General features: G+C 46.6%; 51 protein-coding genes, 1 tRNA gene and 2 pseudogenes (1 of these 54 running past the window's edge). 4 read left to right on the plus strand and 50 right to left on the minus strand.

Annotated features, from left to right (window positions below; genetic code table 11):
• Positions 1–300: 300 nt before the first annotated feature.
• The 17 genes from ACZLMD_RS04865 to ACZLMD_RS04945 all read right to left on the minus strand — a co-directional run bounded on the left by ACZLMD_RS04865 (position 301) and on the right by ACZLMD_RS04945 (position 24,550).
• Complete coding sequence (locus tag ACZLMD_RS04865; protein WP_118559913.1) at positions 301–3,759, minus strand: DNA polymerase III subunit alpha; 3,459 nt, start codon at positions 3,757–3,759, stop codon at positions 301–303.
• A 72-nt stretch (positions 3,760–3,831) separates the two neighbouring features.
• Entirely contained in the window at positions 3,832–4,092 is a 261-nt protein-coding gene (locus ACZLMD_RS04870) for an HPr family phosphocarrier protein (protein ID WP_022305665.1), read from the minus strand.
• A gap of 31 nt (positions 4,093–4,123) precedes the next feature.
• A complete protein-coding gene (gene whiA, locus ACZLMD_RS04875; protein WP_487601487.1) occupies positions 4,124–5,074 on the minus strand; it encodes a DNA-binding protein WhiA in 951 nt (316 codons plus the stop codon).
• A gap of 27 nt (positions 5,075–5,101) precedes the next feature.
• Positions 5,102–5,971, minus strand: a complete 870-nt coding sequence (rapZ, locus tag ACZLMD_RS04880; RefSeq protein ID WP_022305667.1) for an RNase adapter RapZ — start codon at positions 5,969–5,971, stop codon at positions 5,102–5,104.
• Positions 5,972–6,091: 120 nt separating this feature from the next.
• On the minus strand, positions 6,092–7,009 hold the full coding sequence (gene murB, locus ACZLMD_RS04885) for a UDP-N-acetylmuramate dehydrogenase (protein WP_118559911.1): 918 nt from the start codon (positions 7,007–7,009) through the stop codon (positions 6,092–6,094).
• 154 nt (positions 7,010–7,163) lie between these two features.
• A tRNA-Arg gene (locus ACZLMD_RS04890) sits at positions 7,164–7,237 on the minus strand.
• Between the two features lie 112 nt (positions 7,238–7,349).
• Positions 7,350–8,828 (minus strand): chromate transporter, encoded by a 1,479-nt coding sequence (locus ACZLMD_RS04895; protein ID WP_489495226.1) that lies wholly within the window; start codon positions 8,826–8,828, stop codon positions 7,350–7,352.
• Between the two features lie 68 nt (positions 8,829–8,896).
• A complete protein-coding gene (gene cysQ, locus ACZLMD_RS04900; protein ID WP_022305671.1) occupies positions 8,897–9,694 on the minus strand; it encodes a 3'(2'),5'-bisphosphate nucleotidase CysQ in 798 nt (265 codons plus the stop codon).
• Positions 9,695–9,897: 203 nt separating this feature from the next.
• The gene (gene cysC / locus ACZLMD_RS04905) at positions 9,898–11,724 is read right to left on the minus strand and encodes an adenylyl-sulfate kinase (protein ID WP_022305672.1); all 1,827 of its coding nucleotides are present in this window, start codon (positions 11,722–11,724) and stop codon (positions 9,898–9,900) included.
• Position 11,725: 1 nt separating this feature from the next.
• Entirely contained in the window at positions 11,726–12,625 is a 900-nt protein-coding gene (cysD, locus tag ACZLMD_RS04910) for a sulfate adenylyltransferase subunit CysD (RefSeq protein ID WP_243100575.1), read from the minus strand.
• 16 nt (positions 12,626–12,641) lie between these two features.
• Positions 12,642–14,570, minus strand: coding sequence for an aryl-sulfate sulfotransferase (locus ACZLMD_RS04915; protein WP_489495227.1), 1,929 nt, complete (start codon positions 14,568–14,570; stop codon positions 12,642–12,644).
• 132 nt (positions 14,571–14,702) lie between these two features.
• On the minus strand, positions 14,703–17,027 hold the full coding sequence (locus ACZLMD_RS04920; RefSeq protein WP_118559955.1) for a Tex family protein: 2,325 nt from the start codon (positions 17,025–17,027) through the stop codon (positions 14,703–14,705).
• 166 nt (positions 17,028–17,193) lie between these two features.
• Complete coding sequence (locus ACZLMD_RS04925; protein ID WP_022305676.1) at positions 17,194–18,420, minus strand: homoserine dehydrogenase; 1,227 nt, start codon at positions 18,418–18,420, stop codon at positions 17,194–17,196.
• 22 nt (positions 18,421–18,442) lie between these two features.
• A protein-coding gene (prfB, locus tag ACZLMD_RS04930) for a peptide chain release factor 2 (RefSeq protein ID WP_482523359.1) occupies positions 18,443–19,556 on the minus strand; the annotation gives its coding sequence in 2 pieces (ribosomal slippage) (positions 18,443–19,480 and positions 19,482–19,556; 1,113 coding nt in all).
• A 100-nt stretch (positions 19,557–19,656) separates the two neighbouring features.
• On the minus strand, positions 19,657–22,221 hold the full coding sequence (secA, locus tag ACZLMD_RS04935; protein ID WP_022305678.1) for a preprotein translocase subunit SecA: 2,565 nt from the start codon (positions 22,219–22,221) through the stop codon (positions 19,657–19,659).
• 229 nt (positions 22,222–22,450) lie between these two features.
• On the minus strand, positions 22,451–22,978 hold the full coding sequence (gene hpf, locus ACZLMD_RS04940) for a ribosome hibernation-promoting factor, HPF/YfiA family (protein WP_022305679.1): 528 nt from the start codon (positions 22,976–22,978) through the stop codon (positions 22,451–22,453).
• Between the two features lie 1,194 nt (positions 22,979–24,172).
• Positions 24,173–24,550 carry a RidA family protein gene (locus ACZLMD_RS04945; protein ID WP_022305680.1) on the minus strand — a complete coding sequence of 126 codons (378 nt, stop codon included), beginning with the start codon at positions 24,548–24,550 and terminating at the stop codon, positions 24,173–24,175.
• 363 nt (positions 24,551–24,913) lie between these two features.
• Here ACZLMD_RS04945 and ACZLMD_RS04950 point away from each other — a divergent pair, with 363 nt between their 5' ends.
• Positions 24,914–25,759: a CvfB family protein gene (locus ACZLMD_RS04950; RefSeq protein ID WP_243100574.1), complete on the plus strand. Its 846-nt coding sequence runs from the start codon at positions 24,914–24,916 to the stop codon at positions 25,757–25,759.
• Positions 25,760–25,871: 112 nt separating this feature from the next.
• Here the strand turns inward: ACZLMD_RS04950 and ACZLMD_RS04955 are convergent.
• The 18 genes and pseudogenes from ACZLMD_RS04955 to ACZLMD_RS05040 form a co-directional block, all read right to left on the minus strand.
• A pseudogene (locus tag ACZLMD_RS04955) lies at positions 25,872–27,564 on the minus strand (acetyl-CoA carboxylase carboxyltransferase subunit alpha).
• 93 nt (positions 27,565–27,657) lie between these two features.
• Complete coding sequence (locus tag ACZLMD_RS04960; RefSeq protein WP_118559951.1) at positions 27,658–29,004, minus strand: acetyl-CoA carboxylase biotin carboxylase subunit; 1,347 nt, start codon at positions 29,002–29,004, stop codon at positions 27,658–27,660.
• A 23-nt stretch (positions 29,005–29,027) separates the two neighbouring features.
• Positions 29,028–29,459, minus strand: coding sequence for a 3-hydroxyacyl-ACP dehydratase FabZ (fabZ, locus tag ACZLMD_RS04965; protein WP_022305685.1), 432 nt, complete (start codon positions 29,457–29,459; stop codon positions 29,028–29,030).
• A gap of 15 nt (positions 29,460–29,474) precedes the next feature.
• Positions 29,475–29,975: an acetyl-CoA carboxylase biotin carboxyl carrier protein gene (gene accB / locus ACZLMD_RS04970; RefSeq protein ID WP_482523358.1), complete on the minus strand. Its 501-nt coding sequence runs from the start codon at positions 29,973–29,975 to the stop codon at positions 29,475–29,477.
• Positions 29,976–30,026: 51 nt separating this feature from the next.
• Complete coding sequence (fabF, locus tag ACZLMD_RS04975) at positions 30,027–31,271, minus strand: beta-ketoacyl-ACP synthase II (RefSeq protein WP_118559897.1); 1,245 nt, start codon at positions 31,269–31,271, stop codon at positions 30,027–30,029.
• 44 nt (positions 31,272–31,315) lie between these two features.
• Positions 31,316–32,044: a 3-oxoacyl-[acyl-carrier-protein] reductase gene (gene fabG / locus ACZLMD_RS04980; RefSeq protein ID WP_022305688.1), complete on the minus strand. Its 729-nt coding sequence runs from the start codon at positions 32,042–32,044 to the stop codon at positions 31,316–31,318.
• 29 nt (positions 32,045–32,073) lie between these two features.
• Positions 32,074–33,015, minus strand: a complete 942-nt coding sequence (fabD, locus tag ACZLMD_RS04985; RefSeq protein WP_118559893.1) for an ACP S-malonyltransferase — start codon at positions 33,013–33,015, stop codon at positions 32,074–32,076.
• Positions 33,016–33,141: 126 nt separating this feature from the next.
• Complete coding sequence (locus ACZLMD_RS04990; protein ID WP_022305690.1) at positions 33,142–33,363, minus strand: acyl carrier protein; 222 nt, start codon at positions 33,361–33,363, stop codon at positions 33,142–33,144.
• 76 nt (positions 33,364–33,439) lie between these two features.
• Entirely contained in the window at positions 33,440–34,417 is a 978-nt protein-coding gene (locus ACZLMD_RS04995) for a beta-ketoacyl-ACP synthase III (protein WP_482521970.1), read from the minus strand.
• A gap of 83 nt (positions 34,418–34,500) precedes the next feature.
• Positions 34,501–34,869: a response regulator transcription factor gene (locus ACZLMD_RS05000; protein WP_118559891.1), complete on the minus strand. Its 369-nt coding sequence runs from the start codon at positions 34,867–34,869 to the stop codon at positions 34,501–34,503.
• Positions 34,866–35,348, minus strand: coding sequence for a hypothetical protein (locus ACZLMD_RS05005; RefSeq protein WP_482521971.1), 483 nt, complete (start codon positions 35,346–35,348; stop codon positions 34,866–34,868). Before ACZLMD_RS05005 ends, ACZLMD_RS05000 begins: the two co-directional genes overlap by 4 nt.
• Positions 35,349–35,448: 100 nt before the next feature.
• Positions 35,449–35,850, minus strand: a complete 402-nt coding sequence (locus tag ACZLMD_RS05010; protein ID WP_022305694.1) for a hypothetical protein — start codon at positions 35,848–35,850, stop codon at positions 35,449–35,451.
• A gap of 12 nt (positions 35,851–35,862) precedes the next feature.
• Positions 35,863–36,591, minus strand: coding sequence for a ComF family protein (locus ACZLMD_RS05015; RefSeq protein ID WP_118559885.1), 729 nt, complete (start codon positions 36,589–36,591; stop codon positions 35,863–35,865).
• The gene (gene recD2 / locus ACZLMD_RS05020) at positions 36,572–38,818 is read right to left on the minus strand and encodes an SF1B family DNA helicase RecD2 (RefSeq protein ID WP_118559945.1); all 2,247 of its coding nucleotides are present in this window, start codon (positions 38,816–38,818) and stop codon (positions 36,572–36,574) included. Before recD2 ends, ACZLMD_RS05015 begins: the two co-directional genes overlap by 20 nt.
• A gap of 100 nt (positions 38,819–38,918) precedes the next feature.
• A complete protein-coding gene (locus ACZLMD_RS05025; RefSeq protein WP_022305697.1) occupies positions 38,919–39,257 on the minus strand; it encodes a rod-binding protein in 339 nt (112 codons plus the stop codon).
• 53 nt (positions 39,258–39,310) lie between these two features.
• Positions 39,311–40,129, minus strand: a complete 819-nt coding sequence (locus ACZLMD_RS05030) for a flagellar hook-basal body protein (RefSeq protein WP_482521973.1) — start codon at positions 40,127–40,129, stop codon at positions 39,311–39,313.
• Positions 40,130–40,150: 21 nt separating this feature from the next.
• Positions 40,151–40,924, minus strand: a complete 774-nt coding sequence (locus tag ACZLMD_RS05035; protein WP_482521974.1) for a flagellar hook-basal body protein — start codon at positions 40,922–40,924, stop codon at positions 40,151–40,153.
• A gap of 103 nt (positions 40,925–41,027) precedes the next feature.
• Positions 41,028–42,023: a rod shape-determining protein gene (locus ACZLMD_RS05040; RefSeq protein ID WP_022305700.1), complete on the minus strand. Its 996-nt coding sequence runs from the start codon at positions 42,021–42,023 to the stop codon at positions 41,028–41,030.
• A gap of 288 nt (positions 42,024–42,311) precedes the next feature.
• On the opposite strand from ACZLMD_RS05040, the gene ACZLMD_RS05045 reads away from it, so the two are divergent.
• On the plus strand, positions 42,312–42,776 hold the full coding sequence (locus ACZLMD_RS05045; protein WP_022305701.1) for a hypothetical protein: 465 nt from the start codon (positions 42,312–42,314) through the stop codon (positions 42,774–42,776).
• 10 nt (positions 42,777–42,786) lie between these two features.
• Here ACZLMD_RS05045 and ACZLMD_RS05050 read toward each other — a convergent pair whose 3' ends face one another.
• Entirely contained in the window at positions 42,787–43,245 is a 459-nt protein-coding gene (locus ACZLMD_RS05050; RefSeq protein ID WP_118559879.1) for a hypothetical protein, read from the minus strand.
• 55 nt (positions 43,246–43,300) lie between these two features.
• Positions 43,301–45,040, minus strand: coding sequence for a single-stranded-DNA-specific exonuclease RecJ (gene recJ, locus ACZLMD_RS05055; RefSeq protein ID WP_482521975.1), 1,740 nt, complete (start codon positions 45,038–45,040; stop codon positions 43,301–43,303).
• A gap of 82 nt (positions 45,041–45,122) precedes the next feature.
• Between recJ and prmA the strand changes: the two genes are divergently transcribed.
• A complete protein-coding gene (prmA, locus tag ACZLMD_RS05060; protein ID WP_484107474.1) occupies positions 45,123–46,157 on the plus strand; it encodes a 50S ribosomal protein L11 methyltransferase in 1,035 nt (344 codons plus the stop codon).
• 79 nt (positions 46,158–46,236) lie between these two features.
• Here prmA and ACZLMD_RS05065 read toward each other — a convergent pair.
• The 7 genes and pseudogenes from ACZLMD_RS05065 to ACZLMD_RS05095 all read right to left on the minus strand — a co-directional run.
• Positions 46,237–46,410 (minus strand): annotated as a pseudogene (locus ACZLMD_RS05065) (pyridoxamine 5'-phosphate oxidase family protein); the annotation flags it as partial.
• Positions 46,398–46,961, minus strand: a complete 564-nt coding sequence (locus ACZLMD_RS05070) for a DUF3267 domain-containing protein (protein ID WP_118559871.1) — start codon at positions 46,959–46,961, stop codon at positions 46,398–46,400. The pseudogene ACZLMD_RS05065 and the gene ACZLMD_RS05070, both read right to left, overlap by 13 nt.
• An 84-nt stretch (positions 46,962–47,045) precedes the next feature.
• Positions 47,046–47,360 carry a hypothetical protein gene (locus ACZLMD_RS05075; RefSeq protein WP_484107475.1) on the minus strand — a complete coding sequence of 105 codons (315 nt, stop codon included), beginning with the start codon at positions 47,358–47,360 and terminating at the stop codon, positions 47,046–47,048.
• Between the two features lie 239 nt (positions 47,361–47,599).
• A complete protein-coding gene (locus tag ACZLMD_RS05080) occupies positions 47,600–47,758 on the minus strand; it encodes a hypothetical protein (RefSeq protein WP_489495228.1) in 159 nt (52 codons plus the stop codon).
• A gap of 263 nt (positions 47,759–48,021) precedes the next feature.
• Entirely contained in the window at positions 48,022–50,229 is a 2,208-nt protein-coding gene (gene secD / locus ACZLMD_RS05085) for a protein translocase subunit SecD (protein ID WP_482522081.1), read from the minus strand.
• Positions 50,230–50,438: 209 nt separating this feature from the next.
• On the minus strand, positions 50,439–51,344 hold the full coding sequence (locus ACZLMD_RS05090) for a polysaccharide deacetylase family protein (RefSeq protein WP_118559869.1): 906 nt from the start codon (positions 51,342–51,344) through the stop codon (positions 50,439–50,441).
• Positions 51,345–51,499: 155 nt separating this feature from the next.
• The gene (locus ACZLMD_RS05095) at positions 51,500–51,883 is read right to left on the minus strand and encodes a TIGR04086 family membrane protein (protein WP_158577166.1); all 384 of its coding nucleotides are present in this window, start codon (positions 51,881–51,883) and stop codon (positions 51,500–51,502) included.
• A 97-nt stretch (positions 51,884–51,980) separates the two neighbouring features.
• On the opposite strand from ACZLMD_RS05095, the gene ACZLMD_RS05100 reads away from it, so the two are divergent.
• A complete protein-coding gene (locus tag ACZLMD_RS05100; protein ID WP_118559867.1) occupies positions 51,981–52,853 on the plus strand; it encodes a PHP domain-containing protein in 873 nt (290 codons plus the stop codon).
• A 73-nt stretch (positions 52,854–52,926) separates the two neighbouring features.
• On the opposite strand, the gene yajC is transcribed toward ACZLMD_RS05100, so the two are convergent.
• The 6 genes from yajC to ACZLMD_RS05130 form a co-directional block, all read right to left on the minus strand.
• A complete protein-coding gene (gene yajC, locus ACZLMD_RS05105) occupies positions 52,927–53,259 on the minus strand; it encodes a preprotein translocase subunit YajC (protein WP_022305711.1) in 333 nt (110 codons plus the stop codon).
• Positions 53,256–54,386 (minus strand): tRNA guanosine(34) transglycosylase Tgt, encoded by a 1,131-nt coding sequence (gene tgt / locus ACZLMD_RS05110; protein ID WP_482523681.1) that lies wholly within the window; start codon positions 54,384–54,386, stop codon positions 53,256–53,258. The genes yajC and tgt overlap by 4 nt, the downstream gene beginning before the upstream one ends.
• 59 nt (positions 54,387–54,445) lie before the next feature.
• Complete coding sequence (locus ACZLMD_RS05115) at positions 54,446–54,913, minus strand: DUF1700 domain-containing protein (protein WP_482522079.1); 468 nt, start codon at positions 54,911–54,913, stop codon at positions 54,446–54,448.
• A gap of 130 nt (positions 54,914–55,043) precedes the next feature.
• The gene (gene fba / locus ACZLMD_RS05120; protein WP_022305714.1) at positions 55,044–55,913 is read right to left on the minus strand and encodes a class II fructose-1,6-bisphosphate aldolase; all 870 of its coding nucleotides are present in this window, start codon (positions 55,911–55,913) and stop codon (positions 55,044–55,046) included.
• Positions 55,914–56,011: 98 nt separating this feature from the next.
• On the minus strand, positions 56,012–56,857 hold the full coding sequence (locus ACZLMD_RS05125; RefSeq protein ID WP_482522078.1) for a patatin-like phospholipase family protein: 846 nt from the start codon (positions 56,855–56,857) through the stop codon (positions 56,012–56,014).
• A gap of 18 nt (positions 56,858–56,875) precedes the next feature.
• Positions 56,876–57,671, minus strand: partial view of a heavy metal translocating P-type ATPase gene (locus tag ACZLMD_RS05130; RefSeq protein WP_487601724.1) — the final stretch only. Its footprint extends 1,763 nt past the window's final position; 796 of the gene's 2,559 nt are visible here — the last part of the coding sequence; its start codon lies beyond the right edge, outside the window; the stop codon is at positions 56,876–56,878.

The following is a 57,671-nucleotide window of genomic DNA, read 5'->3' on the forward strand; positions in this document are numbered from 1 at the left end:
CCGAAGGGTGCAGATATAACACTCTATACAGATCAGCAGATCGCATATATCGAGCATTGGATAAATGCTTTTCCCCGGAAAATCTTTGGATTCCGGTCAAGCCGGGACATGCTCCGAGCAGAGCTTCAGCAATAACTTAAAATAATAGAATAATAAAACAAGCCATAGGATACCTATGGCTCATTGTCGTGTTCTATTGTGTAACATTCACAAAGAACAATGGTTACTGAAGCAAAGTTTTTTGGTTATATTTAACAAAGATTTAGTTATTTTCTAATTTCCTCTTGCAATCTTCCGATCCTACAACTTTCTCTCCTTCAATGCACTTTCCACAAAATCTTCCAGTACATTTTCGCGGATGACCTGTCTTGCGTTGACATTGCGTCCCGGCGGAAGCTTCTTCATCTGCCTCTCCTCCTCCAGATAAACAATGATCTGATCCGTTCCGTCATATGGAGATAATTTCTCATATAGCTGTGGTTCCTTCTGTTCAAAATCTTCTTTATTTTTAAAACGAAGCCACAGCTCGCATGGAATCATGGAAAATGGAATGATATCCCTTGCAATGATCTTGCCGTCACGGTCGCCGCCCATGTCAGCGCGTCCTCTGATAAACACCTTGGTATCTTCCTGACACAGCTCCTTTTTCTTGCTGTAAATGTCAGGGAACATCAAAACCTCTACAGCACCGTACATATCCTCCAGCGTCAGATATGCCATCAGCTTATTGGTCTTTGTCGTCTTGACGGTTCTTGCCGTGATCATTCCACCGATCACAACATTTTGCTGATGTTCGATCCTCTCCGGCTCCTGACCGGTTTCCTCCTCGCTCTGCCGTACGAAATCCCTGGAGGTACAGGTGGAATTCTGCCGGATCAGAGAAACATATTCCTCAAGCGGATGACCGCTGATATAGATGCCAAGCACTTCCTTCTCATAAGCAAGAAGGTCTTCCTTTTCAAACTCCTCAAGATTCGGGTACGTCACCTCATTTGCATGCTCCAGATCTTCATCTCCCATATCAAACAAAGACAGCTGACCGGACATCGAATCCTTTTTCTCACGATTCACACTGCTTAACATGCTCTGGTAAACCTGAAGCTTCTGTCTCCGGTTGCCCTCCATGCCATCAAATGCACCTGCCTTAATAAAACTTTCCAGACTGCTCTTATTGACCTCCTTGCTGGTCAGACGCTTCATGAAATCCTGCATGGAGCTGAACGGACCACCACGCTCACGCTCCTGCACAATATTGTTGATCACGCCGGAGCCAATTCCCTTGATTGCCGAAAGCGCATAGCGTATTTTACCGTTGGATACAGAAAAATAACTGTAGCCTTCATTGACATCCGGCGGCAGGATCTCAATTTCCATCCGCCGGCACTCCATCACATACTCGACAATCTTTCCTGTATTTTCCTTAACGGAGGTCAGCAAAGATGCCATAAACTCTACCGGATGATAGCATTTCAACCATGCTGTCTGGAAAGTGACCATTCCATATGCAGCCGCATGGGATTTATTAAATGCGTATGCGGCAAAGCTGATCATTTCATCGTAGATCTTATTAGCAACTTCCTCCGGAATGCCATTGGCGATACATCCCTTTACGCCCTCTTCCTCATTACCGTACACAAAGTTCTGGCGTTCCGCCTCCATGACCGTTGCTTTCTTTTTGGACATGGCTCGACGCACCAGATCACTTCGTCCATAACTGTAGCCGGCGAGACTACGGACAATCTCCATAACCTGCTCCTGATAAACGATGCAGCCGTAGGTGGTTGCCAGGATCGGCTCAAGCTGCGGACAGTCATAATGAATGCTCTCCCGGTTGCTTCTTCCCTCCAGATACTGCGGAATAAAGTCCATCGGACCCGGACGGTACAGGGAGATACCGGCGACAATTTCCGCCATGCTTTCCGGCTGCAGCTCCTTCATGAACTGCTTCATCCCGGAGCTCTCAAGCTGGAAGATTCCCTCGGTGCGTCCGCTCGAGATCAGCTTCCATACATTCTCATCCTCCAGATCCAGATGCAGCATATCCTCATCGCTCATGCCACACATTCCGGCAGCATTCTGCACAACCGTCAGCGTACGAAGACCAAGGAAATCCATTTTCAGAAGACCAAGCTCCTCCAACGTTGTCATCGTGTACTGCGTTGTGACATTGCCCTCTGAGCCCTTGGATAACGGTACAAAATGATCCACCGGCTCCGGTGCGATCACAACACCTGCCGCATGGATCGAGGTATGCCTCGGAAGCCCCTCCAGCTTCTGGGCCATGTCGAGCAGATACTTTGTCTGCTCATCCGTCTCATAGAGCTGACGAAGATCCGGTATATTTGCAATTGCCTTAGCGATCGTAATATCCTTCTCCATCGGAATAGACTTGGCGATCGTATCCACATAGGAATACGGCATATCAAGAACCCTGCCGACATCACGGATCACTCCTCTTGCCGCCATCGTACCAAAGGTGACAATCTGCGCCACATGATCTCTGCCGTATTTGCGGGTTACATAATCGATGACCTCCTGCCGTCTCTCATAACAAAAATCCACGTCGATATCGGGCATGGTCACACGCTCCGGGTTTAAGAAACGCTCAAACAGGAGATCAAACGCCAGCGGATCGATATTCGTGATCTCCAGACTGTATGCCACAATACTTCCGGCAGCAGAGCCACGTCCCGGTCCTACCACGATTCCCTGCTCTCGCGAATAGTGGATGAAATCCCACACGATCAGGAAATAATCCACAAATCCCATATTCTTAATGGTATTTAACTCGTAATCCAATCTCTCCTGAATCTCCGGGGTCACATCCTCATAGCGCCGCTTGATTCCTTCATAACAAAGATGCTTCAAATACTCCCATGATGTGTATCCCTCCGGCACATCAAATTTCGGCAGCTTATATTTTCCAAATTCAATCTCTACATGACAGCGCCCGGCGATCTTTCCGGTATTCTCCACCGCCTGCAGCGCATATGGGAAAAGCGCCCTCATCTCCTCCTCGGATTTAAGGTAAAACTGACCACCCTCGTATCTCATACGATCCTCGTCCTGTACCTTATGCTGTGTCTGGATACAAAGCAAAATATCATGCGGCTCCGCATCCTCGGCACGGATATAATGCACATCGTTAGTCGCAACAAGCTCCAGCCCCGTCTCCTGACTCATGCGCAAAAGCCCCTGATTAACGATCTTCTGCGCATCAATACCATGATCCTGAAGCTCAAGATAGAAATGATCCGGTCCGAAGATCTCCGACAGACGCAGTGCTTCCTTCTTGGCTTCCTCATAAAAGCCCTGACGCAGATTCGACGCAACAACGCCCGCCAGACAGGCACTGAGCGCAATGATGCCCTCATGATATTTCTCGAGCACCTCCGCATCCACTCGCGGCTTATAATAAAACCCCTCCGTAAACCCGATAGAGACAATCTTCATCAGATTGGCATACCCAAGATCATTCTCTGCCAGAAGCACCAGATGGTTATATCGATCCTCCCCCCGGACATTCTCCCGATCAAAGCGCGACCCCGGTGCCACATAAACCTCACAGCCGATCACCGGATTGATTCCTTCCTTTTTCGCCGCCCGGTAGAAATCAATCACCCCATACATATTGCCATGGTCGGTAATGGCGATATTCTCCATGCCAAGTTCCTTCGCCCGGCTCATCAGCTCGCCGATCTTACAGGAGCCATCTAACAGAGAATACTCTGTATGCAGATGCAAGTGTGCAAATCCCATAATCCCAAATCCTTCCTTATAAAGCCAAAAAGCCGTCTGATACAAGATCAAACGGCTTACTATGTTCTACAATTATGCCTGTGATGTGCTCAGATACTTAACAATGTCGTCCATCGCATTCTGCTCGTCATCTCCATTGGCAGAAACAACAACTTCCTCACCTGCTGCGAGTCCGAGTGTCATCATTCCCATGATACTCTTGGCATTGACCTTCTTGTCCTCTACCTCAACATAAATGCTGCTGGAATACTGGCTTGCTACCTGAACAAGAACAGCAACCGGTCTTGCCTCCAGACCACTCTGAATCTGAATTTTAATTTTTTTTGTAATCATGGTTACATTTCCTCCTTTTTGAACAAGAACATTAATTTTGCTCCCTCAATTCATCTGCAATATTTCCCAATTTGCGCAGCCGGTGATTGACTCCCGATTTCCCGATCGGTGGCTGAAGCATCTCTCCCAGCTCCTGTAACGAAGCATCCGGATATTCCAGACGCAGCTCTGCCGTTTCCCGCAATCCCTTTGCAAGCTTTCGTAACCCCATATTACATTCTATATACCTGATATCCTCAATCTGCTTCGCCGCTGCAGCAACGGTTTTCCCAATATTCGCCGTCTCGCAGTTGACCTGACGATTCACAGAGTTGCGAACCTCCTTCACAATCCGTATATTTTCAAAGTCCATCAGCGCCACATGTGCCTCCACGACATTCAAAAAATCAACGATCTGTGATCCTTCCTTTATGTATACCACAAAATACCTTTTCCGTTTGACGATCTTGGCTTCCAATTCAAAAAACGCCAGAATCTCCTTAATAAAAGAAGCAAACCCCTCCGAGAGAACTGCAAACTCAAGATGGTATGCTTTCTCCGGATCCGACAATGAACCGGCAGACAGAAACGCCCCCCTCAAAAAGGCACGCTTACAACAGGCATTTTGAATGAGACGATGCTGCTGTCCCAGACAATCCCCTGTAACTACTCCCTGTTCATTCATCAATTTCAATGCTTTCAGTATAGATATAATCGCCTGCTGCCCGGTGACATCAATATAATACTCCCGAACCTCACCGTGAATATTATGGTTTCTGACACGAACATCAACCGGATTATGAAATACACTAACTAATAACATATAAGATTTTCGAGCGACTGTCAAGTTTTCTGTCCGTATTTCCAGATATTCGCCCCCATCATCTCGGCGGCGTATCCTTCCATTCAGATCAAACAGCGCTGCAAGCTCAGCAATCTGACAATGTCTTGCTGCCGAAAGCTGTTTTAAAAGCTCCTGCTTTACCTTGCCGGAAAATGACATATCCTTTCTCATTTCAGCAAACCCTTCTCACTTTCCCTGCTTCCTGTCCTTCTCGATATCACGGTGCTCCACCTTAATACTGTACGGAAGCTGCTTCATGTGCTTTGCCAATGCATTGACGATCGTCACGGAGCGGTGCTTTCCTCCGGTACAGCCAATGCTGATAACAAGCTGATTCTTGCCCTCGAGAATATAATTTGGGATCAAAAATTCCACCATCTCAAAAAGCTGCTTTTCAAAGGTAACCGCCTGTGGCGACGACATGACGTAATCATACACCGGACGGTCATTGCCTGTCTGTGGCTTAAGATCCGGTATATAATATGGATTCGGCAGGAATCGCACATCAAACACAAGATCGGAATCCTCCGGAATGCCATATTTGAAGCCAAACGACAGGATTGTCACAAAAAAGCTCTCGTATTCTTCCTTGCCAAGGAATATCTTATCAATCTCCTGCTTGAGATCGCGCACCAGCATATGACTGGTATCTAAAATATAATCCGCTCTCTTCTTGAGCGGCGCAAGCTCTTCTCTCTCCGCCTCGATCGCCTTGTCCACACGCCCCTGCAGTGCCAGCGGATGGTTACGTCTCGTCTCCTTATACCGCTTGATCAACACGGAGCTGTCTGCTTCCAGAAACAGGATTTCATAACGGATCCCTGCTATAAGCATCTCATCCAGTGTATCATCCAGCTCTGAAAGCCCCTGCTGATTACGGATATCAATACCGATCGCCACCTTGTCCAGACTGTTCTCCTCAAGCATCATTCCCGTCATACGCGGGATCAGACGAACCGGAAGATTGTCCACACAAAAGTACCCCATATCCTCTAACATTTTCATTACGGAATTTCTACCGGCACCGGACATTCCCGTCACTATCACAAATCGCATCGTTATCCTTCTCTTTCCCAATCTGTATCCGGTTCGCCGGCTCACACCTGTTCCGGTACAAATTTGATCGTATTATACTTATTCCACGGATTACTCTCCGCCTTTGACCCCTGCATCATATTATCCAAGTCTCTTTACTTCAAGCTCCAGTTCTACTCCAAACTGCTCATAGACGGCTTTCTGCACATGTTCGATCACCTGCATCGCGTCATGGCAGGTTCCCTTTCCGACATTCACCACAAAGCCGCTGTGCTTCTCGGAAACCATGACATCACCGCAACGGTAGCCTTTCAATCCGGCATCCTGGATCAGCTTTCCGGCAAAATAGCCCTCCGGTCTTTTAAATGTACTTCCCGCACTTCCGTACTCCAACGGCTGCTTTTCTCTTCGCTGTGCATTGAGTTCACGCATCTTCTCCTGAATCTGCTCTGTATCGCCATCCTTAAAAGCAAAATCGGCAGACAGCACGATCAGCTCCTGTTCCTGGATCACGCTATGGCGGTATGAAAGATCCAACTCCTGCGCAGAGAGTTCTCTGATCTGTCCTTCCATATCCATCACCCGGACAGACACGATCACGTCCTTGATCTCCCCTCCATAGGCACCTGCATTCATCGTTACTGCACCACCGAGCGTCCCGGGAATCCCACCTGCAAATTCAAATCCTGTCAACCCCTTTCCGGCCGCCTGCATCGCTGCTTTGGAAAGAAGTACGCCACTTCCGGCTTTCATGAGCGTCTTACCGTCCGATGTCTTTTCTTCTACAAAGGAAATTTCATCGAAGCCCCGCAGAGAGATCATAACACCACGGTAGCCCTCATCTGCCACCAGAAGATTACTGCCATTGCCAAGAATAAAAAACGGAGTATCCGTCCGCCGGCATGCACAGACAAGGCCGGCAAGTGTCTGCTCATCTCCGGTCTCCACATAATAGTCTGCCGGTCCGCCGATACGGAATGTTGTATGTGATGACATCGGCTCATCCCTGTGAACATGCTCTGCCCCGGCAATCTCCTGTAATTTTTCATATTGAATCATATTTTCATTCCTTCCATCCAGATCACTGCAAACAAAAAGCTTTTGACTTCCATATTATCATGCCGGAGTCAAAAAGCATTATACAATATCAAAACAACAAGTTCTTTACATTGAAAAAATCCTTGCTGCGAATACCCGCTGCAAGGATTCATAGCGTGCGCGAGAAGATTCGAACTCCCGGCCTTCTGATCCGTAGTCAGACGCTCTATCCAGCTGAGCTACGCGCACAAATTATCTCTCGTACTTCACATCTCTGTTCCGTACTTGAGATATTATATATTAGCTTTTCAAAAAATGCAAGCCCTTTTTTTAATTTTTTTTATTTATTTTTCTTACAGGCTTAAAACAAAAGGATTGCCACGTTACCAAGAACGAGTGTTGCCACGATGGAACACAGGATCAGCATACCGTTTTTCTTGCGGAGAACATACAGCAGGATCAGGTTCATCCCATAGATCAGCGCAGAGATACCGAGAGCGATCCATGCCGGGCAGCCAAGCTTTGCCCCGGTACTGATATTCTGTGAGAAAAGGGACAGCATAACTGTCAGCAGGGTACCTGCAATGATCGGACGGATCCAGCGGCTCAGCAGCCGGAATACGCTGAGCGATTCAAAGCATTCATAAATATGGGATACCAGACAGAATACTCCGCCGGACGCCATAACACTGCATGCAAATCCGGCCAGTGCCACAAGGCAGCCTGCCGGAATGCTTCCGCTGCTCATCTCAAAGCCCAGCAGATAACCAATGCCGGACAAGGTCTTACACAGAATAGATCCCGGAAGAAGATTGACTAACGGTACCAGATGACCATAAAAGTCAGCCTTCTCAACAATTCCGGAATTGACAAACATACCGTCCGCAACAGACAGATACGCATCACCGCCTCCAAAGGAAAGGATGGAGGAAAGAAAGCCCTGTCCCAGAAATTCCAGAACATGTCCGCCATATAACAGTGCCGGTACAGAAAGCACCGCAAAAAACAGGATCCATGCCATCTCCTCCTGAAGCATCCTTTTCGGAGAAATTATCTTTTTCTGTCCATCATCCAAAATGCTGCGAACCAGTCCCCAGACTGCCAGAATCACCATCACTGCCCGAAGTCCGTTATAAATATAAGTCTCATACGGCAGATCAAAGCTTAGACATGCAATATATCCCAGGATCAGCACACCGGAAACTGTCAGATTCTTCCGGGTAAACTTGCAGTGTGTGTACAAAATACCAAACATCGACACGCCGAGCACCTGCAACGTTGACAGATGTACGATCGGCGTTCCTTCGAATCCCAGGATTCCATACACTGCTTTCCCGCAGGTCAGCAAAAATACGCCCACCAGGATTACAACCGCACGCTTCCAGCGCCCCTTACTCTCTGCCCGCGCCTCTGCCAAAGTCTTTCTGGAATATTCGGTAAGCAGACATGCAATAAATGCGGAGATACCTATCGAGAGGATCTCTATCTGTGTCAGTACACTTGAATGAAGACGTGACATTGCGACAAGCATTGCCACCGTGATCAGTGCTCCCGGAAATGCAAGCATCAGTGCAGATACTATCATTCCGCCGACACCATATGCCCGCTTGCCAAGTCCGGTGGAAATCTCCATCGGCAGCGCTCCGGGTGTGATGCTTGCCACTAATACATCCTTATTAAACTCTTCCTCCGTGACAAGCTTCCTCTCCTCAACCACTTCTTTTTCGATAACCGGAATCAGAGCACTTCCGCCGCCAAAACCGATAAATCCGATTTTTAAAAGCGCAAGCATCATACCAAATTCACTCTTAAAATCTTTTTTGTTTTTTTCAGTTTTCATGGTATCTCTTCCTCCGTTTCGTTTTGTATTCCATATAGGCTTTGTACCTTAAATATCTCTTGATAAGCTTACTTTGCGTCAAGCTCCAGCTTATTCTTCATGGAGTTGATAATGTAAAAGCCCTTTGCATTCAGACTGTCCTCACGGTTGTAAAGCATCGGGGTATCATCCATCTGACGAAAGACAGCTCCGGCTTCCTCCACGATACACTGCATCGCTGCCGTATCCCACTCCATCGTCGGATTAAAACGGTAATACACCTCCGCATCGCCTTTTGCCACAACACAGCCCTTTAAGGAGCTTCCCATCTTCACAAAATTACTGATCTGATACTTCTCCAAAAGCTGATCCATCTGCTCACAGCCATGGGAGCTGCTCATCACCATACGCAGCTCTTTCATATCCGTACAGTCGGATACCTGAAGCTTCTCCCCCTTTTTATCCTTCGTGTCAAGAAATGCGCCCTGACCCTGTGCCGCATAATATAGCTCACCTGTCACAGGTACATAGATCACACCCATAATGGAATGATGCCGGTAAGACAGTGCAATATTAACCGTAAACTGACCATTTCTCTTGATAAACTCCTTGGTTCCGTCCAATGGATCTACCACGAAGCAGTAATCGTTCTCCAGGCGGGACAGATCATCCTTCTCCTCCTCGGAAAGGATTGCATAGTCCGGAAATGCTTTCTTAAGCGCATCCACAATAATACGGTTTGATGCCTTGTCCGCTGCTGTAAGCGGCATATCTCCATCCTTATAAGTAATCTGCATATCCTCGGCATTCTCATAAACATCCATGATTGCATAACCTGCCTGTACCGCAGCTTCCTTTGCCACAGCAAGCTCTTTTTCCAAATCCATATATTTATCCTCCGTTTATATCATTTTCAATATGATTCATTATAAAATATATTATTTATCATATATATTCTTAACTACAAAGAGGTTTGGCTGCCGGAACAGCCAAACCCTCTTTTATCGTTTTCATACTAATCATACTACATTACTATGAATATTGCAACCTGTTTTTAATTTTTATCGTCGATCCATTAAAATCCCCCGGATTACAGATACTTCTTCAGCTCTTCCATCAGGTAATCTACAGATTCCTCAACCGTCATACCGGTTGTATCAATCGTGATCTCCGGATTCTCCGGTGCCTCATAAGGACTGGAAATACCTGAGAAGTTTGGAATCTCACCGCTGCGGGCTCTCTTATAAAGACCCTTGACATCTCTTCTCTCACACTCCTCAAGAGGTGTGCTGATGTAGATCTCGATGAAATTGTCATTACCGATGATATCTCTTGCACTGCGGCGGTCACTTGCAAATGGGGAAATAAAGGATGTCAGTGTGATCAATCCGGCATCATTCATCAGCTTGGCAACCTCAGCCACACGACGGATGTTCTCGATACGATCCTGCTCCTTGAAACCAAGGTTCTTGTTCAGTCCCATACGAACATTATCTCCATCCAGAAGCATTGTATGCTTGCCCTGTGCAAAGAGTCTCTTCTCTACCTCATTGATCAGAGTAGACTTTCCGGCTCCGGACAGACCTGTCATCCAGATTGTCTTCGGCTCCTGTCCCTTCTGCTGTGCACGAAGATCTCTTGTGATGTCCATATTATGCCATGTCAGGTTGTCATCACGGCGAAGCGGATGCTCAACGACACCACATGCAGATGTCATATTGGTGATACGATCGATCAGAACGAAACCGCCAAGTTCCTTATGATGCTTGAACTCATCGAATACGATCGTGTCAGAGCAGGCAATGTCACAGCAGGCAATCTCGTTCTTATAGAGCTTATCTGTCTGAACATGGGTACCTTCATTGACATCAACCTTATACTTGATATTCATAACAACAGCAGGCACCATCTTGGTTCCAAGCTTCAGGAAATAGTTCTTTCCTGCTACAAGCTTATTATCATCCATCCACAGAAGAGTGGATGTAAACATCTTATTGGTATGCAGATTCACATCCTTACAGAGCATACAGCCTCTGGATACATCGATTTCTGTATCAAGCTGGATCGTTACTGCCTGACCCTTGGAGGCATTGTCAACCTCCTTATTTGTATTAAGGATGCTCTTTACCTGAGCTGTCTCACCACTTGGCAGAGAGGTAATCTCATCTCCGACGTGAATCTCGCCAACCTCAACCTGTCCCTGAAAACCACGGAAAGTGCGGTCCGGACGGCTTACACGCTGTACCGGCATAACGAAACCTGTCTCGTCGGAGTGATCGGTAACATCGATCGTCTCCAGATAATTCTGAAGAGTACCACCCTTGTACCAAGGTGTCTTTGCAGACTCCGTCGTAATATTATCACCAACTGTTGCAGATACCGGAATAATATGCATTGTCTCGAAATCATACTCTCCGGTCATGATCTTGATCTGCTTTGCAATATTCTTAAACTCATTCTCATCGTAATCAATAAGATCCATCTTATTGACCGCATAAACAACATGCTTGATACCCATCAGTGCGCAGATACGTGTGTGGCGTCTTGTCTGAACCAGAACGCCCTTGGAAGCGTCCACAAGGATAACCGCCAGATCTGCGAAGGATGCACCAACCGCCATGTTACGGGTATACTCCTCATGACCCGGTGTATCTGCTACGATAAAGCTTCTCTTTTCTGTCGTAAAATAACGATATGCAACATCGATCGTGATTCCCTGCTCACGCTCTGCCATCAGTCCGTCAAGCAGTAAGGAGTAATCAATTGCACCACCGGTACTTCCCACTTTACTATCAAGCTCCAATGCCTTTTCCTGATCCGCGAAGATCAGCTTAGCATCATAAAGCATATGTCCGATCAGTGTGGACTTTCCGTCGTCTACACTACCACATGTAATAAATTTCAGTAAACTCTGCATCTTAGAAATACCCCTCTCTCTTTCTTCTTTCCATGCTGCCTGCCGCCTCATTATCAATAACACGGCTGGTTCTCTCGGAAGATACTGCACTCAATGTCTCCTCAATGATCTCATCCAGTGTCTCTGCATCAGATTCTACACCACCGGTCAGCGGATAACATCCTAATGTACGGAAACGAACCTTCTTCATAACCGGCTTCTCGCCTTCCTTCAGACGCATTCTGTCATCGTCCACCATAATGATGTTGCCATCACGATAAACAACCGGACGCTCCTTGGCAAAATAAAGGGATGGAATCTCGATATTCTCCTGACGGATATACTGCCAGATGTCCTTCTCTGTCCAGTTGGAAAGAGGAAATACTCGCACCTCTTCACCCTTGAACAGCTTTGTATTGTATAACTTCCACATCTCCGGACGCTGGTTCTTCGGATCCCATGCATGTGCGGAATTACGGAATGAGAAGATACGCTCCTTGGCACGGGATTTCTCTTCATCACGTCTGCCACCACCGAATGCTGCTGTAAATTCATACTTGTCCAGTGCCTGCTTCAGTGCCTGCGTCTTCATGATATCTGTATATGCAGAACCATGATCAAATGGATTAATTCCCTGCTTTACACCTTCCTGATTGGTATATACAATCATATCCAATCCATATTTCTTTGCCATTTTATCACGGAACTCGATCATTTCGTGGAATTTCCATGTGGTATCCACATGAAGAAATGGGAAAGGCGGCTTCTCCGGATAAAATGCCTTCAATGCAAGATGAAGCATTACCGAACTATCCTTTCCAATCGAATACAACATAACCGGCTTTTCACACTCAGCTACAACTTCACGCATAATGTAAATCGCCTCAGCCTCCAGCTCTTCCAAATGTGATAATTGATTCATTGTTTTCCTCCATATATTATTCTTGTTGTGATCTTTCCACTCTGATCTCATTTTTCAGATGGTAGATCTGATTATCAAATTCTACATATACCTGATATTCACCAAGCTCCAGCTGGTCTAACGCCATGCAGAAGCTTTCCTTGCGCGGTCTGGTCTCCAGCCCCTCAAAGCACTGAACATACGACTGCGTTTCGCCGATCAGATAAACATTCTGGACTGTTCCCGGACAAAAAGCAAACAAAAACAGCGTATCACTCACCCGGATATTCCCAAAATATCTCTTCTTGAGCTTCTCTGCAACAGCCTCCGGCGGGGTCTCCCCATTCACAGACTTATACAAAGCCGGCGGTGCAATGGTTCCCTTTACGGCATCCAGATCATGCTCCAGCGGCACAGAATAAGCCTCTATATCCGGCTTAAACTCCCATGCACTCCGGTAGCGCTTACACAGGCGCAGTCTGTTGATCATCCTTCCGGTCTGACCATCCAGTTCCTCGATACATGCCTTCAGATTGTCGGAACGTCTCATCAGCATTCCTGACAGAGATAATATTCTGTCACTCTCCTGCCGGTAAAAACATCCTGCATCCCTCTGGCTCTTCACCACAGCAATGCTACGTTCCTTCTGAAAACTCTTTCGGACCGGATCGATATTATAAAAGTCAATCCGTGAATCATCATCTGATTCCGCTCCCTCTGCGGGAACATTTCCCTTATTCTGTATACAGTACAGGCGGAGTTTTAAGCTTCCATCCTCCTGTACCTGAATATCCGGGCTTTCCGGCATATAGCCATCCATCTTCTCCCGATCCACAGACTTCAAAAGCTTGTCCGCAAGCACAGTGCCTCTCCAGATCGACTCCGGAGCCAGTGCCCAGTTGACGGACTGCTTCTCCCAGTCGATCGACAATACCGTATGATACCGTCTCATTGTTAAGATCAGCTGTCCCTGCACATACTGCATACCGCTCGCAACAATCCAGTTGCCCTCGATACGATACTTATCTCCCAGCAGATCCTGAAGCAGACACTTCTTTCGGATCTGTCCGGTATTCCTGTCCAGTTCGATAATGCAGTCATCGGCATAGCCTTCCTCTGACGCCGTCAGCAGGAACAGGGAATCCCCATTCTGCGCCGCATACCGTCCAACCGGATAATCCAGCACATAGGTCTGATACACTCTGCCCATGTAATCCATCTCATGATACCGGCAGGCTCTGATGCTTCCGTTCGCCGCCATACAGTTCACAGTGGCATCCACATAAAGAAATCTGCCGTTTTCTAATGGGATCATACCCGTCTGATCCGTCTTGATCTGCAGCGAATAGCGTACCTCTCCATTCTGGTCAAATACCACCGGTTTAAACCGGAATCCGTTTACAAGAATGAATGGAAAGCAGGAAGACTCTGAATGCTCTACCTTTGTCACGATATTCTGCTGTCCGAGCGGAATATCTCTTGTGTAAATCCTTAAATCTCTTCGCTGGTACACCTCTCCTGCACTGTCGATCAGTTCCAGGATCAGTTTATTGGTATATCCTTTATAAAGTCCCATGATCGGGACACGATGTCTCGTCGTCATGCGGGTCTCGCCAACAAAATCCGTCCCCTCCGTCTTGCCGAGGATCCGATAACGCACCCTGTATTCCTTCGGTGTATTGAACAGAAGCATGGCTGTCTGTACCGATGCACCATAGGGATTCGGGATCACAAGCAGGTGACGAAAACTGAAAATGCGGTCATCCAGAATCTGCTCAAATGCCATATCACGAACCTGACTCTGCCACGCTCTCGGCATCTCCTTTCGAAACGGAGTGTATATCCGCTTTTCACGGTCGATCTGAAATTTATTGCGGTAATTCAGATCCAGCTTTCTTAAATCTTCATCGCTGTAGGTTGTCTTTGTCGCATTTTTAATGTCAATGCGTCTTCCAAATATTCCCACTGATATTATCGTGCAATTGTGTCATTTTTATGAAAAGATCACTTCGGATCCTTCAAAACACACCGCACTCCTCCTTCCAAGTGATTATAACATATTCCCTCAGTAAAAAGCAAAAAATTAGTCATTTTCTGTTTAAAGTTTCATAGTCAGCTGGATTCTCTGTTTTTTCAGATCCACACTCATCACCTTGACATCAACAATATCTCCGACACTGACAACATCCAACGGGTGCTTCACAAAGCCTTTGTCCGACAACTGGGAAATATGAACAAGACCGTCCTGATGCACGCCGATATCCACAAAAGCACCGAAATCAATTACATTGCGCACGGTTCCTTTCAGGATCATCCCCTCCTTCAAATCCTTCATTTCAAGAACATCTGTGCGAAGGATCGGTTTTGGCATTTCATCACGCGGATCTCTTGCCGGTTTTTCCAATTCCTTCACAATATCCTCCAGCGTGATCTCGCCTATTCCAAGCTCCTGTGCCATTTTCTTTTTGTCATGGATACGACCGGCAATTCCCTTTACGCCGGCTTTCTTAATATTCTCTGCAGGCTTTTCCTCAGCAAACTCCGGCCGGCTCTCGCCAAACGCCTTTGCAAATGCGGCACCAAATGCAGAACCGGTATTACGGACAACAAATTCTTTCTTTTTCTTTGTTTTTGGAGCCACGCCACGCTTTCCTGTATTGGCTTTGGCGATCTCACCCTGCAGTTTTTTGACCTCTTCCATCGTCATATCTAACTTCTCCAGAAGCTGTCCTGCTGCCTGATAAGACTCCGGATGCACACTCGTTGCATCCAACGGATTGTCTCCATCCGGGATACGCATAAAGCCCGCACATTGTTCAAACGCCTTCGGACCAAGCTTTGCCACCTTAAGCAGCTGCTTCCGATTCGTAAAACGACCGTTTTCCTCGCGGTATGTGACAATATTTTTCGCAATCGTCTTGGAAATACCTGATATATATTCCAACAGGGAAGCGGATGCCGTGTTCAGATCTACTCCTACTTTATTCACACAATCCTCCACAACACCGGTAAGCGTCTCCGACAGCTTTTTCTGATTCATGTCATGCTGATACTGTCCTACACCGATCGACTGCGGATCGATCTTCACAAGCTCTGCCAGCGGATCCTGGATTCTTCTTGCAATGGATGTGGCGGATCGTTGTCCTACATCAAAGTTCGGGAACTCCTCCGTTGCCAGCTTACTTGCAGAATAAACCGATGCCCCCGCCTCATTGACGATCACATACTGTACCGGTTTCTTAATTTCCTTTAGCATCTCGGCAATGATCTGCTCGGATTCTCTGGATGCCGTTCCGTTTCCGACGGAGATCAGGGAAATATCATACTTGTCAATCAGCTTTTTGACAACCCGCTTCGCTTCATCGACCTTGTTCTGTGGTGCTGTCGGATAGATAACCGTAGTATCCAATACCTTTCCGGTCGGATCCACAACCGCCAGCTTACAGCCGGTACGAAATGCCGGATCCCATCCAAGCACTGTTTTGCCGGCGATCGGCGGAGCCATTAAAAGCTGCTCCAGATTTTTTCCAAAGACACGGATTGCTCCATCCTCAGCCTTCTCTGTCAGTTCATTGCGCACTTCTCTCTCGATCGCCGGTGCGATCAGGCGCTTGTAGCTGTCCTCCACCGCTTCCTCAAGTACTGCTTCGGTATTCGCATTGTCTCCGGCGATCACCTTCTTGTGAAGATACTGCAGAATCCGCTCTTCCGGCGCGATCAGCTTTACAACAAGGATCTTTTCTTTCTCGCCCCGGTTTAACGCAAGCACACGGTGTCCTGCGATCTTGCTGACCTGCTCCTGAAACTCATAATACATTTCATAAACAGACTGCTCTTTCTCGTCCTTTGCAGTGGATGTAATCACACCTTCCTCCATGGTGAGCTTACGGATATATATACGATAATCCGCCTCATCGGAAATCTGCTCCGCAATAATATCCCGCGCACCGTCAATAGCATCCTTTACACTATCAACGCCCTTCTCCTCCGAAAGATACATCTGTGCTTCCTCTTCCAGACTTTTCACTGTCTCCTGTGCCATAATGATCTGTGCAAGACCATCAAGCCCCTTCTCTTTGGCGATTGTTGCTCTCGTTCTTCTCTTCGGGCGGTACGGACGATACAGATCATCCACAACAACCTGTGTCTGTGCTTCCAGAATCTGTTTTTTCAACTCCTCTGTGAGCTTTCCCTGTTCCTCAATACTTGCCAGTACCTGCTGCTTCTTCTCCTCGAGATTGCGCAGATACGTCAGTCGTTCGGAGAGATTTCGAAGCTGCTCATCATCCAGCGAACCGTGTGCCTCCTTACGGTAACGGGCAATAAACGGAATCGTATTGCCTTCATCGATCAATTTAATGACCGATTCAACCTGCCACTCCTTAATCTTTAATTCTTCTGCAATCTTCTTCTGAATATTCATTTTAATCTCCATGAAAGAAAGCGACTGATTCCAGTCGCTTTCCATACTCTCTATCCTGTTTTACGCGACAACATATGTAACGGTGCTAATTTCAGGGAAATCCCCTGTAGACACCGCAGATTGCTGCACTGTTATGCAGTCTCCAAATTCCTGCAGGGCAGGTCTGTTATGCAAGACCGGTCTGATCAACACGGATCTTGTTAATGACCCCCTCCAGCTGCTCTGCAGCCTTCTGGTACTCGCCCTCGCTCATCTCTTCCGTAACAAACGCAAACTCATCATCATATCCTGCATCAACCATCTTGACATTGCCAAACAGTTTCTTCACCTTGTCAGACTTCTGTGCTTTGATGCCGCTGACACGGACAAAGAATACATTTCTTGCATCCTCTGCTGCCACCAGATCAAGCTTCTCTGCATCCCAAAGTGTAATGATATTGACACCTGCATGCTTTGCCGCATCCATGACATCAGAGACAACAGCACTTGCAGTTGCAAGCTTTCCTGCTCCCTGACCGTAGAACATAACATCTCCGACCATATTTCCTTTTACAAGGATCGCATTAAATACGCCGTCTACGCTATAAAGCGGATGCTCCGGATAAATAAGCTGTGGAGCAACCATTGCACTGACCTTATCGCCAACCTTCTTGCTGGAGCCAAAAATCTTTACCTTTGCTCCCATCTTCTTTGCATATGCGATATCACGGTCTGTGATCTTTGTGATACCCTCTGTATAAATATCCTCGAAATCGAGCTGCTTACCATATGCCAGAGAGGTAAGGATCGCAATCTTACGACATGCATCATATCCCTCCACATCAGCTGTCGGATCCTTCTCAGCATATCCCTTGTCCTGTGCATCCTTCAATACGGAATCAAAATCCGAGCCCTTCTCTGTCATCTCTGTCAGAATATAGTTCGTTGTTCCGTTTAAGATACCGGAGATCTCGAGGATCTCATCCGGTGCAAGGGATGTCTTTAATGGGCGGATGATCGGAATACCACCGCCTACACTTGCCTCAAAGAGGAAGTTGATGTTCTTTTCCTCTGCCAGTGCTAAAAGCTCCGGACCATATGCTGCCACCAGTGCTTTATTGGAGGTACATACGCTCTTGCCGTTCTCCAGACATTTTCTGACAAATTCATAGGCAGGGTGAACTCCTCCCATGGTTTCTACAACAATAGAAATCTCCGGGTCATTTGCAATGATCTCAAAATCATGTACCAGTACCTTTTCAACCGGGTCTCCCGGGAAGTCGCGCAGATCCAGTACATACTTTACTGAGACATCCTTGCCAACTCTCTTTGCAATGATGTCCTTATTCTTATCAAGGATCTCCACTACTCCAGAGCCTACTGTTCCATAACCTAATACTCCTACTTTTACCATGATCGTCCTCCATCCATTTGTCTTAGTGATTTGTTTTTGTGATCCATGCAAGATATGCATTGATAAACGGATCAATATTACCGTCCATCACACCCTGCACATTGGATATTTCTTCGTTCGTTCTGTGATCCTTTACCATTGTATATGGCTGCATTACATATGAGCGGATCTGGCTTCCCCAGCCGATCTCTTTTGACTCGCCGCGGATACCGTTTGCCTTTTCCTGCTGCTCCTGCTGCTTTAAGATAAACAGCTTTGCTTTCAGCATCTGCATTGCTTTATCCTTGTTCATATGCTGGGAGCGCTCATTCTGACACTGTACCACGATACCGGTCGGATAATGCGTGATACGGATTGCCGATGACGTCTTATTAATATGCTGTCCGCCGGCACCGCTGGAGCGGTATGTGTCGATACGGATATCATCGTCTGCGATCTCAATGTCAAGCTCCTCCTCAATATCCGGCATAACATCGCAGGACACGAATGAGGTCTGACGCTTTCCTGCCGCATTAAACGGCGAGATACGAACCAATCTGTGAACGCCATGCTCCGATTTCAGATAACCGTAAGCATTCTCACCATTGATCTGCAAAGTAACAGACTTGTAACCTGCCTCGTCACCATCCAGAAAATCGAGCATCTCAACCTGAAAGCCTCTTTTCTCAGCCCATCGCTGATACATACGGCACAGCATGCTCGCCCAGTCGCAGCTCTCGGTGCCGCCGGCACCTGCATGAAGCGTCAGGATGGCATTATCCTTGTCGTATTCTCCGCACAGAAGCGTCTCAATACGGATGGCTTCGTATTCCTTGCAGAATTCATCATAGCTCTCCTGCACCTCCGGAACCATATCCGTATCGTTCTCCTCCTCTGCGATCTCAATAAGCATCAGCATGTCTTCCCTGTCTGCACAGAGCTTCTCGTAGCGCTCGATCACATCCTTCAGATGCTTACTTTCCTGTACTATCGCTGTAGACTTCTCGGGATTATCCCAAAATCCCGGTTCTTCCATTGTCTTATCCAGCTCTTCAACCCGGTCTTTTTTGTTAGCCAGGTCAAAGTGAATCCCCCATCTCTAACAATGGCTGGGCATAATTTGCCAGGGACTGTTTGATCGCATCAAACTCAACCATCTTATTCACCTCTTTCTTTCCCTTTAAAATATTATGATGTTGGAGGCAAAAGTCATTTGCCCCTGCATCATATTATCTCTCTATCCTTGTCGCTGTGTCATTAATATTTTCTGCCACAACACTGCTTATACTTCTTACCGCTTCCACACGGACACGGATCATTTGGCTGGATCTTCTTACTTGTTCTCTTCTTCGGAGCCTTCGCAACAGACTCATCCTTATTGGTTCCTGTCGCCTTGGCAACCTGTTCTCTCTCAACCTTCTGCTCAATCTTGATATGAGTCAGAACCTTGATCGTCTCCTCTGCAATAGAATCAATCATCGCATCGAACATATCAAAACCGGCAAACTTATACTCAACAACAGGATCTCTCTGTCCATATGCCTGGAGACCGATACCCTGACGAAGCTGATCCATATCATCAATATGATCCATCCACTTGCGGTCAATAACCTTTAACAGGATAACACGCTCTACCTCTCTGAACTGCTCCGGCTCAGGGAACTCAGCCTCCTTCGCCTCATATACCTTAACAGCCTCTTCCTGAAGCTGTTCGATCAGCTCAGCCTTTGTACCATGCTTCTTCTGCTCCTCTGTCAGCTCAATTCTCTTAAGCGGAACAACCGGCAGAAGCACATTATTCAGCTCATCGATATCCCAGTCCTCTGCACTCTGTTCTTCACCGATCACATGGCTGACAAGCTTCTCCACCTGCTCCTTTAACATGCTCAGGATCGTATCACGCATATTCTCGCCATCCAGAACCATACGGCGCTCCTTGTAGATGACTTCTCTCTGCTCATTATTGACCTGATCAAACTCTAACAGATTCTTACGAATACCGAAGTTGTTACCCTCGATCTTCTTCTGTGCGCTCTCGATCGCACTGGAAAGCATTTTATGTTCTACCTGCTCACCGTCCGGCATTGCATCAAACAGCCCCTTGATACGATCGGAACCGAACAGACGCATCAGATCATCCTCAAGAGAAATATAGAAACGGGACTCACCCGGATCTCCCTGACGACCTGCACGACCACGAAGCTGGTTATCAATACGGCGGGACTCATGACGCTCTGTACCGATGATCTTAAGACCACCGAGCTCCTTTACACCCTCGCCAAGCTTAATATCCGTACCACGACCTGCCATGTTTGTTGCGATCGTTACAGCGCCCATCTGTCCGGCATCGGCGATAATCTCTGCCTCGAGCTCATGGAACTTCGCATTTAATACCTTGTGCGGGATTCCCTTCTTCTGAAGCATCTGACTGAGCATCTCTGAGGTATCGATCGTGATCGTACCCACCAGTACAGGCTGTCCCTTCTCATGTGCCTGTACAATATCAGCAACAACTGCATTGAATTTATCCTTCTTGGTCTTGTAAACCGCATCATCATAGTCAATACGTGCTATCGGAAGATTGGTTGGAACCTCAATAACATCCATACCGTAAATATCACGGAACTCCTTCTCCTCTGTCAATGCAGTACCGGTCATACCGGACTTCTTCTCATATTTATTAAAGAAGTTCTGGAATGTGATCGTAGCGAGCGTCTTGCTCTCACGCTTCACCTTCACATGCTCCTTCGCCTCAATTGCCTGATGCAGACCATCAGAGAAACGACGTCCCGGCATAATACGTCCGGTAAACTCATCGACGATTAGTACCTCATCATCCTTTACTACATAGTCCTTATCTCTTGCCATCAGAGAATGTGCACGCAGTGCAAGGTTGATATTGTGCTGCAACTCCAGATTGTCCGGATCTGCCAGGTTATCAACACCAAAGAAACGCTCCGCCTTGCGGACACCCTCTTCTGTGAGGTTCGCATTCTTCTCCTTCTCATCTACAACGTAATCACCGGTCTCCTGCTCATCCTCTGCCATCAGGATATCCATCTTGGAAAGCTCCTTGCGGGTACCTCTGGTCAGCTGCTTCACAAAAATATCACATGCCTCATAAAGCTTTGTGGACTTTCCGCTCTGTCCGGAAATGATCAACGGCGTACGAGCCTCATCGATCAATACGGAATCGACCTCATCGATAATCGCATAATGAAGCTCTCTCTGTACAAGATCCTTCTTATAAACAACCATGTTATCACGAAGATAATCAAAACCAAGCTCGTTGTTCGTCGCATATGTGATATCGCAGTTGTATGCGTCACGTCTCTCATCATTATCCATGGAGTTTAAGATCACACCGACCGTGAGACCAAGGAACTCATGTACCTTTCCCATCCACTCCGCATCACGCTTTGCGAGATAATCATTGACCGTGACAATATGAACACCCTTGCCCTCCAGTGCATTCAGATATGCCGGAAGTGTTGATACCAGTGTCTTACCTTCACCGGTACGCATCTCTGTGATACGCCCCTGATGGAGGATCACACCACCGATCAACTGTACACGATAATGTCTCATATTTAAAACACGCGTTGCAGCCTCTCTGACTGTCGCAAATGCCTCAACCAGAATGTCATCCAGTGTCTCGCCATTCGCCAGTCTCTCCTTAAACTCCGGAGTCTTTGCCTGCAGTTCTTCATCGCTCAGCGCCTCATATTCAGGAGCTAACGCTTCGATTTTATCTACAATCGGTGTAATTCGTTTCAGCTCGTGCTGGCTATGAGTGCCAAAAATCTTTGTAAATAAGCTCATATTATAACCTTACCTTTCCAATACCTGCTCCCGATCGCAGGAAAATATAATTTCAGATAATTCCGAAATTACACTCAAGTATAGCATTTTTCACATTTATAAGCAACTTTTATTTTACGACACGGCGCTGAAGCATTCTGCAGCCACACAAAAAACGGGTATCCTTTCCGGATACCCGTCTGTATATCATACACCCCACTGTATAATACCTTTCTTATATCACCATCGTCTAGAACTCCGGCTCGATCAGACCATATGTATTACCTTTTCTCTTATATACAACATTCACCTCGTCGGTAGAAGCATTGCGGAATACATAGAAACTGTGTCCGAGAAGCTCCATCTGCAGACATGCCTCCTCAGCCTCCATCGGCTTCATGGCAAATCTCTTGGAGCGGATGATCTTGATCTCCTCGTCATCCTCAATATCCTCTTCTACAAATGCCTTGCTCAGGCTGACTGCTGACTGCTGCTGATCGACAATCTTGTTCTTATATTTACGGAGCTGACGCTCAATAATCTCTTCTACAAGATCAATAGATACATACATATCATCGCTGACCTGCTCTGCTCTGACGATATTGCCTTTCATTGGGATGGTAATCTCTATCTTCTGTCTCTCCTTCTCTACACTCAGGGTCACATGAACTTCTGTCTCTGGTGTGAAATATCTCTCCAGCTTGCCGAGCTTGTCCTGAACGGCAGCCTTCAATCCTTCTGTTACGTCGATGTTCTTACCACTGATAATATACTGCATAAGTCCCCAACTCCTTTACTGTTTAGAATGGTTATATTATACTACACTACCCCGCAATTTGCAAGCAAAAATGAACAAATTGCACAAAAGCATATTCGAACTTCTCTCTCAATAACGTATCGCCGATGCCGATCATATTTCTTATGACGAACAATTTTGAATATGATTTTTGCCTTTTCAATATTTTAAAGCTCTGGAAGGCTGTGTTTGAAAATTGTCTTGTCGTTCTACGGTTTTCGAAAAATCTAAATGCTTTGCTGTTTCGATGTGTGATGAACGTGTCTTCCCGTACTCGCCTCAGGGTGGGATTCAGATGTTTCAAAGGGCACTTGCGCTCGCCACTACTTGCGCCTTGTTGTTTAAGGTGCTATGTAGTGCTGCGTAGCGCAGTGTAGCGGGAGCGTGCCCGCTGAAATAACTGAGCCCACCCAGGAGGCTCAGTCGTCCGGACACGTATTTCATCGAAACATTGCAAAGCAAAGATTTTTCAGAAAACCTAACGATCTGCGTCAATTTTCAAACACAGCCTTCCAGAGCAGTTAAACTTCAATGGCAAAAATCATAATGATATATCCTGATCATAAGAAATATGACCGGCACGTACATACTTTCCGGAAGAGAAGTTTGAATATTAAAGGGGATCATCGTTTAATTGTCACACAATTTGTCTGTCAAGATATTTTTCTGTTTTTTATATTTTTATCCTTTTTCACAAAACAAATTTTCTTGTTGACAACTATTTTTTTGTGTAAAAAATGGGTAAAAATTGTGGACAATGTGGATAACTTCGTGAATAACTCCATTTTTCCACATATTTTTCTTCCACAAAATGTGGATAACTATTCACATTTATCTCTTATCTTTGACATTTCTACTAATATAAACTCGTTTGTTTGTGCAATATGTACAATATATCCATTGTCAATCATTTTTTTCGAAAACAAATTGTCTTTTTTATCCACAAATTGTCTGACAATTCATCATTCTTATCCACATTAAGCTTCCCGCTCTCCTCATATATGCAGGAACAAAAGGGCAAAACCAGCGTTTTGCCCTCCAAGAATTACTTCGCAATTCTCGTTGGCATTCCACCACGTTACGAGCATTTTCCTATACCGGAACAAAAAAGGATGCCGGAAAATCGTATCATTTCCGACACCCTCAGGAGTCTGTTTGTATTGATGCTTAAATGAATTATTTTGCTGCAATTGCCTCGATCTCAATCAACACATCCTTCGGCAGGCGTGCTACCTCTACGCAGGAGCGTGCCGGATATGGCTCCGGGAAATATTTTCCGTATACTTCGTTGATCTTTCCGAAATCATCCATGTTCTTGATGAATACCACTGTTTTGATCACCTTGTCCATAGAGCTTCCTGCTGCCTCGACAAGATTTTTCAGATTGCCGATTGCCTGATCCGCCTGCTCTGCTGCTGTTGAACCAACAATCTCTCCGGTTGCAGGATTTACAGGGATCACTCCTGATGTGTACACAAGACCATTTACCTCGATTGCCTGTGAATATGGTCCGATTGCTGCCGGCGCCTTATCTGTACTGATTACGTTCTTCATCTTATCCTCCATTCCGCCCACAACCTTCTGTCGTCATGGGACCCCAAATTTCTTATCCATACGGATCTGTTCAGCCAACCCTGCCGGGTCGCTTCCGTTTCAAAGTATAACACGTTTCCATTTAGGATTCAAACCATACCTTACACATGGTCGAAAAAGTAAAAATAGAAGGATCGTAAAATAACCAAAAATCATTTCGGACAGCTTAGCTTCCAATATCTAAGCTGTCTTTTTGTTCTGATTTTATTATCTTCCTCTTTCCCATTTTTTCTTCTTATGGTATGATTATCAAGGTTATAAGGGAACTTTCCATTATCATTGTGAAAGTCCGGGTAAATCATCAAAAACGAAACGAGGATTATTATGTCTGAAAAAATACAACTTGGAAAAACACAGGAACTGATCGTGGTGAAAACCACAGACTTCGGAGTCTATCTTAATACGCCGGGCGGTGAGGATACGGATAAGATTCTTCTGCCAAAGGCGCAGGTTCCAAAGGGAACCCAGCTTAAGGATGCTTTGACGGTATTTGTATACCGTGATTCTGAGGATCGACCGATCGCTACCATGGAGGAGCCGGAGCTTGAATTAGGAGGCGTTGCCCGCCTAAAGGTAAAGGAAGTAACGAAGATCGGTGCTTTTCTGGAAATGGGACTTTCCAAAGACCTTCTTCTTCCCTTCAAGCAACAGCTTTACAAGGTAGAGCCGGGAGATGCCGTACTGGTAACGATGTATCTTGATAAGAGTGAGCGTCTCTGCGCATCCATGCATGTCTATGACCGCCTGCGAAACGATTCGGACTATCAGAAGGATGACGAGGTGTTTGGACGCGTCTATGAGATCAGCGACAATTTCGGTGTCTTTGTTGCCGTAGATGACAAATATTCCGCTCTGATCCCGAAGAAGGAAGTATTTGAGAAATATCGTATCAATCAGCCGGTCTATGCACGTGTCTCACAGGTTCTGGAGGACGGCAGATTGTCACTCAGTGTCAAGAAAAAGATTCCGGAGCAGATGGAAGAAGATGCCGAATTTATCCTGCATCGTCTGGAAGATGCCGATGGTTTTCTGCCATATCACGACAAGAGCGCGCCGGAGGAGATCAAAGCACATTTCCATATGAGTAAGAATGCGTTCAAGCGTGCGATCGGACGTCTGATGAAGGAGGGCTATATCACCATCGGTGATGACGGCATCCGCATGAAATAGTACAATTTTTCCTATATCCTAAATAAGGACGAGCTTATGTCAATCATATGCCCGTCCTTTTGTCATTTTATTCTATATAATTTTATTTAATAACATCCTATTCGGTAAAATTCTATTCGACAAAGCTTCCGAACTGACGGAAACGCTCGTACCTCTTCCGCGTAAGCTCATCCGGATCCATCGCAAGAAGTCCCGGAATTTCCTCAAGCAGCGTTTTTTGAAGTTCTGCTGTCACATCGGTCAGATGATTTTCAAGGCCATCCTCCGGCTCCGCAAACATTCTGTCCGCAACATGATTCTCTAACAGGTCTTTCGCTGTCATTTTCATTTTCTCTGCAGCCTCCGCGACTCTGGTCGGATCCTTCCACAAAATACTGGAAAATCCCTCCGGCGATAAGATGGAATATACAGCATGCTCTAACATCCACACCTGATCTGCCACGGCAAGTGCCAGCGCACCGCCACTGCCTCCTTCACCGATAAAAATGCTGATGATCGGCGTCTTTAAACGGGACATCTCCATAAGGTTTCTCGCAATTGCTTCTCCCTGTCCGCGCTCCTCTGCACCGACACCCGGAAATGCACCGGCTGTGTTGATAAACGTGATCACCGGGCGTTTAAACTTCTCCGCCTGTTTCATCAGACGAAGTGCCTTACGGTATCCCTCCGGATTTGGCTGTCCGAAATTGCAGTTGACATTTTCCTCTAAGGTATGTCCCTTCTGGATTCCGATGACGGTAACCGGTTGCCCCTTCAGACTGGCGATTCCACCAATCACTGCACCATCATCTCCAAATAAACGATCTCCGTGAAACTCCATGAAATCATCAAAAATCTCTTCGATAAATTGCTTCGTGCTTGGCCGGTCGATCTGGCGGGCAATGGTCACGGATCTCATACTCTCATTCATTTCCATTCCCTCGCTTTCCCGTCTGATGAAGTTTCAAAATTTTTCCAAGCTCGCCGCGAAGCTCCTCACGGTGAACAATTCTGTCTACAAAACCATGATCCTGCTGAAATTCTGCTCTCTGAAATCCCTCCGGCAGCTTCTGGTGGATCGTTCCCTGGATCACACGCTGACCGGCAAAACCGATCAGTGCTTTAGGCTCTGACAAAATAATATCGCCTAACATCGCAAAGCTTGCTGTAACACCACCCGTTGTCGGATCCGTCAATACGGTGATATATAACAGCCCTGCTGCATCGTGGCGTCCCAGTGCCTCGGACACCTTCGCCATCTGCATCAGCGAAATGATTCCCTCCTGCATTCTGGCTCCACCGGATGTGGTGAAGATAATGACCGGAAGCTTTTCTCCGGTCGCATACTCCACTGCTCTGGTGATCTTCTCACCAACAACGGAACCCATGCTTCCCATCATAAAATGACTGTCCATAATAGCAATTACCGCATCGTTGCCTTCAATCTGACAACGACCGGTAACAACGGCCTCCCGAAGTCCGGTTTTGTCCTGTGCCTTTCCTACGATCCGATCATAATCCGGATACTCCATCGGATTCTCCGGGATCATATCCGCATCGAACTCCTGAAAGGAACCTTCATCACAGGTAACCGCAATACGCTCTGCCGGTGTCATACGAAAATGTGCACCACAGCTCGGGCAAAGCTTATACTCCGTGATCTCCTTCTTGTAAATGATCATCTTACAGGTATTACACTTGATCCACATACCATTTGGTATCGACGGCCCCTGTTCTTTTTTCTTTTTATCTGATTTTTTCCTGTCTGTCTGTGGTTCCAGAGAAAAATATTTTTTCCTTTTGCTGAATAAATTCACAAGATCCATCCTTTCTGTCTGTCCCATTTTATGTACAGATGAAATGTCATGCTTTCATAATATAAGCAGAACTTCTTGGATTCAATTCAAATCCTACGAAAATTATTTCAAAATCTTCTCCTCGATAAATGAGGTATCAAACTCCCCGGCAATATAATCGGGATGGCTCAGTATCATCCCCTGAAAATCAATGTTTGTATCTATGCCATCAATAACAAATTCATAGAGAGCTCTGCGCATTTTGGCAATTGCCTCCTCGCGGTCCCTGCCATGCACGATCACCTTTGCGATCATAGAATCATAGTATGGCGGGATCACATAATCCTGAAATACTGCCGCATCCACACGAAGTCCAAGACCTCCTGCCGGCAGCAACAAGGATCGGATCTTACCCGGGCATGGTGCAAAGTTTCTGTCCGGATTCTCTGCATTGATACGGCACTCGATCGCATGTCCACTGATATGAATATCATCCTGCGTCATAGAAAGCGACTCACCGGCAGCGATCCGGATCTGTTCCTTGATAATATCAACGCCCGTTACCATCTCCGTAACCGGATGCTCCACCTGCACTCTTGTGTTCATTTCCATGAAATAAAATTCCCCGGATCTGTCATAAAGAAACTCGATCGTGCCTGCACTCTGATAACCGGCAGCCTTTGCTGCTCGGACTGCAGCCGCACACATTTCCTCGCGTTTCTCCTGTGTCAGTGCCGGAGACGGTGACTCCTCCAGAACCTTCTGATTCTTTCTCTGCAGAGAACAGTCTCTCTCTCCCAAATGAACCACATTGCCCTGCTGATCTCCTAACACCTGCACCTCAATATGTCTGGCATTCTCGATAAGCTTCTCCATATAGACAGCATCATCGCCGAAGCCCGCCATTGCTTCTGATTTGGCAGATTCATATGCATTCTCCAGCTCATCACGGCTGCGCACAATACGAATGCCCTTTCCGCCGCCACCGGCTGATGCTTTGACCATCACCGGATAACCAAGCCGGTCTGCCACCTCATATGCTTTATCAAGACTCTCAATAACGCCGTCGCTGCCCGGTATTACCGGGACTCCGGCCTTGATCATCATTTCTCTTGCGTTTGCTTTGTTGCCCATTGCATCGATCACGGACGGACTTGGTCCAATGAATTTGATGTTGCATACCTCACACATTGATGCAAATGTACTGTTCTCGGACAGAAAACCAAAGCCCGGATGAATTGCCTGAATCTTCTTCTCTACAGCCACACTGATTATGTTCTGCATATTCAGATAACTCTCAGCCACCTTCGCACCACCGATGCAGACAGCTTCATCTGCCATCTGTGTATGCAGAGCATCTCTGTCTGCCTCCGAAAATACAGCAACCGTTCTAATTCCCATCTCACGACAGGCCCGTATAATACGAACAGCTATTTCACCACGGTTCGCAATTAATATTTTGTCAAACATGCGCTCCTCCATCCCTTTTATGATCAGCCGATCATAAAGATAAATTCTGCCTGTGCAGCAACCTTTCCATCCACATAGGCTGTTCCCTGACCGATTCCGGCATTTTTCTTAAGCTTTACAATAGAAACCTCCATACGAAGGGTATCTCCAGGCACTACCTTCTGCTTAAATTTTGCATTCTTGATACCACCAAAATATGCGGTCTTACCCTTAAACTGCTCCTGGGAAAGAATTGCCACCGCACCGGCCTGTGCCATCGCCTCAACGATCAGCACTCCGGGCATAACCGGCTCTCCCGGAAAATGACCCGCAAAAAACGGCTCGTTCATCGATACGTTCTTGAGCGCTGTTACACTCTCTCCCGGTACCATATCTAAAATGCGGTCTACTAACAGAAACGGCTGACGATGCGGAATGATCTCCATGATCTGTTTAATGTCCATTAAATAATCCATTTCGGTCTCCTCTCTTTATCCGATTCTGAATAACGGCTGTCCAAATTCTACGAAATCACCATCCTGAACCAGAACTTCTTTGATTGTACCTCCGACCGTACTTGGAACCTCATTCATAAACTTCATTGCCTCAATAATGCAGAGTGTATCTCCCTCTGCAACGGTATCTCCAACCTTTACAAACGGATCCTTGTCCTGTGCCGGCTTTGCATAGAAGGTTCCAACGATCGGTGCTGTAACAACACTGCCTTCCTCCTGTGCCTCAACAGCCGGTGCAGAACCGCCTGCCATTGCCTCTCTTGCCCCATTCTGTACGGACGCAACAATGTCCTGCAAATCTGAAAGTGATGGAGCCTCCGGGATCTCCGGCTGTACCGGTAACACCTGCTGGCTTGCTGCCTTGCCGCCATTTCCACGCACCAGACGAAGTCCGTCATTCTCTCTCGTCAGTTCCATTTCTGCCAGATCTGTTTCCTCAAACAGATCGATCAACTGCTTAATCTCTTCGTAACGCATGCTTCCTTCCTTTCCAATCTGCCCTCCGGCAGATATATCCATAAATAATTCCTACTCAGCCTTCCACTTCTTAAAACACAGCACGGCGTTGTGTCCGCCAAAACCGAGAGAATTTGATAATACATACTCCACGTTATCCACCTGACGACCCTCATTCGGGATGATGTCCAGATCACATTCCGGATCCGGTGTCTTGTAATTGATCGTTGCCGGCAGGAAATTATCCTGTATTGCCTTAACACAGATAATCGACTCGATCGCACCGGCTGCTCCCAACAGATGACCTGTCATAGACTTGGTCGAGCTTACCGGCACCTTATATGCCGCATCTCCCATTGCAAGCTTGATTGCTGCTGTCTCACCTATCTCATTGGCATGTGTACTTGTTCCATGTGCATTGATATAGGATACCTGCTCCGGTGTAATTCCGGCTTCCTCCATAGCAAGCTCCATTGCCCTTGCAGCACCGGAGCCATCCGGCAGTGGTGTTGTGATATGGTATGCATCTGCATTGGAACCATAGCCAACGATCTCGCCATAGATCTTTGCACCACGCGCTTTTGCATGCTCTAACTCCTCCAGGATCAGTACACCTGCCCCCTCAGACATAACGAAACCGTCTCTGTCCTTGTCAAACGGCTTACACGCATCCTTTGGATCCGGATTCTTGGATAATGCTGTCAGATTCGTAAATCCTGCAATACCGATACGGCAGATGGCTGCCTCAGCACCGCCCGCAAACATGACATCCTGACGTCCATCCTTGATCTGACGGAATGCATCACCGATCGCATTTGTTCCGGTCGCACATGCAGTCACCACGTTCTCGCAGATTCCCTTTGCACCATAACGGATCGCAATATTTCCTGCTGCCATATTGCCGATCGTCATCGTGATAAACAACGGAGAAACCCTTGCCGGTCCCCTGTCGTTCATCTTGGTAACCTGCTCCTCCATGGTCATCAGTCCACCGACACCGGAGCCTACAATAACACCGACTCTGTCCGCATCTTCCTTTTCCATATCAAGACCACTGTCCTCAAATGCCTGCACTGCTGCACCAAGCGCATACACTGCAAACAGATCGTTTCTCTTGACATCCTTCTTTGTCATGTAAAGCTCCGGATCAAACCCCTCTACCTCTCCGGCAATCTTTACCTTGAACTCTTCCGTGTCAAACTTTGTGATCATCTTGATTCCGCACTTGCCCTTCCGGATATTATCCCAGAAAGTATCCACTGTGCTTCCGAGAGGTGTCACCGCACCCATTCCTGTTACAACAACTCTTCTAGCCATATTTCTTACCCTCATTTCTCTCAGTCTCTGCAACTGTCTGTTCGCTACATTACCATTCCGCCATCAACATTAAGCACCTGACCGGTAATATAATTATTCTCTGCAAGGAACACTGCTGCTCTGGCAATATCCTCAACCTTTCCGGCTCTCTTAAGCGGAATTGCATTTAAGATTGCCTCCTGCACATCCTCCTTCAACACTGCTGTCATATCTGTTTCAACAAAACCCGGAGCGATCGCATTACAGGTGACTCCTCTTGACGCCAGCTCCTTTGCGGTAGATTTGGTCAGACCAATGATACCCGCCTTGGACGCCGCATAATTTGCCTGTCCGATATTGCCGTTGATGCCGACTACAGATGCCATGTTAATGATTGCTCCGCTTCTCTGTTTGAGCATTACACTGCTCGCATGGCGGATCATATTAAAAGTTCCCTTCAGGTTGGTATTGATCACATCGTCAAACTGCTCCTCAGTCATCCTCATCAAAAGCATATCCTTCGTAATACCTGCATTATTGACAAGCACATCCACACTGCCAAGCTCCTTCTTGACCGTTTTGATCATGTCAGCCGCAAATGCAAAATCACTGACATCACCCTGTACCGGCTTGCAGATCACACCAAACGCCTCGATCTCCTTCACGGTCTCCTCATCCAGATGACTGTGATAATTCAATACGATATTACATCCCTCTTCGGCAAATGCCAGAGCGATCGCCTTGCCGATGCCCTTGGCTGCTCCTGTCACAATGACGTTTTTTTCTTTTAACATAATTCCTCCTAAATCACATCTTCCAGGATCTACACGATCTCATGAAGCTTTTTGATTGTTTTGTCCAGAGAGGATAAATCCTCTACATTCATGATATTCACTCCCTTGAGTGTTCTCTTCACAAAACCGGTCAATGCTTTTCCCGGTCCTAACTCAATAAAAGTATCCGCCCCCTGCTCATTCATGTTGCGGATGATATCTGCCCATCTTACCGGACAGCAGATCTGCTTTGTCAAAATCGGAATGATGTCATCCTTTGATGGCACCACCTGTGCATTCACATTGGTATAAACCGGTATCTTCATATCGCTGATATGCATTTTCTCAAGCTCCGGCTTTAAACGGTCGGAGGCTGGCTGTAACAGGCTTGTATGGAAAGGACCGCTCACCTTCAGCTTAACGGCAAGCTTTGCCCCCTTTTCCTTGGCAAGCCTTGCTGCCTCTGCAACCGCCTCTGTCTTACCGGCGATTACGATCTGACCCGGCGCATTGTAATTGGCAGGGACCGCCAGTCCCTTTCCAAGAGCCGTTGCCTCCTCACATGCCTCCTCGACCAGATCTTGATCCAGTCCGATGATCGCATACATTGCTCCCTCACCGGAAGGCACTGCCTCTGTCATAAATCTCCCTCGCTTCTGCACCAGTGCAACGGCCTCCTCGAAGTCCATCGCTCCGCTGGCAACATAAGCGGAATATTCGCCAAGGCTTAATCCGGCTGTCATATCCGCACGGATGCCCTGCTCCTCAAGCACTTTGAATGCCGCAATACTCATTGTTAAAATTGCAGGCTGTGCATACTCTGTCTCTCCTAATTTCTGTTCATCCTGAAAACAAATATCCTTAATCGAATATCCCAATACGGCATCTGCCCGATCAAATATATCCTTAGCCACACTGTAATTCTGGTACAGTTCCTTTCCCATACCTGCATATTGTGCACCCTGTCCACTAAACATAAATACAGTTTTCATGAAAACTCCTCCACGCTTTAAAAGACAGTGCGATCCGATAACAAAATGATGAGAACCCCGTTGGACGAGATCCTCATCTTTACGGTCTTCACTGTCCGTTTCATCTGCTTGCTGGCGATAATCGTCTTATTTGTTGTTCTCAACAAAGTCTACGATATCTTTTACGGTAACAATAGATTCCGGATCTTCAATTGATACTTCAAACTCGTCTTCAATATCATTGATGATCTGGAAAACATCCAAAGAATCAGCGTCAAGATCATCCTTTACATTTGTATCCAGTGTGATCTCCTCTTCATCCTTTCCAAGCTGTGAAGCAATGATTTCTCTGATCTTCTCAAATACCATTTTCAGTTCCTCCTAAAGAAATTAGTTAATTTTGTTTTATATTGACTGTGATATCACAGTAATACACATGCTCATCCTACCATTGTATCAGCAGTGTTCCCCATGTCAAGCCTCCTCCGAAGCCGCAGAGGATCAACTTGTCCCCCTCATGAAGAAGTCCCTTTTCATTCATTTCATTGAGCGCGATCGGAATACTTGCTGCGGAAGTATTGCCATAATGCTCAATATTGGTATAAAAGCGATCCATCGGAAGCTTTAACTTCTTTGCTGCCACCTCAACGATCCTTGCATTTGCCTGATGCGTGATAAAATATGTAATCTCATCCTTTGATACACCGGACTTTTCAAGCACGTTCTCGATGCTTGACACGATCTTCTTGGTTGCAAACTTAAACACAGCTCTTCCATCCATCGTGACATGACCACATTCTGCCTGCGGCTCTATCTCATTAAAAGCATTGGCCGGTGCCAGACGCCGTGCTGTAAGAACAGCACAATCCTCACCCTTTGCTCCAAGCTCTTCCATCAGAATACCCTGCTGTGATTCAGAACGCTCCAGCAGCACGCCTGCTGCGCCATCTCCAAATAACACACATGTCGAGCGGTCCTGCCAGTCAACGATCTTGGATAATATCTCTCCTCCGATCACCAGCGCGTTCTTATACACACCACAGCGGATAAACTTATCCGCAACACTCACACCATACAAGAATCCCGAGCAGGCTGCCGTCACATCAAATGCTACTGCATTAACTGCACCGATCTCCTTTTGTACCATACACGCAGCACTCGGTGTGCAATAATCCGCCGTAACGGTCGCAACAACAATAAGATCAATATCCTCCGGTGCGATCCCGGCTCTCTCTATAATCTGTCTGGCGGCTTTCGTCGTGTAATACGATAAATCTTCGCCCCCCGAAATATGTCTTTCTCCAATCCCCGTTCTCTGTCTGATCCACTCATCACTGGTATCCATAATCTGTGCCAGATCATCATTGGTAATCACCTGACTCGGAATACCCGCCCCCGTGGCCACTATTCTTGATGTAACCATTTTCTGCTCCTGTTCCTTTTCATATTCACATATCAAGTATATGACACAATACCTCATTACGTCAACACTTGTTTGCAAACGAATTAGGCAAATTTAGATACCAACTCCAGAGAAGCCAGCAAAACATCTGCCTCCAGAGGCTTCGGAATCAAATGCTTGACACCGATGCTTTTCACTTCCTCCATGGTTCCGGCATCACAAAGAGAGCTTAACATCAATATCTTCACAGCCGGATCCTGCTTTTTGAGTATCTCTGCTGTCTCAAGACCATTGAGCCCCGGCATTATGATGTCCAGTATAACAATATCCGGCTTCAATTCCTTGTAAAGCTCGATTGCCTCTTCTCCATCCTTGGCATAACCGATCACTTCATATCCGTTATCTTCCACGATATCCTTGATCTGCTTAGATGCAAAGGGGGAATCATCAACCACCATAATTGTTGTACTCATACGTCGTCTCCTCCATTCTGTTGAAACTCAAACTGAATAATAAACCGAACAAATCCCTGACCATTCCGATAAACAAGCATAATATGATACGCCTGCTCATCTCTGCCATAATCCGGATCGTTTTCTCCAAAATATTCCGGCACAGACAGCTTGGAAACACTGTCCGTCAGCGTATTGATCTTGGATACGATCCTTCCACAGACAACATTCATATATTCATTGATATATAATGCCCGCTCCTCCTCCGGCGGCATGCCGCCTCCATACATTCCCGACAGGATCTGGCGATACATATCATGGTTCATTTCGCAACGGATGTTCGCCAGAAAAAATCCTCTTGTGTGTATCATAACTGTGATGATATCACTGTCTCTGCACTGCTTCGAGTCGATCTTTTCCAGATCAACCCCTGCCAGAATCTTCGTCACTGCCATGACTTCCCGTCCGGGGATGCGAAGTATGTCCCGAATATCTTCCAAAACGCTCCACCTCCTCCGTACTTTACTGGTTGTCTTAATCAGATTATCAGTAAGTATCTTTAAAACAAGTCATTTTCTTCAAGGCCAAAACGCTTATTTCTTATTTGTCGAAAAAACGCATTCTTGCATTCTCCGAGGTCCTCTTTGGTTCATTGCCGCCCTTAGGACTGCTGTATAAATTCTCAAAGGATCTTGTCATCGTCCGCTTACATTCCTTGCAGAATCGTCCGGTCAGGATCGGCGCACCGCACTTCTCACACTGGATCACCACCCCGGATTCTTTTGAAAAGCTCAGACGTTCCTCTCGGATCCAGCGCTTCAGCTGCTGAATCGGTACCTCTGTTTCCTCAGAAATAACAGAGATTGAACTGCTCGGATTCTTTAAAATATATTCCTTGACAACACTGAACTTTTCTTCCATCTTGCGGCGGCACTTCGGACACAGCGGTGATCCGTCAAAATTAAATATTGCCCCACACATTTTGCAATTTCTTACGTCCATATCCTACTCTCCTTAATTGCCTTGTCCAATACATACACACAAAAAATAAATCCTGCGGATCCCTGTCTCTTTCAACACGGCAGAACAAGCCTCCATCGTGCTTCCCGTCGTGTAAATGTCATCCATGATTATAACACACTCCGGTATCTGATTCAACTCCCGCACCTGTCTGCCCACCGAAAATGCCCCTGCCAGATTCCGCTTACGTTCTCCCGCCGAAAGCTCCTTCTGCGGTCTGGTATCCTTAATTCTGGCAATCATTTCTGTTCCTACCGGCAGTCCGCTAAGCTTGCCAAAATGTCTGGCAAGAATCTCTGCCTGATTATATCCTCTTCTGCGGTAACGTGCCGGATGAACCGGCACCGGCACAAGCATTCCGGCACCGGTTTGTTTGACCCAGCTCCCATAATGCCTGTATAATTCTTCCGCATAAACAGCACCATATTCCCTGCGGCTGCTATATTTGAAGCGTGCCATCGATTCCTGCATGATACCGTCATAGACAAACAACGCTCTTCCCGCCTCAAACGAACGACTGTTATCCCTGCAGTCCCCGCAAAATTCCTCATCTTCCTCAAGAGGCTTTCCGCATCGCATGCACCGTGGTTCCCGTATATATTGAATATATGTGTGACAGCCGGCACAAATCCCATGCATTCCTGCCGGAAGCACGTCATCACATACCGGACATCTCGCCGGATAAATAAAATCAAGCACTCTGTCACGAAAGCATCCCTGCATCTGCCACCTCCAGTTCCTGAATCCGCTGGCACAGGCTGGAATATCTCTTCTTCTCGTTGATATTGCAGATCATCTGATCCACCATCCTTCTGCTGCCAACGATCGTCACGCACTTTTTGGCACGCGTCACTGCCGTATATAAAAGATTGCGGTTAAACAACATCTTCGGTCCGCTCAGCAGCGGAATGATCACTGCAGGATACTCACTTCCCTGCGACTTATGTATAGTGATCGCATATGCAAGCTCTAATTCCTCCATCTCACTAAATTCATACTCCGCGATCTTTCCTTCCTCAAATTCCACCGTCACGCTCTCCGTCAAGGCTGAGATCGTCCGGATCACTCCACTGTCTCCGTTGAAAACACCCTCTCCCTCTTCGCAGACATCTCCATAAGGATTATACTTCTTCCATTTGAGCTGATAGTTGTTTTTGATCTGCATCACTTTATCATTCTCGCGGAATAAAACACCGTGAAATTCTCTTTCAACCTTGTCCGGCGATGACGGATTCAGATACTTCTGCAGTACATCATTCAGATTCAGCACACCCAATTCACCTTTACGCATCGGTGCCAGAACCTGAATATCATACGGAGATGCGTTGACATACGGTGGCAGTTTCTGGACGATCAGCTGGATCACCACATTGATGATATCCTGAGGCTGATTCCTCTCGAGACTGAAAAAGTCCCTGCTCTCCTTCCTATATTCCACAGGCTCTCCCCGGTTGATCCGGTGGGCATTTAAAATAATATCGCTCTCTGCCGCCTGACGGAATACCTTTTCCAGACGAACCACATGACAAAACTTTGACCGGATGATATCCTTTAGCACATTGCCCGGTCCCACAGATGGAAGCTGGTTGGCATCTCCCACCATAATCAGGCGCGTTCCCGGCACAAGTGCCTGCAACAACGCATGCATCAGATAAATATCCACCATAGACATCTCATCAATGATCACCACATCTGCCTCCAGCGGCTGCAGCTCGTTTCGTTCAAAATGCATACCGTCGCGGTCATCCCCGTCCACAGCACCATTTAACTCGAGCAGACGGTGGATCGTCTGCGCTTCATAACCGGTCGTCTCGGACATTCTCTTTGCCGCTCTGCCGGTCGGCGCCGCCAGAAGAATATCCATTCCCTCTTCCTCAAAAATACGCACAATGGTATTGATCGTTGTGGTTTTTCCGGTACCGGGTCCACCCATGATCACCATCACACCATTTTGCAGTGCCTGAAAAACAGCCCTACGCTGCATCTCATCCAACTCTATCTTCTCGGAACGCTCCACCTCCCGGACCTTCCTTTCCAGATCAGATTCCTTCACCGGAAAGTCCAGATTCAGATCAAGCAGCATTCTGGCACAATTCATCTCCATATAATATAACCGACCGTAATAAAGACATCGCTCTCCGTCAATCTCCCGGCAAATGATCTGTTTATTCATGCACAGCTCGTCCACATGGCAGTCGATCAGTGCCGGCTCCAGTCCAAGAAGCTGCGCCGTCACATCGACAAGCTCTCTCTGCGGCAGGTAACAATGTCCCTGTACCGTGGACTGCTGCAGACAATAGACGATCCCCGCCTGAATACGGAAATCCGAATCCTCATAAAATCCAGCCTGACGCGCGATCTCATCTGCAATCTTAAAGCCCACGCCGGAAATATCCTCTGCCAGCTTATACGGATTGGTTCTTAGAACCTCATACATTTCCTGACCATACTGTCTGTATATCTTGACAGCCAGATTCATACTGATTCCATAATCCTGCAAAAAGAGCATCGCCTGTCTCATCTCTCGCTTCTCGTTAAACTGACCGGCAGCCTGGATCGCAAGCTTCATGCTGATCCCCTTGACCTCTGCAAGCCGCTCCGGTTCCTCCTCAAAGATCCGAAAGGTATCCTCCTTAAACTTCTTGACGATCCTCGCCGCAAGTGCCGGTCCAATCCCCTTGATCGCACCGGAACCTAAGTACTTTTCGATCGCCATGGAATCCTCCGGCTGCTTCTCCTCATAAGAGGTCACCTTCATCTGCTCTCCGTATTCTTTATGAAAGACCATATCTCCCCGGACAACAAGATACTGTCCCTCCGCCACATAAGAAAAACAGCCGACGCAGCAGATGTCATCGTCCCATTCCGGGTGTGACAAATGCAGTACCGTGTATCCGTTCTCTTCATTACGAAAAACGATATTCTCTACATATCCTTCGATCTCTTCCATTTCATCCCCCTTTTCCGCCATCTTCCTTCTGCCAAAACTTCCTTTTACAGAAAAACAGCCACTGCAAATAAACAGCGGCCCGTTTGTATGTATATTGTGATTACAGCTTGTACTGTTGCTTCAGATTATCGTATAACTGCTGCGCAAGACCGATCTGACCACTTTCCGTGACCGTATCTGCAAGCTGCTCATTGCGCATATCAGCAAACATCTTGGTGTATTCGCCTTCTTCGTCTTCATTCTCGACAGTTTTCTTGGCTTCCTCGATCATCTTCTGTACGAAATATGACTCAAAGCTTTTGCAGGCTTCCATCAGTTCTTCGTCGGAAGAATCCTTACCGATCCCACCGATCTTGTCAGAGGTTCCTGCTGCAGATGCACTGCTGATCCGTGATGCATAACTGTCGTATAATGATGATACATCTAAAACTGAACTCATAGGAGCTGCTCCTTCCTAACCGGATAAGCTGCACACAGCCATCCGTTCACTGATTATGACCGCAGGTTGTTCGCCTGCTGCAACATCTCATCGGATGCGGTAATTGCCTTGGAATTCATCTCATAAGCACGCTGTGTAACGATCATGTCAACCATCTCGTCCACTGCCTGCACATTGGATGCCTCAAGATATCCATTCTTAACAATACTGCGCTTTAATGCAGCATCATCCCCCTCAATGCGGGCATCTCCGGAAGCATCTGTCGCCAGATAATAGCTGTCACCCGCCTTCTCCAATCCATTTGGATTATTGAACTGTGCCATACCGATATTGATACCAAGCGGAAGTGAATTGCCATCATCTCCCACATAACCGATACCGCCATAGTTATCAAAGCGAAGCTTCGAGGTATCCACATCCTTATCAAAGCTTATCTCCTTGCCGGTCGAATCCAACACTGCATATCCTTCCTGTGTCGTCAAAGACCATCCGCCGGATGTATTTTTAGAAAGATTAAAATGACCGTTTCTGGTATAGCAGATCGTACCGTCCGGCTTTTGCACCATGAACAGTCCATCTCCCTCAACCGCAAAGTCAAATGCAGCATTGGTCGTTGTAAAGGATCCTTGTGTAAACTGCGTTGCGATCGATCCCACCTTCACACCAAGTCCGACCTGCGCTCCGATCGGCTTCTGATTCCCCTCGGAATCGGTCGTCTTCTTCTGGATATTCTGATATAAAAGTGACTGGAAACGTGTCGTCTCCTTCTTGTAACCTGTTGTATTGATATTGGATAAATTGTTGGACAACGTATCCATACTGGTCTGCTGTGCCTTCATGCCGGAAGCAGCCGTCCAAAGAGCTCTCATCATAATGCTATCTCACACCTTTCATCAAACCTTGCCGACATCATTAACCGAATGATTCAACAGGCTGTCCTGTGTCTGAATCATCTTCTGTCCTGCCTCATATGCCCGGGTGATCGTGATCATGTCCACCATCTGGTCGATCACATTGACATTGGACTGCTCCGTATAGCCCTGTTCCAGAGAATAGGTTCCCTTGATCGCCGTTGCACCGTCCACTGTCTCCCAGAAATTATCTCCGTGCTGTTTAAGATAATTATAATCCTCAAAATCCGTGATCTGAATGGTATCCACATAAACATTATCCGCATATACAGCACCATCTCTGTCGATCACGATCTTAGCAGCATCCGTAGGAACCTGAAGGTCTCCCCCCTCTCCCTGCAGATGATTGCCATCACTGTCAACAATAAATCCATCTCGCGTCGCGGTAAAACAGCCATTCCGGGTGTAATAGGTCTTATCTTCCCCTTTGGCATTAGTTGCGCGAACCGTAAAAAAGCCGCTTCCCTGAATCGCAATATCGTATGTATTCTCCGTCTGTCTCAGAGAACCCTGATCCCAGTTCGTATAAGTCTCACCGATCTTAACCCCAAGGCTCATCCTTCCGATCGGCTCATCCACAAAGCCATTGGAACGGTCACGGATCTTGTAGGTCAGCATCTCCTTGAATGCCTGACTGGTCACCTGCTCCTCTTTGTAACCGATCGTTGCCGAATTGGCAAGATTATTGGATATAATATCCAATCTCTTCTGCTCATTATACATGCCTGTATATGCGGTATATAAACCTCTTGTCATGGGCGGCCTCCTTCTTAGAACATCCCGGAAAAACTTCAACTGACCGGATGGAAATCCAGTCAGTCTGTCTCATAATATATTATCGGCAATCTGCCAATATTTCTTAATCCTCATCGCGCTTTCCGCTCAAAAATTCCACGAACTGACCGGTACCGATCGCTACTGCGGTCATCGGATCCTCTGCGGTCATTGTTGTGATGCCTGTCTTCTCCTCGATCAGCTCCTCCAGACCATAAAGAAGGCTTCCGCCTCCGGTCAGGACGATTCCACGGTCAGAAACATCTGCTGCAAGCTCTGGTGGTGTCTTCTCCAGTACGCTGTGAACAGCTTCCACGATCTGAGATGTGATCTCCTTTAAGGCATCCATCGTCTCATCGGAGGTAACAGTGATCGTCTTAGGAAGACCTGTTACAAGGTTACGTCCACGTACATCCATGGAAACAACCTCCGGACGCTTATATGCAGATCCAATCTGAATCTTGATATCCTCTGCGGTGCGCTCACCGATCAGCAGATTATGTGTCTTACGCATGTAACGTACGATCGCCTCATCAAAGTCATCGCCGGCAACCTTGATCGAAGTGCTGACAACGGTACCACCAAGGGAAATAACAGCGATATCTGCTGTACCGCCTCCGATATCAACGATCATATTACCACATGGTCTGGAGATATCGATACCGGCACCGATTGCTGCCGCAATAGGCTCCTCAATGATCGCAACCTCACGTGCACCTGCCTCGTAGGTTGCATCCTCAACCGCCTTCTTCTCTACCTCTGTAACACCGCTTGGTACACAGACGCTGATGCGCGGCTTTCTGAAACGTGTCTTACCACATGCCTTCTGAATGAAATAGCGCAGCATCTTCTCTGTCACGGTGTAATCAGAAATCACACCCTGACGCAGCGGTCTTACTGCCACAATATTACCAGGTGTACGTCCAAGCATCAGACGTGCATCCTCTCCGATTGCTTTGATCTTATTCGTATCACGATCAAATGCAACAACTGACGGCTCCCTTAAAACAACACCCTTTCCCTTTATATATACAAGTACATTGGCTGTACCAAGATCAATTCCGATATCACTACCAACCATTTTATTTTCTCCTTTCCATGCATCCTATTTCTCTATTTTTTCCGTTTTGTAACAAAAATAAACGTATTCTATGTTATTATATACCATTTTTCTGAGTTTTCAAAGTGTATTTTAAATTTCTGGCAATATTTCAGAAAAAAGTTATAATTACGCATTGAAACTGTACGATATGTATATTACACTGGATTCATATTGGATGAAAATCGGGATTTGTGCTGGTTTTCCATGCGGAAAATACTATGCCTGCAATCTTAAACATGCAGGCTGAGAAAGGATTATAAAATTTCTATGACAACTACTGCTGTTTTTAAACACCGTGAAATACGCGCCGTCAGCCATTTCTGTGCCTGGCGCATTTCCAGATATATACTGATCATTCTGCTTGTTCCTCTTTCTGCGCTGCATTATCCGTCTGCGTTTTATATTATCGCAGCACTGGCTGCACTTCCTGCCGCCGTCAATCTGGCGCTGGATTCCTCTTACCCGGAGCGAAACAATGAGGCTCTCCGGCAGGCAGCACATCCGGACATCATGAAACAGTATCACTTTTCCCGCACCCGTTATCAGGCAGAGCGCTTCGGCTTTGTACTTGCTCTGATCCTGCTTCTTGTGTGGCAGTGGATCCAGCCCACCGAATACTGGTATGACTTTCCGCTCGGCCGCGTTCCGGTCATGGTGCTTTTCTTCTACTATATCAGCCAGACCGTCTTTTATTTCTGTTATCGTTTTGCGATCCGCAAAGCATGCCGATGATTCTTATAAATTATAAAGAAGACGGTTTCTTCGTCTGCTCCTGAAAATACTGATAAATATCCTGTACGGTCTGATAGGTCAGGCTGGATGTGTCCTCCGTTTTCGCCGCCTCCTTTAAAACCTCCGACATGGACTGCGCCATCTGAGCTGCCTCTGAGCGCTGTGCATTCAGATATGACTCTAAAATTCCTGCAAAGCCGGAAATGCTCTGCGAAGCCCCCAGAAGACTGTCACTGCTGTCTGATCCTCCAAGAAGCCCGCTTAAGCTCTCAAGTCCCTGCACACCACTCAGTGATGAGGTAAGACCTGAACTGACCGCATTCATAAGTCCCGATGTCCCGGAGCTATCACTGTCATCTCCGGAAAGTGCATGAAACATCGTACTCATGGAGTTGTGGTCGATCATATACTGATAATATAAATCCCTCGAAAGATTCGACAGGGATGAAACAGATGAAATATCTGACATAACAATCCTCCAACGTCCAAAACAATATCTACTGCCCTTAAGAATACCATGTGATCTAGCGGCAGTCAACTATCGTGTACTGCAGTTCCCCGTAACGCTCATTGATCCTCGGAATATAAATAATATCCATCACACAGCCGCTTGCATTCCCCTGCTCCAGAGATTCCCACACCGCCTCGGAATATTTGGCGCAGATTTCCTTCTTCATGCACTGATCGATCTGAAAATCCACCAGATTATAACGTCTGCCCTGATCAAGCACCATAAAACTCCCTACCTGTCCCTCTTTGCCACGGATCTTCACAGAAAGAATCTCCAGACCACGCTTTGCAAAAAGAGCACCCTTATTCTGCTCGCCTACCGGCTGCAACAGATTCAGTTCACGCACCAGATTGCCGCTCACCTCCGCAAGCGCCACCTCACGGTCGATCGTTATCTTTTCGATCAGATCCTTCGGAGTCAGTCTGCACCGCTCATTTAAGGCATCCCGAAGAGACTCAAGCTTCTCCTCCTTCAGCGAAAATCCCGCAGCCATGGCATGACCGCCATATTCAAGCAGAAGCGATGCACAGGCATTTAATTCCTGCTGCATGTGATAGCCCGGGATTGATCTGCCGGAGCCCTTCAGATGATCTCCGGATCTGGTCAATATCATCGTCGGACGGTAATATTTCTCCTTGATCCTTCCTGCCACAATGCCCGCAACACTCTCCGGACACTCCTCCACAAATACAACAAGCACGTTTTGGTCCAGATATCCTTCCTCTTCAATCTGTTTTACTGCCTGTTCGGTTGCCCGTGCGGTAATATCCTTGCGCTCCTCATTCAGCTCGATCAGATGCGCCGCAATCGCATCCGCTTCCTTTTGATCCTCCGCAAGCATCAATTCTACACCAGTAGAAGCATCCCGCAGACGCCCTGCCGCATTAATGCAGGGACCGATTCGGAAACCAATACAGCCGGAATCAACCTCTCTGTTTAGATCCAGTTGCCGGATCAGCGAAGAAAGCCCCTTGTTAGTGCTGTTTTGTATCAGCTCCAGACCACGGCTTACAATGATTCGGTTCTCGCTCTGCAGCGGTACCACATCACAGACGGTTGCCACCGCCGCCATGGACAAAAGCTCATCCAGAAATGCACTTTCCTCCCGCCCCTCAAACAAAGCCTCAATCAGGCGGTATGCCACCGCCGCACCGCACAGTTCCCGCCATGGATACATATTGTCCTTCCGCTTCAGATCCACCACGGCATCTGCCGGTGGAAGCAGTTCCTGTCCCGTTTCATTGTCAAGCGGCACATCGTGGTGATCCGTCACGATCACCGTCATACCAAGCTCCTTGGCGCAGGCAACGGCATCAACAGCCGAGATGCCATTGTCGCAGGTAATGATCGTGTCCACATCCTGTTCAAAAGCCTCCCTCGCCATATAATCCCGCACACCGTATCCGTCTCTCTCCCGGTGCGGCACACGCCAGCTCACCTCAGCTCCCAGCTTTCGAAGCCCCTTCACCAGGATGGACGTAGACATCACACCGTCCACATCATAATCGCCGATCACCTGTATTTTCTGATTGTTCTCGATCTTATTGCGTATGATCGAAACCGCATGATCCAGATCATAGATAGCATGCACATCATGCAGCTTATCCATAGACGGATACAGGTAGGCATCCATCGCCTCCCAGTCGTACAGCCCCCTTTTCACAAGAACCTCCGCCAGAATTTCGGAAATTTTATACCGTGCTGCAATCTTTGACAGATCGGCACGGTTTGATTTTATCATCCACTGTTTCATTGTATAACATCCTTTTTTTTGTTATAATTAAATCACACTCTTAGAAAGTATACCATAATTCAGGAAGAAAGGATAATCATCAATGAAATGGATTCAATATAAAGTTCATACAACGACGGACGCCGCAGATATTATTGGGGAGCTGCTCTATGAGCTCGGCATACAGGGCTTTGAGATTTCTGACCATGTTCCTCTGACCCCGGAGGAGGAGAAGCAGATGTATACCGATATCCCGGCGGATCTGGGACCGGATGACGGCAAGGCTGTCCTGACCTTTTATACCGAAGGAGACAATACTCCTGAAGAGAAGGAATTTTACAGCACGGGATCTTCCCTGCGTGATGCTGCAAGTCCTGTCCAGGAGGGGTATCAGGATCCGGAAGAGCTTGTTGCCTCTCTGCGCGGCCGTATCATCGATATGCAGCAGTTCTGTCCGTTTCCGGATCCGGTGATCACCTATTCCGTACAGGACGATGCACAGTGGAAGGATAAATGGAAGGACAGCTTTCACCCATTCCGCGTTACCGATGATCTGATCGTCACTCCTGTCTGGGAGCCGACACCGGAAATTGCAAACGAAAACGATACGATTCTTTTGATCGAGCCGGGTTCTGCTTTCGGTACCGGAACACACGAAACAACACGTCTTTGCATGACATCCCTGCGTAGCTACATCCACAAAGATACCCGCATCATGGATGCCGGCTGTGGCAGCGGTATTCTTGCGATCGCCGCACTGTTGTACGGTGCGAAAAGTGCATTCTGTCTCGACATTGATCCATCTGCAGTCACCGGAACACTGGAAAATGCCGAGCGAAATCACATTGCCGCAGACAGGATCCGTGCGATCCACGGCAATATCCTTGAGGACAGTGCCGCGATCAAGGCAGAATGTCCGGAACCATTTGACGTAGTCGTTGCCAATATTCTCGCCGATGTGATCATCCCTCTTTCCGGTATGATCCGTCCTTTTCTGAAGCCGGACGGCATCTTCATTTCCTCCGGTATTCTTGCAAGCCGTGGCGATGATGTCCGCAAGGCATTAACCGCCAATCATTTTACGATCATTGAAGAAAACACACTGGGCGAATGGATTTCTTTCGTTGCCAGACCATAGTTTATCCATCCGTTCAAAGAAATAAGTCAAAAGCTGAAGTGACAACATCTTACGCTATTCCTTGCAAACCACTTTGTCCTTAGAACTTCACTACTTTCGGTTCATGTGTGAATGAAGAAAATGTAGCTGTCGCATTTTTAAAATAAAACACCTCTGTATTTCCATCATCAGCGGAGTACATATTCTGTAAAGATGGGTATGCATCAAGCATTGACTGTCTTGCTTCTCTTCTGTCATCCTCTACAAATTCTCCGGTACATACCAATACGAATGACTGCCACTTAAAAATGTCACAGCGTTATTTGGCATCTGCGTCAGAGCAAAAAATACATTACAGAAATCACCCGCTCCCATTGAAATCGAAAATATCCCCAGATACCCCAAAAATGTCCATCCCGAATTGAAAACAAATAACAAAAACGGAATAAATCCAAAACAAATTGTTGGAAATAAACTCATCCAAACAAATTGTCCCTTCGTAAGATCCTCTGTACTTATCACGAACAGTACCATATTTTTCAAACTCGTATACATAAACACGTCGCCCTTCATCCATATCGCATGTAAAAATTCATGTGGTACAAGAAGCAAAATTGATGCCACTGCCCCCCATGTATTATATTGCCGTCCTGCATAAAAAAATGTAAAAACCACTAATCCTATAAGCAATACAAGCGAAAGTAAGTTAGCTATAATAGCAAATTTGTTCATATCAGGTTCCTTAAACATAATCGCTCCTTCTTGAACACGTTTAGGAAGGATGCTCTCATCTTTAAATTCACCCATATATTTAAACGAAGTCATTTACAAAATCCTCCTTTTTTCTCTAATTGGTGTTGATTTTCAGGAGATTTTATATATTATCTCACATAAGAATAAATTAATATCTCAATTCATCTCCGAATCACTACGAACATAGAATGTAGCTCTTCCCGCTCCCTTTTTTAAAAGAACACCTTCTTCTACTAATTGTTTTAAAGCCAATTCCACTGATTTTATTCCTATGGAGGGACACAATTCAGTAATATCACTTTTAGTCAGCTTTCCAACTTTGCTATATATCGCTCGTCTGACGATTTCTTTTGCCGAAAGCTTTTCACAAATGGCATCAACAGCAGACGGTGTTTCATATGGAGCAAGCGGTGTAAAAAGCACATATTCTTTCCGGGTTCCGTCCATAGCAGCAATCACATTTTGTGACACTTTGAAATGACCGCCGATACTTTTTCTGTATATTTATACAAATCCCGATGTAACTGCAAAATGTAATTTGTTGTGATTGGAATATATTCATAGTTCTCATGTATCGTATTTAAAACATCCCTATATCCAAGAATTTCTTCCTCAGCACAATTTTTCGGAGTGGTCTTTTCCTCACAAAGCTGTTTTAATCTGCTACTTGTAGTTCGTATTCCCTCAATAGCACTTGATGCCTCTGTACTCTATCGTTTTGCTATTTCTACAAATTTATCTAATTCTTCCGGTTTCTGCTTAATATAAACCTCCTGCCGTCCCTTATATTCATGAATCTGTGCAATAAACGAGATTATCTCGCTGTCCCATGTTTTCTCTTTTAATGACGAATAATCAAATATTCTCATACTCTATCTTCCAATTAATCTCCTAAATAATATTAGATTTTAGGAGCTAAGTCAATATTAGGTACAAAAGTTCTTATATTATTAGCATTTCTATTTAGATCAAAGTATATCCCCGCACGACCCCCTTTGTCTTTATTCACTTCATAATAATTGCATCACCACACCTAGTATTCCCAACACTGCAATGACAAGGACGAGCAAAACAGGGTACCGCACAAAGTGCAGTACCCTGTTTTTTGATATCTCTTTATTCGATTTAACGATTATGCTTTCTTCTTAGCAAACTTTCTCTTCATAGTGTACCAGAGAGTACCTGTAATGCAAACTGATGAGTATGCACCGCAGATAATACCAGCCATCAGAGGAATTGCGAAATCTCTTACGGAATCCACACCCAGAATTGCCAGCATAAAGATCATGATGAATGTTGTGATAGAAGTATTGATACTTCTTGTCAATGTCTGTGTAATACTGTCATCTACGATCTGATCCAGTACAGAAGAATCCTTACGTCCGTTCAGATTCTCACGGATACGGTCAAAGATTACGATTGTCGCGTTGATAGAATAACCAACAATGGTAAGCATACAAGCGATGAATGTGTTACCAACAGAAATCTTGGAAACAGCATATACCAGAAGCACGATCGCACAGTCATGAAGCAGGGCAAGAACAGCACTGCTTGCGAAAATGACATCCTTGAATCGGAACCAGATATAAAGCAGCATACAAATCGCTGCGATAATAACGGATACGATCGCATTCGTCTTCATCTCATCAGATACAGCTGCACTGATACTGTCGTACTGAATGTTCTTTTCCTGCACCTTGAAGTTGCTTACAAGTTGATTGGTAAGATCAGCTCTCTGATCATCCGTAAGCTCTACTGTCTTAACGGAAAGTGTGTTGCTTCCTGCTACGTCTGAAATAACGACATCGTTAGAACCACTTGTCTTACTGAAGATGGACTCAACCTGTTTCTTCAGATCAGCATCGATCTTCTCACCACTGTCAAATGTGACGTTGTAGGTGGTACCACCGAGGAAATCAAGACCATAGTTCAAAATGTATCCGATTCGTCCTGTCTTGTTGACTACAAGCATTACGATACATGCGAGGATCAGCACGCCGGAAAGTGCGAAAAACTTCACTCTGTTTGCCACAAACGGGATACGCTTTCTTGCGCCCTCAACACCGAAGTACTTCACATCGTCTACACCGAGCACATACATTGCCTCGAGAAGAAGCTTTGTGATAACAAGTGCTGTGAACATAGACAGGATAATACCGATTGCCAGTGTTGTAGCAAAGCCCTTGATCGTACCGGAACCTTTCAGGTAAAGCACGAAGGCTGCGATCAGGGTAGTAATGTTACCATCCACGATTGCGGACAGCGCCTTATCAAAACCAAGCTTGATACTTGTCTGTACAGACTTGCCTTTGGCAAGCTCCTCCTTGATACGCGTGAATATGATAACGTTGGCATCCACCGCCATACCAATATTCAAAATGATACCTGCTACACCGGGAAGTGTCAGGGTAACATTCAGACCATTTAATACGACAAGCATCAGCACCAGGTAGAACAGAAGCGCAATGGATGCAGCCAGACCAGGCAGTCTGTAGAATACAACCATGAACAGTACCACAAGACCGAATCCGATCGCACCTGCCAAAAGACTTGTCTTGATCGCATCAAGACCAAGCTGTGCTCCGACAACCTGTGACTGCGCTTCCTTCAATTCCAGTGGAAGGGCACCGATACGGATACCTGCTGCAAGCTCCTCTGCATCTGCGAAGGTCTTGAAGCTTCCGGAAATCTGTGCCTTACCGTTCAGGATCTCGCTCTGAACAGCCGGTGACGAAAGCTCTTTTCCATCATAAATGATATAGATTCTCTTCTTAGATGGTGCGGCTTTCTGGGTTGCTGCACCGAACTTCTTTGTTCCCTTCTTATTGAAGGTAATGTCAACGACATTCTCCTTGTTCTTGGTAGTCTCGTCCTGAATCGTGTTCGCCTCAGCGTTCTTCACCTCAGAACCGGAGCAGATAACCTTGCTCTTGTCATATGTAACAGTGCCGTCTTTCTCTACTTTTACATCATCCTCTGATACAAAATCCAGAGAACCTTCCTTACCAAGACTCTTTAATACTTCTTCTGCATCGGCAACACCGGGGATGTCAACCTCGATACGCTTATCACCCTGCTGTACAACAGAGGACTCGGTACTGTATACCTCGGCACGCTGCTGCATCTTCTGAATCGTATCCTTCATCTCAGTGTCTGTCGGAGTATCCTTCACTGCCTCATAAGTGATGCTGACACCACCGGCAAGATCCAGACCAAGTCTGATGTTCTGAGCGCTTCCCTTGTGGGCAGCTCCCAGTCCGACCAGAGTCGTGTAACCACAAAATGCGATCGCTGCTATAATAACGATTATAGTCAGCAATCCTTTCCTTTTGTTCTTCATTGCTGCATATCTCCTTTAAATAACTCTTTTTCGTAGAAATTCTCATGCATTTCATCCGCACATGCATAAAAAACCACGTTAAACATCATTATAGCATAGTCATCGAAAGATTGGCAAGGGATTCCTTATAATTCTCCGAAAATGAAAATCACCCCGGAATGCTGTGCATGTGATCACAGCATTCCGGAGTGATTGATCTTATATTTCCTTTATTTACCACTGAAATAAACCTTGCCGCCCTCTGCATCAATCCCCTTATAATAGAACAGCTCCTCAACGGTCACAAGCTGGAATCCCTTTTTGCGTAGCTTCGGCACAAGCTTTTCTACGGCTCCTGCCGTACTCGGATACAGATCATGCATCAGTACAATGTCTCCATCCGAAATGCTCTTGCACTTCTTTAAAATCTTCTTGCTGTTGCGACTCGCCCAGTCCTCTGTATCCACACTCCAGTAGATCATCGGGATCTTGATCGTCCGACGCATCTTATCATTGACATTACCGTACGGAGGTCGCAGCATGGTCGGCTCCTCCCCGTTGATCTTCTTCATGACACGAAAAGCACGTGTCAGCTCTCTGCGGATCTGCTTTTTCTTCATCTTACTCAGATCCCCGTGGTCAAAGGTATGGGTCGAAATCTGATTCCCCTTATTAAATGCATTCTTCATGGTATCCGCATAGCGCTCCACACGATTACCCACCACAAAAAAGGTGGCTCTGGAATCATTCTTTGCCAATACTTTCACAATCCGGTTTGTTACACGGTCATACGGACCATCATCAAAGGTCAGTGCCACCATCGGTTTATCCGGGTCAAGGTCCTTACGGATATGCTCTACTGCCGGTGCCTGCGTCTCCTGCGGTGCTTCCGTTCCCTTTGCTTTCTTTGATTCTCCTGCTTTCTTACTGTTCTCCGCACTGTTGTCCACAGATGCCTCTGTCTTTGTCTGCGTATTTAACCGCTCCCCCTGCCGGTTCAGCCGCACAAGCTGTGCCACCATCGCAATAATGACCACCCCCAGCACAACAGCTGCGCTCATCATGATCCAGACAGATTTCGGATTCTCCTCTGTACGCTGTCTTCTTTTTCTCCTTCTTTTATCGTCTCTGCTCATCACTTACTCACCTTTTCTCACTTTATTTACTTGTGCATTTACGAACATTTTTGCCCCCCTCATTTCGCACATGACCTATCATAACACACTCACTTTTTTTATCATCACATAGCCATTACTATTATGTTAAATAACTATTAACTCTATGATAATTTTTATGCACCTGTGCGGTTTGCCGGCGCAAGCATTCCTCCGATCATCCCTGCCACCGCACAGATCATACCGCTGCTGACTGTCTGAAATCCAAAGTCTGCCCCCGAATGATATATCATTTTCCCGGTCAGAAACAGCACCAGAAAATAACAAAGTCCGATCAGAAGCCCCCACAGAAATTTCTGTCTGCCTTTCACCTGCCCGATGCAAAAGCCGCCAAGAAGTGCCGACACAACATATGCTGTGATCACGCCACCACTGATAAGTCCAGCAGTCATATGCCCCTTCACCATAAACGCCGTTACAACCGCAAGAACAAGCGCCGACACAACAAGCATCCCCACAAGAATGATCAAAAAACGTAATGCATCCCCACTTTTTTTCATAAAAACAAATCCTTCCAAAATCTGCATTGTTTTATTCTCCATTATATGTCAATCTGTGTTAAACTATTCAGGAGAAAAGAGGAAGGAGACTATCATTATGGATTACGTTGATCTTCATACACATTCAAATGCTTCCGATGGCACCTGTTCTCCCGCCGAGGTGGTGATACGTGCTGCCGATAAGGGACTGCGCGCCATCGCACTGACGGATCACGACACGGTTTCCGGCATTGATGAAGCCATACAGGCTGCCCGCGACCATGCACTGCCGCTGCAGGTCATCCCCGGCACGGAACTTTCTGTCGCATACAAGAAGCAGGATATTCATATCGTTGGTCTGTTCATTGACCATCACAATAAAGCATTCCAGGACATGACTGATCTTTTGATCCGGCGCCGTCTGGAGCGCAATGAGGAGATGATACGGCGTTTTAATGCAAACGGCATCCCCGTTACCTACGAGGAACTCACGCAGGGCAATCCTGACGCCGTCATTACCCGCGCGCACTTTGCTCGCTATCTGGTGGATCATCAGATCGTCAAGATACCAAACGAAGCCTTTCACAAATATCTGGATCCGGGATGTCCTTATTTCATCCCACGCGAATATATCCGGCCCGAGGATGGAATCCGCATTATAAGGGATGCCGGCGGTGTTCCTATCCTGGCACACCCGCTTCATTACAAACTTCCCGAAAAGGAACTGGAGGCATTGATCGCACGGCTGAAGGAATCCGGTCTGATGGGAATCGAAGTCAAATATTCTAATCACACAAAACAGGATGAATACTATGCAGGTCAGCTTGCGGCAAAATTTCACCTTCTGCCGAGCGGAGGTTCAGATTTCCACGGAGCGAACAAGCCTGCCATTGACATCGGCACCGGCCGTGGCACACTTGCGGTTCCTTATGAGTATCTGGAAAAGCTTGCCGCAGCCGTTCATTACCCGTTAGAGGCCATGAAAGAATAAAAGTAATGTAAAAGCAAAAGCGTCAATGCGCTAAAAACCAATGCATTGACGCTTTATTTCATATCGGACCGAATTATTTACTCTCGTTGCCCTGCTTATCGATCTCAACGATATTCTCTTTCTTCATTGGGATACGGCAGTTCTTATTGTTACCGAACTCAACGATAACAACCTCATCCATAATGTCAATCACAACGCCGAAGAACCCGCTTGTGGTAAGTACGCTGTCTCCAACCTCCAGTGTGGTCAGAAGAGTGTCGTGCTCCTTCTGCTGCTTCTTCTGTGGACGGATTGCGAAAAACCAGAAAATACCAATGATCGCTGCATAGATTACAACCATGCTGATGATACTCTGTGTTGTGGAAGCCTGTCCACTCGATGACGCTAATACGCTTATTGCATTCATTTTAATTCCTCCATGCTTTCTAATTTTTTCTTTTTATATTCCTGGAAGCAGCCTTTCTCGATTGCTTCCCGAATTTCCTCCATCAAATGGTTATAGAACCAAAGATTGTGTGTCACCATACAACGAAGTCCGAGCATCTCCTTCGCTTTCAACAAATGACGGATATAAGCTCTACTGTATCTGCGACAAACCGGACATCCGCAGTCCTCATCCAACGGTCTGTCGTCCCTCTCATACCTTGCATTGAACAGGTTCATCTTACCGTGGTTGGTGTATGCATGACCGTGACGGCCGTTACGTGCCGGATAAACGCAGTCGAAGAAGTCGACACCGCGCTCTACCGATTCCAGAATATTCTGCGGCGTTCCAACACCCATCAGATAAGTGGGCTTATCCTGCGGCAGATAATCCATCGTCTTCTCGATCACATCGTACATCTCCTCATGTGTCTCGCCGACAGCAAGACCACCGAGTGCGTAACCGTCCAGATCCATCTCTGAGATCCTCTTGGCATGCTCAATACGGATATCCTGGAACGTACCGCCCTGATCGATACCAAACAGGAGCTGGTTCGGATTCAGAGTCTCCTCCAGACTATTGAGCCGCTTCATCTCCTTCTGGCAGCGCTCCAGCCATCTTGTCGTTCTGTCCACAGAATCCTGCATATACTTTCTGGTCGCCGGATGCGGCGGACACTCGTCAAATGCCATCGCAATCGTAGAGGCAAGATGGGACTGTATCCGCATACTCTCCTCCGGACCCATGAAAATACGGTGCCCGTCAATATGAGAGTTGAAATAAACACCCTCTTCCTTGATCTTGCGCAGTCCTGCAAGGGAAAACACCTGAAATCCACCGGAATCTGTCAGCACCGGCTTATCCCATACCGCAAACTTGCGGATACCGCCCATATTGTAAACCACATCATCCCCCGGACGCACATGAAGGTGATAGGTGTTGCACAGCATGATCTGTGTATGGATCTCCTCAAGATCCCTGGTCGATACCGCACCCTTGATTGCACCGATCGTACCAACATTCATAAATACCGGTGTCTCCACCGTACCATGAACCGTCTCCAGTCTGGCACGCTTCGCCATGCCATCCTTACATAATACCTTATACATTGCTTATAACTTCCTCCAATATGTCTATCCGCGATAATAGCACCGCAATGCCCTGCCTGTCAATATCTCCGGAATAAATCTAATAAGAATTTAATAATTAAGACAATCACCACGACCGGTATAACAACCGTCACAGTAACCTTCAGTACGAAGATCAGTACAGCACCGACAATGATCGCGATCGAGATCAGCAGCACATAACGAAACAGCTTGTCGTACCACTTGTCTCCAAAGCCACCGATATCATCACTCTCGTAGCTGCCCTCATTTCTGCTCTCTCTGCTGTAATCATTCCTTGCCTGCTCCTTATAAAAGTCAGCCATCGGTCCCTTTGCAGCAGTAAACGAATCGATCAGTGTTCTTGCGATCAGACGCGGATCGCCAAGCTCCTCGCAGACCTCCCTTTCCGGGCGTCCGCTCTCTGCAAAATAATTATCATAATAGCGAATATTATCCTCGATATCCTGAACCGGAATATTTCCCTCCAATGCCATACGCAGCTCTGATAGAAATTCTCGTTTCGTCATCCTCTATCCTCCATTATAGAAACAACTTTGCAGCCTGTATCAAATACAGACTGCAAAGCTGCTATACCAGATGAAACGACAGATGCTGTCAGTTTATGCTCTGCCATTTCCGCCTATTCATTTGTTCAAACTAGTTGAAAGCCTTTCCAACTGATCCGAAGAGTTCCATCTTCTCCTTAACAGTAGCCTTGATAGCCTCTGCGCCCGGAGCAAGAAGCTTACGAGGATCAAATCCCTTACCCTCGAGATCCTTACCTTCCTCGATGTACTTACGTGTAGCTTCCTGGAATGCAAGCTGACACTCTGTATTTACGTTGATCTTTGCAACGCCAAGAGAGATTGCTTTCTTGATCATATCTGCAGGAATACCTGTACCACCATGAAGTACCAGAGGCATATCTCCTGTCTTAGCCTGAATTGCATCGAGAGTCTCAAAACTCAGACCAGCCCAGTTCTCAGGATATTTACCATGAATATTACCGATACCTGCTGCAAGCATTGTTACACCAAGATCTGCAACCTTCTTACACTCCTCAGGATCTGCACACTCGCCGGCACCGATGACACCATCTTCTTCGCCACCGATTGAACCAACCTCTGCCTCAAGAGAAAGACCAAGAATGTCACATGCGTTGACAAGCTCTGTTGTCTTCTGTACGTTCTCCTCGATTGGAAGGCTGGAACCATCAAACATAATAGAAGAGAATCCTGCGTTGATACAAGCCTTTGCGCCTTCGAATGAACCATGGTCAAGGTGAAGTGCTACAGGAACTGTAATGTTAAGCTCCTCGATCATACCCTTTACCATACCAACGATAGTCTTATAACCGCACATATACTTTCCAGCACCCTCAGATACACCAAGGATAACCGGTGACTCAAGCTCCTGAGCTGTCTGAAGAATAGACTTTGTCCACTCAAGGTTGTTGATATTAAACTGACCTACTGCATAGTGACCTGCTTTTGCTTTTGTAAGCATTTCTTTTGCTGATACTAACATAATCCTAATCCTCCATTTGTAAAATTCACTACAAAACCTTAATTCGTTGCTATTATATACCATTTTTTCAAAAAAGAAAATAGCAATTCCATAAAATATTAATGAAATAACGCTTTTATCTCACTCATACGCTCCGCTGCCAGATCATATCCTTCCTGCCATGACCGGCGAAGCACCTTCACATCCTTCTCCATGCTTTTGAGAGGATGCTCCGGTCTGAGGATCACGGCACGTCCCTGTTTCTCCAGCTCTTCACAGAGCTTCACGGAGCGGTTGTACTTCTTATAGCGGTGAACCAATGCCCTTGCTACGGCCGGATATTTCTTCTCGATCCGGCGCGCGATCAGAATGTCTGACTTGCGGCATTCCTTGATATATCCCTTCGGTCTGGTCAGCACAACCAGTACCTTGTCGCAGCCATCACTCAACACCTTGTCGATCGGGATCGGATTGGACAGACCACCGTCGAAATACTCCCTGCCATGGATCACGGCCGGAGGTATGATCGCCGGCAGTGCACAGGTGCCATGAAACACCTCAAACCGCTCATCCACATCCTTCTGCGTAAAATACTGTACACGCCCTGTCTGTGCATCCGTTGTGACCGCAATAAATTTCCCGTCATAATTCTGAAATGTTTCCATATCAAACGGAACATGAATATTGGGAATATCACGGAACGCAAACTGAATGCCAAACATACTTTTCTCCTTGAACAGATTACGCTTGCCCATGTATCGCTTATCATTGCGGTACTTTTCGAGCACCTTGATATTACGCCCTCTCTGTCTGGAAACGTAGGACGCTGCATCCGCACAGCCTGCCGAAACACCAATGCAGTACGGAAACATGATATCCTCATCCAGCAGAGCATCCATTACGCCACAACTGAACACCGGGCGAAATGTGCCACCTTCAAATAAAACCGCCGGCATACCAATCATCCCTTCCTCATCCGCTGACTACTCTACAGAAACCACCTTGTAATCCTGCTCTTCCACTGCCTTTGTAAGAACATCGTCCTCTACCGGCTGCTCAAGTGTTACAACCGCAGTTCCTTTCTCATGGCTTGCTACCGCCTCCGTCACGCCGTCAATTGCCTCCAGAGCCTTCTTCACATGAGCCTCACAGTGTCCACACATCATTCCTTCAATCTTAATTGTCTTTGTCATTGTCTCTACCTCTTCTTTCTTATTAATGTTGTTATCGGAAATTAATTCTACACAAATCGCATCCTTCCTCTTGCGATCCCTGCCCGCATCATGGATCCGGAACAGATTCAGCCGCAGGGCATTGGTAACTACACAGAAGCTTGACAAGCTCATGGCAGCTGCTCCGAACATCGGATTGAGCTTCCAGCCAAACAGCGGGATCCATACACCTGCTGCCAGAGGAATGCCGATCACATTGTAAAAGAACGCCCAGAAAAGATTCTCATGAATATTGCGCAGTGCCGCACGACTTAAGCGGATTGCCGCCGGAACATCACTGAGTCTGCTCTTCATCAGCACAACATCTGCCGCATCGATCGCCACATCCGTACCTGCACCGATTGCAATACCCATATCCGCTCTTGTCAATGCCGGCGCATCATTGATACCATCACCGACCATCGCAACCTTACCAAACTTCTGCAGTTCGCGAATCACGCTCTCCTTGCCATCCGGCAGTACATCGGCTACAACCTGATCCACACCTGCCTGCGCCCCGATTGCCTCCGCCGTTCTACGATTGTCTCCTGTCAACATAACGACATGG

The sequence above is a fragment of the Jutongia sp. genome, assembly GCF_057878315.1.

Excerpts from the sequence above, each read along its gene's own strand:
- ACZLMD_RS04865 (WP_118559913.1), bottom strand. The coding sequence starts at position 3,759 with ATGGGATTTGCACACTTGCATCTGCATACAGAGTATTCTCTGTTAGAT.
- ACZLMD_RS04870 (WP_022305665.1), bottom strand. The coding sequence starts at position 4,092 with ATGATTACAAAAAAAATTAAAATTCAGATTCAGAGTGGTCTGGAGGCA.
- whiA (WP_487601487.1), bottom strand. The coding sequence starts at position 5,074 with ATGTCATTTTCCGGCAAGGTAAAGCAGGAGCTTTTAAAACAGCTTTCG.
- rapZ (WP_022305667.1), bottom strand. The coding sequence starts at position 5,971 with ATGCGATTTGTGATAGTGACGGGAATGTCCGGTGCCGGTAGAAATTCC.
- murB (WP_118559911.1), bottom strand. The coding sequence starts at position 7,009 with ATGATTCAATATGAAAAATTACAGGAGATTGCCGGGGCAGAGCATGTT.
- ACZLMD_RS04895 (WP_489495226.1), bottom strand. The coding sequence starts at position 8,828 with ATGAAAACTGAAAAAAACAAAAAAGATTTTAAGAGTGAATTTGGTATG.
- cysQ (WP_022305671.1), bottom strand. The coding sequence starts at position 9,694 with ATGGATTTGGAAAAAGAGCTTGCTGTGGCAAAGGAAGCTGCGGTACAG.
- cysC (WP_022305672.1), bottom strand. The coding sequence starts at position 11,724 with ATGCAGAGTTTACTGAAATTTATTACATGTGGTAGTGTAGACGACGGA.
- cysD (WP_243100575.1), bottom strand. The coding sequence starts at position 12,625 with ATGAATCAATTATCACATTTGGAAGAGCTGGAGGCTGAGGCGATTTAC.
- ACZLMD_RS04920 (WP_118559955.1), bottom strand. The coding sequence starts at position 17,027 with ATGAATATTCAGAAGAAGATTGCAGAAGAATTAAAGATTAAGGAGTGG.
- ACZLMD_RS04925 (WP_022305676.1), bottom strand. The coding sequence starts at position 18,420 with ATGGTAAAAGTAGGAGTATTAGGTTATGGAACAGTAGGCTCTGGAGTA.
- secA (WP_022305678.1), bottom strand. The coding sequence starts at position 22,221 with ATGAGCTTATTTACAAAGATTTTTGGCACTCATAGCCAGCACGAGCTG.
- hpf (WP_022305679.1), bottom strand. The coding sequence starts at position 22,978 with ATGCAGTATATTATCAGTGGTAAGAACATCGACGTAACAGAAGGATTG.
- ACZLMD_RS04945 (WP_022305680.1), bottom strand. The coding sequence starts at position 24,550 with ATGAAGAACGTAATCAGTACAGATAAGGCGCCGGCAGCAATCGGACCA.
- ACZLMD_RS04950 (WP_243100574.1), top strand. The coding sequence starts at position 24,914 with ATGTCTGAAAAAATACAACTTGGAAAAACACAGGAACTGATCGTGGTG.
- ACZLMD_RS04960 (WP_118559951.1), bottom strand. The coding sequence starts at position 29,004 with ATGTTTGACAAAATATTAATTGCGAACCGTGGTGAAATAGCTGTTCGT.
- fabZ (WP_022305685.1), bottom strand. The coding sequence starts at position 29,459 with ATGGATTATTTAATGGACATTAAACAGATCATGGAGATCATTCCGCAT.
- accB (WP_482523358.1), bottom strand. The coding sequence starts at position 29,975 with ATGCGTTACGAAGAGATTAAGCAGTTGATCGATCTGTTTGAGGAAACA.
- fabF (WP_118559897.1), bottom strand. The coding sequence starts at position 31,271 with ATGGCTAGAAGAGTTGTTGTAACAGGAATGGGTGCGGTGACACCTCTC.
- fabG (WP_022305688.1), bottom strand. The coding sequence starts at position 32,044 with ATGTTAAAAGAAAAAAACGTCATTGTGACAGGAGCAGCCAAGGGCATC.
- fabD (WP_118559893.1), bottom strand. The coding sequence starts at position 33,015 with ATGAAAACTGTATTTATGTTTAGTGGACAGGGTGCACAATATGCAGGT.
- ACZLMD_RS04990 (WP_022305690.1), bottom strand. The coding sequence starts at position 33,363 with ATGGTATTTGAGAAGATCAGAGAAATCATTGCTTCACAGCTTGGAAAG.
- ACZLMD_RS04995 (WP_482521970.1), bottom strand. The coding sequence starts at position 34,417 with ATGGTTACATCAAGAATAGTGGCCACGGGGGCGGGTATTCCGAGTCAG.
- ACZLMD_RS05000 (WP_118559891.1), bottom strand. The coding sequence starts at position 34,869 with ATGAGTACAACAATTATGGTGGTTGATGATTCCCCCTTTGCATCTAAG.
- ACZLMD_RS05010 (WP_022305694.1), bottom strand. The coding sequence starts at position 35,850 with ATGGACGTAAGAAATTGCAAAATGTGTGGGGCAATATTTAATTTTGAC.
- ACZLMD_RS05015 (WP_118559885.1), bottom strand. The coding sequence starts at position 36,591 with ATGCAGGGATGCTTTCGTGACAGAGTGCTTGATTTTATTTATCCGGCG.
- recD2 (WP_118559945.1), bottom strand. The coding sequence starts at position 38,818 with ATGGAAGAGATCGAAGGATATGTAGAGAATATCGTTTTTCGTAATGAA.
- ACZLMD_RS05025 (WP_022305697.1), bottom strand. The coding sequence starts at position 39,257 with ATGAGTTCAGTTTTAGATGTATCATCATTATACGACAGTTATGCATCA.
- ACZLMD_RS05030 (WP_482521973.1), bottom strand. The coding sequence starts at position 40,129 with ATGATGAGAGCTCTTTGGACGGCTGCTTCCGGCATGAAGGCACAGCAG.
- ACZLMD_RS05035 (WP_482521974.1), bottom strand. The coding sequence starts at position 40,924 with ATGACAAGAGGTTTATATACCGCATATACAGGCATGTATAATGAGCAG.
- ACZLMD_RS05040 (WP_022305700.1), bottom strand. The coding sequence starts at position 42,023 with ATGGTTGGTAGTGATATCGGAATTGATCTTGGTACAGCCAATGTACTT.
- ACZLMD_RS05045 (WP_022305701.1), top strand. The coding sequence starts at position 42,312 with ATGACAACTACTGCTGTTTTTAAACACCGTGAAATACGCGCCGTCAGC.
- ACZLMD_RS05050 (WP_118559879.1), bottom strand. The coding sequence starts at position 43,245 with ATGTCAGATATTTCATCTGTTTCATCCCTGTCGAATCTTTCGAGGGAT.
- recJ (WP_482521975.1), bottom strand. The coding sequence starts at position 45,040 with ATGAAACAGTGGATGATAAAATCAAACCGTGCCGATCTGTCAAAGATT.
- prmA (WP_484107474.1), top strand. The coding sequence starts at position 45,123 with ATGAAATGGATTCAATATAAAGTTCATACAACGACGGACGCCGCAGAT.
- ACZLMD_RS05070 (WP_118559871.1), bottom strand. The coding sequence starts at position 46,961 with ATGACTTCGTTTAAATATATGGGTGAATTTAAAGATGAGAGCATCCTT.
- ACZLMD_RS05080 (WP_489495228.1), bottom strand. The coding sequence starts at position 47,758 with ATGAGAATATTTGATTATTCGTCATTAAAAGAGAAAACATGGGACAGC.
- secD (WP_482522081.1), bottom strand. The coding sequence starts at position 50,229 with ATGAAGAACAAAAGGAAAGGATTGCTGACTATAATCGTTATTATAGCA.
- ACZLMD_RS05090 (WP_118559869.1), bottom strand. The coding sequence starts at position 51,344 with ATGAGCAGAGACGATAAAAGAAGGAGAAAAAGAAGACAGCGTACAGAG.
- ACZLMD_RS05095 (WP_158577166.1), bottom strand. The coding sequence starts at position 51,883 with ATGAAAAAAAGTGGGGATGCATTACGTTTTTTGATCATTCTTGTGGGG.
- ACZLMD_RS05100 (WP_118559867.1), top strand. The coding sequence starts at position 51,981 with ATGGATTACGTTGATCTTCATACACATTCAAATGCTTCCGATGGCACC.
- yajC (WP_022305711.1), bottom strand. The coding sequence starts at position 53,259 with ATGAATGCAATAAGCGTATTAGCGTCATCGAGTGGACAGGCTTCCACA.
- tgt (WP_482523681.1), bottom strand. The coding sequence starts at position 54,386 with ATGTATAAGGTATTATGTAAGGATGGCATGGCGAAGCGTGCCAGACTG.
- ACZLMD_RS05115 (WP_482522079.1), bottom strand. The coding sequence starts at position 54,913 with ATGACGAAACGAGAATTTCTATCAGAGCTGCGTATGGCATTGGAGGGA.
- fba (WP_022305714.1), bottom strand. The coding sequence starts at position 55,913 with ATGTTAGTATCAGCAAAAGAAATGCTTACAAAAGCAAAAGCAGGTCAC.
- ACZLMD_RS05125 (WP_482522078.1), bottom strand. The coding sequence starts at position 56,857 with ATGATTGGTATGCCGGCGGTTTTATTTGAAGGTGGCACATTTCGCCCG.